Annotated in this window: 49 protein-coding genes and 1 other RNA gene (2 of these 50 cut by a window edge); 14 read left to right on the top strand and 36 right to left on the bottom strand. The window is 60.1% G+C overall.

The features are described from left to right. The 7 genes from FP026_RS12505 to aqpZ all read right to left on the bottom strand — a co-directional run. Positions 1 to 262 carry the 5' end (the start) of an outer membrane protein assembly factor BamD gene (locus tag FP026_RS12505; RefSeq protein ID WP_188112557.1) on the bottom strand. Its footprint begins 608 nt before the window's first position, so the window shows 262 of its 870 coding nt (coding positions 1-262); it begins with the start codon at positions 260 to 262; its stop codon lies off the left edge, out of view. A gap of 286 nt (positions 263 to 548) precedes the next feature. Next, a complete protein-coding gene (gene lpxC, locus FP026_RS12500) occupies positions 549 to 1,505 on the bottom strand; it encodes a UDP-3-O-acyl-N-acetylglucosamine deacetylase (RefSeq protein ID WP_149634920.1) in 957 nt (318 codons plus the stop codon). 330 nt (positions 1,506 to 1,835) lie between these two features. Continuing rightward, a complete protein-coding gene (gene ftsZ, locus FP026_RS12495; RefSeq protein ID WP_149634919.1) occupies positions 1,836 to 3,581 on the bottom strand; it encodes a cell division protein FtsZ in 1,746 nt (581 codons plus the stop codon). 101 nt (positions 3,582 to 3,682) lie between these two features. After that, the gene (gene ftsA, locus FP026_RS12490; protein WP_149634918.1) at positions 3,683 to 5,014 is read right to left on the bottom strand and encodes a cell division protein FtsA; all 1,332 of its coding nucleotides are present in this window, start codon (positions 5,012 to 5,014) and stop codon (positions 3,683 to 3,685) included. Then, positions 5,011 to 5,943, bottom strand: a complete 933-nt coding sequence (locus FP026_RS12485) for a cell division protein FtsQ/DivIB (RefSeq protein WP_149634917.1) — start codon at positions 5,941 to 5,943, stop codon at positions 5,011 to 5,013. Before FP026_RS12485 ends, ftsA begins: the two co-directional genes overlap by 4 nt. Then, positions 5,931 to 6,857 (bottom strand): D-alanine--D-alanine ligase, encoded by a 927-nt coding sequence (locus tag FP026_RS12480; RefSeq protein WP_149634916.1) that lies wholly within the window; start codon positions 6,855 to 6,857, stop codon positions 5,931 to 5,933. The genes FP026_RS12485 and FP026_RS12480 overlap by 13 nt, the downstream gene beginning before the upstream one ends. A gap of 300 nt (positions 6,858 to 7,157) precedes the next feature. Next, the gene (gene aqpZ / locus FP026_RS12475; RefSeq protein ID WP_149634915.1) at positions 7,158 to 7,844 is read right to left on the bottom strand and encodes an aquaporin Z; all 687 of its coding nucleotides are present in this window, start codon (positions 7,842 to 7,844) and stop codon (positions 7,158 to 7,160) included. Between the two features lie 257 nt (positions 7,845 to 8,101). Between aqpZ and FP026_RS12470 the strand changes: the two genes are divergently transcribed. Continuing rightward, the gene (locus tag FP026_RS12470; RefSeq protein ID WP_149634914.1) at positions 8,102 to 9,433 is read left to right on the top strand and encodes an MFS transporter; all 1,332 of its coding nucleotides are present in this window, start codon (positions 8,102 to 8,104) and stop codon (positions 9,431 to 9,433) included. A gap of 94 nt (positions 9,434 to 9,527) precedes the next feature. Here the strand turns inward: FP026_RS12470 and murB are convergent, their stop codons facing one another. From murB to FP026_RS12385, 17 genes are all read right to left on the bottom strand, one after another. After that, positions 9,528 to 10,502: a UDP-N-acetylmuramate dehydrogenase gene (gene murB, locus FP026_RS12465; RefSeq protein WP_149634913.1), complete on the bottom strand. Its 975-nt coding sequence runs from the start codon at positions 10,500 to 10,502 to the stop codon at positions 9,528 to 9,530. Beyond that, positions 10,499 to 11,914, bottom strand: coding sequence for a UDP-N-acetylmuramate--L-alanine ligase (gene murC / locus FP026_RS12460; RefSeq protein ID WP_149634912.1), 1,416 nt, complete (start codon positions 11,912 to 11,914; stop codon positions 10,499 to 10,501). The genes murB and murC overlap by 4 nt, the downstream gene beginning before the upstream one ends. Continuing rightward, on the bottom strand, positions 11,911 to 13,032 hold the full coding sequence (gene murG / locus FP026_RS12455) for an undecaprenyldiphospho-muramoylpentapeptide beta-N-acetylglucosaminyltransferase (protein WP_149634911.1): 1,122 nt from the start codon (positions 13,030 to 13,032) through the stop codon (positions 11,911 to 11,913). The genes murC and murG overlap by 4 nt, the downstream gene beginning before the upstream one ends. A 181-nt stretch (positions 13,033 to 13,213) precedes the next feature. Continuing rightward, on the bottom strand, positions 13,214 to 14,368 hold the full coding sequence (gene ftsW / locus FP026_RS12450; RefSeq protein WP_149634910.1) for a putative lipid II flippase FtsW: 1,155 nt from the start codon (positions 14,366 to 14,368) through the stop codon (positions 13,214 to 13,216). Between the two features lies 1 nt (position 14,369). Continuing rightward, entirely contained in the window at positions 14,370 to 15,782 is a 1,413-nt protein-coding gene (gene murD / locus FP026_RS12445) for a UDP-N-acetylmuramoyl-L-alanine--D-glutamate ligase (protein WP_149634909.1), read from the bottom strand. Between the two features lie 7 nt (positions 15,783 to 15,789). Beyond that, complete coding sequence (gene mraY / locus FP026_RS12440; protein ID WP_113230504.1) at positions 15,790 to 16,911, bottom strand: phospho-N-acetylmuramoyl-pentapeptide-transferase; 1,122 nt, start codon at positions 16,909 to 16,911, stop codon at positions 15,790 to 15,792. A gap of 11 nt (positions 16,912 to 16,922) precedes the next feature. Continuing rightward, positions 16,923 to 18,383: a UDP-N-acetylmuramoylalanyl-D-glutamyl-2,6-diaminopimelate--D-alanyl-D-alanine ligase gene (locus FP026_RS12435; protein ID WP_149634908.1), complete on the bottom strand. Its 1,461-nt coding sequence runs from the start codon at positions 18,381 to 18,383 to the stop codon at positions 16,923 to 16,925. Then, positions 18,380 to 19,843: a UDP-N-acetylmuramoyl-L-alanyl-D-glutamate--2,6-diaminopimelate ligase gene (locus FP026_RS12430; protein WP_149634907.1), complete on the bottom strand. Its 1,464-nt coding sequence runs from the start codon at positions 19,841 to 19,843 to the stop codon at positions 18,380 to 18,382. Before FP026_RS12430 ends, FP026_RS12435 begins: the two co-directional genes overlap by 4 nt. A 66-nt stretch (positions 19,844 to 19,909) precedes the next feature. Further along, a complete protein-coding gene (locus FP026_RS12425) occupies positions 19,910 to 21,661 on the bottom strand; it encodes a peptidoglycan D,D-transpeptidase FtsI family protein (RefSeq protein ID WP_149634906.1) in 1,752 nt (583 codons plus the stop codon). Further along, a complete protein-coding gene (ftsL, locus tag FP026_RS12420; RefSeq protein WP_149634905.1) occupies positions 21,661 to 22,176 on the bottom strand; it encodes a cell division protein FtsL in 516 nt (171 codons plus the stop codon). The genes FP026_RS12425 and ftsL overlap by 1 nt, the downstream gene beginning before the upstream one ends. Before the next feature lies 1 nt (position 22,177). Then, positions 22,178 to 23,203 carry a 16S rRNA (cytosine(1402)-N(4))-methyltransferase RsmH gene (rsmH, locus tag FP026_RS12415; RefSeq protein WP_149634904.1) on the bottom strand — a complete coding sequence of 342 codons (1,026 nt, stop codon included), beginning with the start codon at positions 23,201 to 23,203 and terminating at the stop codon, positions 22,178 to 22,180. Between the two features lie 14 nt (positions 23,204 to 23,217). Further along, positions 23,218 to 23,658 carry a division/cell wall cluster transcriptional repressor MraZ gene (gene mraZ, locus FP026_RS12410; protein WP_149634903.1) on the bottom strand — a complete coding sequence of 147 codons (441 nt, stop codon included), beginning with the start codon at positions 23,656 to 23,658 and terminating at the stop codon, positions 23,218 to 23,220. Between the two features lie 430 nt (positions 23,659 to 24,088). Then, positions 24,089 to 24,487: RNase P RNA component class A (rnpB, locus tag FP026_RS12405), an RNA gene on the bottom strand. Between the two features lie 67 nt (positions 24,488 to 24,554). Then, the gene (locus tag FP026_RS12400; RefSeq protein ID WP_149634902.1) at positions 24,555 to 25,748 is read right to left on the bottom strand and encodes an NAD(P)/FAD-dependent oxidoreductase; all 1,194 of its coding nucleotides are present in this window, start codon (positions 25,746 to 25,748) and stop codon (positions 24,555 to 24,557) included. Positions 25,749 to 25,830: 82 nt separating this feature from the next. Next, a complete protein-coding gene (locus FP026_RS12395) occupies positions 25,831 to 26,388 on the bottom strand; it encodes a lytic transglycosylase domain-containing protein (RefSeq protein ID WP_149634901.1) in 558 nt (185 codons plus the stop codon). A gap of 266 nt (positions 26,389 to 26,654) precedes the next feature. Then, positions 26,655 to 27,416 (bottom strand): N-acetylmuramoyl-L-alanine amidase, encoded by a 762-nt coding sequence (locus tag FP026_RS12390; protein ID WP_149634900.1) that lies wholly within the window; start codon positions 27,414 to 27,416, stop codon positions 26,655 to 26,657. Further along, positions 27,413 to 28,123: a J domain-containing protein gene (locus FP026_RS12385; protein ID WP_149634899.1), complete on the bottom strand. Its 711-nt coding sequence runs from the start codon at positions 28,121 to 28,123 to the stop codon at positions 27,413 to 27,415. Before FP026_RS12385 ends, FP026_RS12390 begins: the two co-directional genes overlap by 4 nt. A 273-nt stretch (positions 28,124 to 28,396) precedes the next feature. On the opposite strand from FP026_RS12385, the gene FP026_RS12380 reads away from it, so the two are divergent. From FP026_RS12380 to FP026_RS12370, 3 genes are all read left to right on the top strand, one after another. After that, positions 28,397 to 29,608, top strand: a complete 1,212-nt coding sequence (locus FP026_RS12380; RefSeq protein ID WP_149634898.1) for a pyrophosphate--fructose-6-phosphate 1-phosphotransferase — start codon at positions 28,397 to 28,399, stop codon at positions 29,606 to 29,608. Positions 29,609 to 29,748: 140 nt separating this feature from the next. Next, entirely contained in the window at positions 29,749 to 30,384 is a 636-nt protein-coding gene (locus FP026_RS12375; RefSeq protein ID WP_149634897.1) for a LysE family translocator, read from the top strand. A 132-nt stretch (positions 30,385 to 30,516) separates the two neighbouring features. After that, positions 30,517 to 31,674: a lytic transglycosylase domain-containing protein gene (locus tag FP026_RS12370; RefSeq protein WP_149634896.1), complete on the top strand. Its 1,158-nt coding sequence runs from the start codon at positions 30,517 to 30,519 to the stop codon at positions 31,672 to 31,674. Between the two features lie 128 nt (positions 31,675 to 31,802). Here the strand turns inward: FP026_RS12370 and FP026_RS12365 are convergent, their stop codons facing one another. Further along, the gene (locus tag FP026_RS12365) at positions 31,803 to 33,191 is read right to left on the bottom strand and encodes a serine hydrolase domain-containing protein (RefSeq protein ID WP_149634895.1); all 1,389 of its coding nucleotides are present in this window, start codon (positions 33,189 to 33,191) and stop codon (positions 31,803 to 31,805) included. 191 nt (positions 33,192 to 33,382) lie between these two features. On the opposite strand from FP026_RS12365, the gene FP026_RS12360 reads away from it, so the two are divergent. The 5 genes from FP026_RS12360 to FP026_RS12340 all read left to right on the top strand — a co-directional run bounded on the left by FP026_RS12360 (position 33,383) and on the right by FP026_RS12340 (position 38,719). Further along, positions 33,383 to 34,630: a DUF3419 family protein gene (locus FP026_RS12360; protein WP_149634894.1), complete on the top strand. Its 1,248-nt coding sequence runs from the start codon at positions 33,383 to 33,385 to the stop codon at positions 34,628 to 34,630. Then, positions 34,627 to 35,301, top strand: a complete 675-nt coding sequence (locus FP026_RS12355) for a class I SAM-dependent methyltransferase (protein WP_149634893.1) — start codon at positions 34,627 to 34,629, stop codon at positions 35,299 to 35,301. Before FP026_RS12360 ends, FP026_RS12355 begins: the two co-directional genes overlap by 4 nt. Before the next feature lie 213 nt (positions 35,302 to 35,514). Further along, a complete protein-coding gene (locus tag FP026_RS12350) occupies positions 35,515 to 36,306 on the top strand; it encodes a glycoside hydrolase family 25 protein (RefSeq protein WP_149634892.1) in 792 nt (263 codons plus the stop codon). A gap of 80 nt (positions 36,307 to 36,386) precedes the next feature. Continuing rightward, positions 36,387 to 37,634, top strand: a complete 1,248-nt coding sequence (locus tag FP026_RS12345; protein WP_149634891.1) for a lytic murein transglycosylase — start codon at positions 36,387 to 36,389, stop codon at positions 37,632 to 37,634. Positions 37,635 to 37,792: 158 nt separating this feature from the next. After that, a complete protein-coding gene (locus FP026_RS12340) occupies positions 37,793 to 38,719 on the top strand; it encodes a DMT family transporter (protein ID WP_149634890.1) in 927 nt (308 codons plus the stop codon). A 415-nt stretch (positions 38,720 to 39,134) separates the two neighbouring features. Here the strand turns inward: FP026_RS12340 and metF are convergent, their stop codons facing one another. The 4 genes from metF to FP026_RS12320 all read right to left on the bottom strand — a co-directional run bounded on the left by metF (position 39,135) and on the right by FP026_RS12320 (position 43,811). Beyond that, positions 39,135 to 40,037 carry a methylenetetrahydrofolate reductase [NAD(P)H] gene (gene metF, locus FP026_RS12335; protein ID WP_149634889.1) on the bottom strand — a complete coding sequence of 301 codons (903 nt, stop codon included), beginning with the start codon at positions 40,035 to 40,037 and terminating at the stop codon, positions 39,135 to 39,137. A gap of 1 nt (position 40,038) precedes the next feature. Next, complete coding sequence (locus FP026_RS12330; RefSeq protein ID WP_149634888.1) at positions 40,039 to 41,064, bottom strand: ArsR/SmtB family transcription factor; 1,026 nt, start codon at positions 41,062 to 41,064, stop codon at positions 40,039 to 40,041. A gap of 225 nt (positions 41,065 to 41,289) precedes the next feature. Continuing rightward, positions 41,290 to 42,939, bottom strand: coding sequence for an energy-dependent translational throttle protein EttA (gene ettA / locus FP026_RS12325; RefSeq protein ID WP_149634887.1), 1,650 nt, complete (start codon positions 42,937 to 42,939; stop codon positions 41,290 to 41,292). Positions 42,940 to 43,064: 125 nt separating this feature from the next. Then, complete coding sequence (locus tag FP026_RS12320) at positions 43,065 to 43,811, bottom strand: ribonuclease T2 family protein (RefSeq protein ID WP_149634886.1); 747 nt, start codon at positions 43,809 to 43,811, stop codon at positions 43,065 to 43,067. Between the two features lie 165 nt (positions 43,812 to 43,976). On the opposite strand from FP026_RS12320, the gene FP026_RS12315 reads away from it, so the two are divergent. From FP026_RS12315 to FP026_RS12300, 4 genes are read left to right on the top strand one after another with little or no spacing between them, the layout of a single operon-like run. Then, entirely contained in the window at positions 43,977 to 44,909 is a 933-nt protein-coding gene (locus tag FP026_RS12315; protein ID WP_149634885.1) for an alpha/beta fold hydrolase, read from the top strand. A 19-nt stretch (positions 44,910 to 44,928) separates the two neighbouring features. Then, positions 44,929 to 45,888, top strand: a complete 960-nt coding sequence (locus FP026_RS12310; RefSeq protein WP_149634884.1) for a DMT family transporter — start codon at positions 44,929 to 44,931, stop codon at positions 45,886 to 45,888. An 18-nt stretch (positions 45,889 to 45,906) separates the two neighbouring features. Then, positions 45,907 to 47,109: a CaiB/BaiF CoA transferase family protein gene (locus FP026_RS12305; protein ID WP_149634883.1), complete on the top strand. Its 1,203-nt coding sequence runs from the start codon at positions 45,907 to 45,909 to the stop codon at positions 47,107 to 47,109. Continuing rightward, on the top strand, positions 47,106 to 48,764 hold the full coding sequence (locus FP026_RS12300) for a thiamine pyrophosphate-binding protein (protein ID WP_149634882.1): 1,659 nt from the start codon (positions 47,106 to 47,108) through the stop codon (positions 48,762 to 48,764). The genes FP026_RS12305 and FP026_RS12300 overlap by 4 nt, the downstream gene beginning before the upstream one ends. A gap of 40 nt (positions 48,765 to 48,804) precedes the next feature. Here the strand turns inward: FP026_RS12300 and FP026_RS12295 are convergent, their stop codons facing one another. The 3 genes from FP026_RS12295 to FP026_RS12285 all read right to left on the bottom strand — a co-directional run bounded on the left by FP026_RS12295 (position 48,805) and on the right by FP026_RS12285 (position 50,487). Continuing rightward, complete coding sequence (locus tag FP026_RS12295) at positions 48,805 to 49,149, bottom strand: RidA family protein (protein WP_120664431.1); 345 nt, start codon at positions 49,147 to 49,149, stop codon at positions 48,805 to 48,807. 87 nt (positions 49,150 to 49,236) lie between these two features. After that, complete coding sequence (locus FP026_RS12290) at positions 49,237 to 49,575, bottom strand: TIGR01244 family sulfur transferase (protein ID WP_149634881.1); 339 nt, start codon at positions 49,573 to 49,575, stop codon at positions 49,237 to 49,239. A 72-nt stretch (positions 49,576 to 49,647) separates the two neighbouring features. Beyond that, on the bottom strand, positions 49,648 to 50,487 hold the full coding sequence (locus FP026_RS12285) for a DUF4432 family protein (protein ID WP_149634880.1): 840 nt from the start codon (positions 50,485 to 50,487) through the stop codon (positions 49,648 to 49,650). A 252-nt stretch (positions 50,488 to 50,739) separates the two neighbouring features. Here FP026_RS12285 and FP026_RS12280 point away from each other — a divergent pair, with 252 nt between their 5' ends. Beyond that, complete coding sequence (locus tag FP026_RS12280; RefSeq protein WP_432444118.1) at positions 50,740 to 52,149, top strand: L,D-transpeptidase; 1,410 nt, start codon at positions 50,740 to 50,742, stop codon at positions 52,147 to 52,149. Positions 52,150 to 52,272: 123 nt separating this feature from the next. Here the strand turns inward: FP026_RS12280 and FP026_RS12275 are convergent, their stop codons facing one another. The 4 genes from FP026_RS12275 to FP026_RS12260 form a co-directional block, all read right to left on the bottom strand. Continuing rightward, positions 52,273 to 53,421, bottom strand: a complete 1,149-nt coding sequence (locus FP026_RS12275) for an iron-containing alcohol dehydrogenase (protein ID WP_149634878.1) — start codon at positions 53,419 to 53,421, stop codon at positions 52,273 to 52,275. Continuing rightward, positions 53,418 to 54,803: an aldehyde dehydrogenase family protein gene (locus tag FP026_RS12270; protein ID WP_149634877.1), complete on the bottom strand. Its 1,386-nt coding sequence runs from the start codon at positions 54,801 to 54,803 to the stop codon at positions 53,418 to 53,420. Before FP026_RS12270 ends, FP026_RS12275 begins: the two co-directional genes overlap by 4 nt. A 122-nt stretch (positions 54,804 to 54,925) precedes the next feature. Next, the gene (locus tag FP026_RS12265; protein WP_149634876.1) at positions 54,926 to 56,296 is read right to left on the bottom strand and encodes a glutamine synthetase family protein; all 1,371 of its coding nucleotides are present in this window, start codon (positions 56,294 to 56,296) and stop codon (positions 54,926 to 54,928) included. A 125-nt stretch (positions 56,297 to 56,421) separates the two neighbouring features. Then, on the bottom strand, positions 56,422 to 57,671 hold the 3' portion of the coding sequence (locus FP026_RS12260) for an amino acid permease (RefSeq protein WP_149634875.1). The gene runs 322 nt beyond the window's last position; the window shows 1,250 of its 1,572 coding nt (coding positions 323-1,572); its start codon lies off the right edge, out of view; it ends in the stop codon at positions 56,422 to 56,424.

The following is a 57,671-nucleotide window of genomic DNA, read 5'->3' as shown; positions in this document are numbered from 1 at the left end:
TGCGCGCCCATTCGGAGAAAGGCTGCTGCTGGTTGATGGCGTCGAACTTCTTGCCGGCTTCCGTCATGTTGCCGGCCTTGATGTTGGCCAGACCCTGATTGTAGAGCATTTCCGGAGGATCGGTCTCGACACCGAGCTTGGTGATGTCGATATCCTTTTTGGTATTACAACCCGTCACCACCGCACCGGTACCGGCCAGAAGGAACGATACGAGCAAAGCCCGTGCTGTGATATTCATGCGTTCAGACCTTGCAAAACCCATCGGATAACTGTCCCACTAGCCGTCGTTGCGGAGACGGCGTTCTCTCGCTGGCGTTTCTAGCCGTAAAAACACCATCAGGGCAACGCATTGATGATGCATTAACGCATTTTTGTGGCAAAGGCCGCATATCCGCAGTCTTTAATGCCTGTTTTAACAGGGAATTCTCATATCGGCCCACATACGCGTTCCGTCTTGCAAAGACTGACGGCAAACCGCGCGACTCACCTGTCAAAAAAAGAGCCGCCCCTCATCGGAGCGGCAGCTTTCTCATCCAAATTCCGCGGCGTTACGCCGACCAGGGAGCAAACTCAGGCGCATTGACCGGCACGAATTCGCGGCTGTGAGCGCGCTGGCGCGGAGCCGAGGTTTCGACGACGTCATAGACGCTGGCATCGCTGAGCAATGCCTTCAGGGCATTCGCGTTCATGCGGTGGCCGCCGCGGTAAGAGCGGTAGCAGCCGATGAATTGCGCGCCGGCCAGCGCCAGATCGCCGACGGCGTCCAGCGTCTTGTGACGAACGAATTCGTCCTTGGCGTAACGCAGGCCTTCGACATTGATAACGGTGTTGTCGTCGGAGATGACGACGGAATTTTCCAGCGACGAACCCAGCGCATGACCCGACGCCCAGAGGCGTTCGACATCGCGCATGAAGCCGAAAGTACGGGCGCGCGACAATTCGGTCTTGAAGGTTTCGGCGGTCAGGTCGCCTTCCCACTTCTGCCGGCCGATCAGCGGGCATTCGAAATCGATCTCGACTTCGAAGCGCGTGCCGTCATACGGACGGAATTCGCACCAGGAACCGCCGGCTTCGATGCGGACCGGCTTGGTGACGCGGATGTAGCGGCGCTTGACGCCGAGCGACACGATGCCGGTCTGCTCGATCGCCTCGATGAAGGGATAGGAGCTGCCATCCATGATCGGCATTTCAGCACCGGTCACTTCGACGACGACGTTATCAAGACCGACCGCATAGATCGCGGCCATCACATGCTCGACCGTGGCGACGGAACGCGCCGGAGAAAAACCGAGAACGGTGCAGAGATCCGTATTGCCGACTTGCGAGGAAACGGCGCGCAGTTCGGTCACATCGCCATTGTCGTGCAGGCGCTGGAAAACGACACCGGTGCCGGCTTCGGCCGGATAGAAAGTGATCGACACATTGGCGCCTGAATGAACGCCGATACCAGAAAGTGTCACAGGGTTTGCAATGGTGGTCTGAAAACCAAGCAATCCGATTGCCATATAGTTCTGCCTTCGTCTGTCTGATCCAGGCCGGGCGGTCATCTTCGGACGCTTACCCTTATCGCCGGTTCAGTCTGTTAACTATGCCGCGCGCACCACATACATTCGTCATTGAATGTGAGTCCGCAGGCTTGCTTGGTATCTACATACGCGCCGAGGCATCGCATTCCAAATCACTGTTTCTTTCGTTTTGTTACGAAAGCAGCCAATTGAATTTGTTGGATAATTTCAAATATGGCAACAGGTCTAAAATAAGGAAATCCGGGGTCTTTCGGCCCCGGATTTCATCAAGATGGTTAGCAACCTATTAAAAGGCCGTCCAGCATCAGGTCAGTTCGACTGCCGGCGCAGGAACGCCGGAATCTCGAGCTGATCGTCCTCATGGTTCGTCATGCGCGCCTGCGGAACCTGACGACCCTGATCGTCGAGCGTGCCGCGACGCGGAGCGTAGAGGCTAGCTTCCGGCGACGGTGCGCGGCGCTGCGGAGCCGCGTTGTGCGCCGGAGCCATCATATCGTCGAAAGCCGGGTCTTCTTCGCGGCGGCCGAGCGAATTGGTGATTCGCTTCAGCAGACCCATCGGACCCCGCTCTTCGGAAGCCTGAGCGGCGGCCGGCTGGGCGCGGTGTTCCATCTCAGCCTTAACGACCGGCGGGAAATCCTCGACCTTCGGCATGCGGACCTGCTCGGGAGCCTGGCGGATGACCGGCTGCTGATGCATGACCGGTGCCTGCTGCTGAGGCTGAGGCTGAGGCTGAACCGGAGCCTGACGGACCGGCTGGGCTTCCGGGGCTGCTGCGAAGATGCGGCTCTGCGGACGGAAGTTATCTTCCGGCGCTGCGGCCTGCGGCATCACCGGCTGCTGCTGGACATGGGCCTGACGACCCATCTGGAATTCCAGTTCGCGCTCGAGATCGGCCTCTGCTGCACGAATGGTCTGGGCAACCGGATCGACAGTGCGAGCAGCCGGAGCGGCAGCCTGTGCGGTCTGGGCCTGCGCGACGTGGGCAGGCTGAGCTGCGGCCGCTGCCGGAGCGGCGGCCGCGGAAGGACGCATAGCCGGCTTCGCTGCCGGGCGGAATTCCATGCCTCTGTCGGCTGCTTCGTTCATCGCGCGGTCGATACCCGTTGCGACGACGGAAACGCGGATGATGCCCTCAAGCGATTCGTCGAAGGTGGCGCCGAGAATGATGTTGGCGTCGGGATCGACTTCTTCGCGGATGCGGGTCGCAGCTTCGTCGACTTCGAACAGGGTCAGGTCACGGCCGCCGGTGATCGAGATCAGCAGGCCCTGGGCGCCCTTCATCGAGGTTTCGTCGAGCAGCGGGTTGGCAATGGCGGCCTCAGCGGCCTGCATTGCGCGGCCCTGGCCGGAAGCCTCGCCGGTACCCATCATGGCGCGGCCCATTTCGCGCATGACCGAACGAACATCGGCGAAGTCGAGGTTGATGAGACCTTCCTTCACCATCAGATCGGTGATGCAGGCAACACCCGAATAGAGAACCTGGTCGGCCATCGAGAACGCATCGGCGAAAGTCGTCTTGTCGTTGGCGATACGGAAGAGGTTCTGGTTCGGAATGACGATCAGCGTGTCGACCGACTTCTGCAGTTCCTGGATGCCCATCTCGGCGAGACGCATGCGGCGGCCGCCTTCGAAGTGGAACGGCTTGGTGACGACGCCGACCGTCAGGATGCCCTTGTTGCGAGCCGCCTGCGCGACAACAGGTGCTGCACCCGTACCCGTGCCGCCACCCATGCCGGCGGTGACGAAGCACATATGCGTGCCGTTGAGATGATCGATGATTTCATCGATGCATTCCTCGGCGGCTGCGCGGCCGACTTCCGGCTGCGAACCGGCGCCGAGACCTTCCGTGACGTTGACGCCGAGCTGGATGATCCGCTCTGCCTTCGTCATGGTCAACGCCTGCGCGTCGGTGTTGGCGACGACGAAATCGACGCCCTGCAAGCCTGCCGTGATCATGTTGTTGACGGCATTGCCGCCACCGCCACCAACACCGAATACGGTGATTCGCGGCTTAAGCTCGGTGATATCTGGCTTATGCAGCTTGATAGTCATTGTACCCGTTCCTTCTCTTTATGGCCGCATCGCCACGCCGGCCAATTCACTCGATTTCACTTGCCTGACGCTTACCCGGAGAACCTCTCCGGATCAGGCACTCAAAAACTCTCCTTCAGCCATTGGCCGACACGGCCGATCCGGCTGTTGTTACCCCCAAACGACGAGAGCAGACCGCTACTCGGCGCATGTGTCTCCATGTCTGCGACCTGCGGATAGATCATCAGACCGACCGCCGTCGAAAAAGCCGGCCCCTTGGCCGCCGTCGGCAGGCCGGATACGCCCATCGGGCGGCCGATGCGGACATTGCGGGCAAGAACGCGGCGCGCCACGTCGGGCAGGCCGGTCAGCTGGCTGGCGCCTCCCGTCAGGACGACGCGCTTGCCGACGATCGGGCTGAAGCCCGAACGCTGGATACGATCGCGAATGAGTTCGAGGGTTTCCTCGATGCGAGCCTTGACGATGCGCGACACAAGCGCCTTCGGCACCTGCGTCGGCTGGTCACGCTCGTCTTCGCCGATCGGCGGGATGGAAATCAGTTCACGCTCTTCCGAAGAATTCGCGAGCGCCGAGGCATGGACCACTTTCAGCCGCTCCGCATCCTCGATGCGAGTGGAAAGGCCACGGGCAAGGTCCGTTGTGACGTGATGGCCGCCAAGGCTGACGGCATCGGTATGCACCAGCTTGCCTTCGGCAAAGACCGAGATCGTCGTCGTGCCGCCGCCCATGTCGATCGCGGCGCAGCCAAGCTCGACTTCGTCATCGACGAGAGCTGCAAGACCGCTGGCATAAGGCGTCGCCACCATGCCCTCGACCGAAAGATGGGCGCGGTTGATGCAAAGCTCCAGATTGCGCAGCGCTGCGCGCTCCGCGGTCACCACATGCATGTCGACGCCGAGCGCGTCGCCGAACATTGCCAGCGGATCGCGGATGCCGCGCTCGCCATCGAGCGAGTAGCCCGTCGCCAGCGAATGCAGCACAGCGCGTTCCTGGCGGATCGACTGCTGACAGGCGGCGGCCAGAACCTTCTTGAGGTCGTTGGCCTCGACTTCCTGACCGCCAAGATCGATGGTTGCGGTATAGATATCGCTGCCGAGACGGCCGGCCGAGACGTTGACGATCAAGCTGTCGACGGTCAGTCCAGCCATGCGCTCGGCAGCATCGACGGAGAGCCGGACGACGCTTTCCAGCGCGTCGAGGTCGGCGATGACGCCGGTCTTGATGCCGCGCGAGCGCTGGTGGCCGATGCCGATGATCTCGATATTGTGCGTGCGGTTCGGAAGAACCTGGCTCTCCTCGCGCGGCGTCAGCCGGCCGATCATGCAGACGACCTTCGTCGAGCCGATGTCGAGGACCGACACGATGTGCGACCGCTTCGAAGACAGCGGCTTCAACCGAGGCAGGCCGAAATGGGACGAACCGAATAAGCTCATGTATCCTGCCCTGCTTTCTTCAAAGCCTTGTTTCTCGCATCGACGGCGGCCTGACGACGAACTGCGGCATCCGGGGTTAGTTCTATTGCGGTCCGATCATCGAGACGGAGATCGACGGCGGCGATATCGCGATCGAGAAGGTTTTCGTTCTTGTCGAGCTTGGTGAGGCGCGCGAGCGCGCCGTCGATATTGTCTTCCGGCAATTTGATGATCACGCCATTGTCGAGATAGAGATCCCAGCGACGCCCGGCGACGCGGACGAAGGCCTTCACATGGCCACGGACATCCGGCCACTTGGCAAACTCGTCCTCGACGGACGCGGCTGCGGTTTCAGCGTCACGACCGACGAAGAGCGGCAGCTTGGCGAACTTGTTGTCTCGCAGCGGCGCGATCACGCTGCCGTCCTTCTGGATCAGCGAAAGCTCGGAGCCGTGCTGCCAGATGGCATAAGCCTTGCGCTCCGTCAGCTTCACCTCGACCGCCCTCGGATAGACCTTACGAACTTCCACATTTTCGACCCAGGGCAAGTTCGCGATCTTCAGGCGAGCCGCGTCGGCATCAAGGGCAACGAGCGAGGTCGTGCCATCGAGGCCAAGCAACTGCAGGATCTCGATTTCCGAGGTCTCGTCGTTACCGGAAACCTTGACGTCCTCGATCGCGAAGCCGGCAGCAGAGGTCGTTGCCTCCGCAACAGCCTGACTGTGACCACCGACAGACATGCCGTAGAGGCCAGTCGCCGCAAAGAGAGCGAGAACCGAAACAGTGCCCGTGTGTGCGGGGATATTGATGCGACCCGAGCCGAGGCTGACCAGGAAGCGCACGACGCGGCGCAGCGGACGCGGCAGGACGAATGCGTCCTCGACATCGTCGATGGCGAGCGGGACGCGATGACGGGACCGCCTCATATTTTTGACCGTCAGCGCAAACAAGACGCGTCCTCCACCATCCACCTGAGAAATTCACCAAAAGAGTAGCCGGCATGCGCCGCCATTTCAGGCACCAGGGAGGTAGGAGTCATGCCGGGCTGGGTATTGATTTCCAACCAGACAAGTTCACCCTCTTCGGAAAAGCGATCGTCAAAACGGAAGTCAGATCGACTAACACCGCGGCAGCCGATAGCTTCATGTGCCCTTAACGATAATGTTTGTATCTTTTGGTAAAGATTCGGTGAAATTTCCGCCGGCAAGACATGTTTTGACCCACCTTTGGCGTACTTGGCGTCATAGTCATAGAAGCTGTGACCAAGCGGCACGACCTCGGTAACACCGAGAACCTTGCCATCCATGACGCCACAGGTCAGTTCCCGCCCATGGACATAGCGCTCGACCAGCACCTCGTCGCCGTAGCGCCACTCGGATGACGTGACGATCTGCGGCGGATGCGCCTGATCTTCCTTGACGATCACGACGCCGAAGCTCGAACCCTCGCGCACCGGCTTGACGACGTAAGGCGGCTTCATCGGATGCTCGCCGACGATAGCAAAGCGATCCATCACAACCGAGCTGGCGACCGGGATACCGGCGGCGGCGGCAACTGTTTTGGCCCGCGACTTGTCCATCGCAAGCGCCGAGGCAAGCACGCCGGAATGCGTATAGGGAATCTGCAGATATTCGAGGATACCCTGGATCGTGCCGTCCTCACCAAAGGGACCATGTAGTGCATTGAAGACGACGTCGGGCTTCAGCTCGGCCAGACGACTGGCAACATCACGCCCCACATCGATACGGGAAATCTGAAAGCCTTCGGCCTCGAGGGCATCGGCGCATGCCTTCCCCGAAGAAAGGCTGACAGGCCTCTCCGAGGAAAATCCGCCCAAAAGGACAGCCACATGCTTGCCACCCATCAATACCCCCGACTTCACGGTCTCTGCTCTGCGTTTGCCGGGCCTCGCCTAACAGCGATTCTCGCCCCGCTTTCAATAGGATGATTAGAACGACATTAAGGTTAATGAAGCGTTTACTTTCGTTAACTTTCGGCCGCTCCGCCGATGATCGAATGGCTCGAATCAAACCGACCCAAAGAATTCTGCCATTAGAATCAGAGAGTTGCTACTTTTGAAATCGCTACATTTAGATTTTTTAAACAAAGAGGCCCGCATCGGGCGTCCCGATGCGGGCCTGAAGGTATTAAAATTGCTTCGATTTCACTCGCTGTCGTCGACCAGTTTCCAGACGAGTCCGCCCAATGCGCCGCCGACGATGGGAGCGACCCAGAACAGCCAAAGCTGCTGTAGGGCCCAGCCGCCGACGAACAGTGCCTGGCCCGTCGAACGGGCCGGATTGACCGACGTATTGGTGATCGGGATCGAAATCAGGTGGATCAGCGTCAGCGTCAGGCCTATGGCGATCGGCGCGAAGCCGGCCGGCACCTTGTTGCTCGTCGAGCCCAGAATCACGACGAGGAAAAACAAGGTCAGCACGATCTCGGCCACCAATGCCGAGACCAACGAATAGCCGCCCGGCGAATGTTCGCCATAACCATTCGCCGCAAAACTACCGAGTTGGAAATCGGCCTTGCCGCTGGCGATCAGGTAAAGCACGGCAGCAGCCACGATGGCACCGACAACCTGCGCGACGATATAAGGAATGAGCTGCCCGCCCGGAAAGCGGCCAGCCACCGTCAAACCCACCGAGACGGCTGGGTTGAAATGCCCGCCTGAAATACCGCCGACCGCATAGGCCATCGTCAGCACGGTCAGACCGAACGCAAAAGCAACACCCAGAAAACCGATACCGAGGCTCGGAAATGCCGCCGCGAAGATTGCGCTGCCGCAGCCACCAAATACGAGCCAAAACGTCCCAAGAAACTCAGCGATGAGTTTTTTCTGCATGAAACCCTTCTCCTTTGCCCTCAACCAAAGCGAAAATCGGCCACCTATGAAAAAAACTCCGGGTAAGGACTCGCCCAAAGCACGCCCACTTAACGGCAAACGTTCGCCCAATTGTTTGCGAATCAACAATTGCGGCTAAATAGTAGCACACAACCGCTGATTTCTTGCGCATTTGACGTTTGCGCTGAACAAAAATTACGCTAAGGACACGCCTTACCTAATAAGGAAACCTTAGCATCCTCTAAATTGGTGGGATTATGACTGACGCGATATCTCCTTTATCGCCGACCCCCTCGTCATCGAACAATGCTGTTGCGAATTCCCCGGCACGTGTTCTGATCGCGAGCCTTATCGGCACAACGATCGAATTTTTCGATTTCTATGTTTATGCAACGGCGGCGGTTATCGTCTTCCCGAAGCTGTTCTTTCCGGCAAGCGATCCGACCTCGGCAACGCTGCAGTCCTTCGCGACCTTCTCCATCGCCTTCTTCGCGCGTCCGATCGGCGCGATGATCTTCGGCCATTTCGGCGACCGGATCGGCCGCAAGGCGACGCTGGTTGCGGCTCTGATGACCATGGGCCTCTCCACGGTCGTGATCGGCATGCTGCCGACCTATGAGTCGATCGGCGTTCTCGCACCCGTGCTGCTGGCACTTTGCCGCCTCGGCCAGGGTCTCGGTCTCGGCGGCGAATGGGGCGGCGCGGTGCTGCTGGCGACGGAAAACGCGCCTGAAGGCAAGCGCAGCTGGTACGCCATGTTCCCGCAACTCGGCGCACCCATCGGCTTCATCCTGTCGGCCGGCCTTTTCCTCATCCTGCGCGAAACCATGGCCGATGCGGATTTTCTCAACTATGGCTGGCGCGTTCCCTTCCTGATCAGCATCGTTCTGGTCGCCGTCGGCCTCTATGTCCGTCTGAAGATCACGGAAACCCCGGAATTCCAGCGCGCCATTGAAAAGGAAGAACGCGTTTCCGTTCCGATCGCGGTCATCTTCCGTTCGCATTTTCGCAGCCTCATTCTCGGCACCATCATCGCGGTGGCGACCTTCGTGCTGTTCTATCTGATGACGGCATTTACGCTGAGCTGGGGCACTCGCCCCCCGGGCAACGGTCCGCTGCCGGCCGGTCTCGGCTACTCGCAAGGCCAGTTCCTCGTCGTCCAGCTCGCGGGTGTGGTCTTCTTCGGCCTGATGATCCCGATCTCCGGCCTATTGTCGGATCGCTATTCGCGCCGGCTGGTTCTGATCCTGACGACGATCGGCATTTTCATCTTCGGCCTGTTCTACTCGTCGCTGCTGACGGCCGGCCTTTCAGGCGCCTTCGCCTGCTCGATCATCGGTCTTGCGCTGATGGGCTTCACCTACGGTCCGATCGGCGCCGCGCTGGCGGCACCCTTCCCGACCACCGTGCGCTACACCGGCGCCTCGATGACCTTCAATCTCGGCGGCATCGTCGGCGCGTCGCTGGCTCCCTACATCGCCACATGGCTCGCGACGACCTATGGCCTGGTCTATGTCGGTTACTATCTGGCGGCCGCCGCGCTGCTCTCGCTGATCGGCATCCTGCTCTCGGGCAACGACGAAATCTGAGGACTTCACGATAACCAATTGAAAAGGCCGGGTGAAAACCCGGCCTTTTTTGTTGAATCATTGTCTGAAGTTTAAGCCGATTGGCAGCGCAAGCCTACTCTGTCGTGACACCTTGGAACGGGCGAACCTCCCGGCCGGGCATGAAGTAGCCGAGACGCTTGATTTCCCACTCCAGTTTGATGCCGGATTTCTCGAAAACTTCGCGGCGCACCTGCTCGCCGAGATATTCCAGATCGTAGCCTGTTGCCTGCTCCATGTTGATCATGAAGTTGCAATGCAGCGACGACATTTGCGCGCCACCAATGACGAGACCGCGGCAGCCCGCCTCGTCGATCAGTTTCCAGGCGGAATGACCTTCCGGATTCTTGAAGGTCGAACCGCCGGTCTTTTCCCGAATCGGCTGCACGGTTTCGCGATGGGCGCGCACGGCATCCATCTCAGCGCGAATCTTGGCGCGATCTTCCGGATAACCCTCGAAAAGGACATGCGTGAAGATCAGGTCTTCCGGCGCATCCGAATGCCGGTAGCTGTAGCCCATCTCGGCATTGCTTAGCACATGCTTGTCGCCCTTGCGGTCGATCGCATGCACTTCGACGACGCGTTCGCACGTTTCGGCGCCATTGGCGCCAGCATTCATCCGCGCGGCACCACCGATGCTGCCCGGAATGCCGTAGTAGAAATGAAAACCACCGATGCTGTTGTCCATCGCCATGGCCGCGACATGCTTGTCGGGGCAAATGGCGCCTGCCAGGATGCGATTTTCGCCGGCAAGCTCGACGGAGCCGAAGCCCTTGGCCGAAAGCCTGAGGACGACGCCCGGAATGCCGCCGTCGCGCACCAATATATTCGAGCCCACGCCGACGACCGTCAGCGGTACGTCTTCCGGCAATATCTTCAGGAAGGCGACGAGATCGTCCGTGTCATGCGGCTGGAACATCAGTTCCGCCAGTCCGCCGGCGCGGAACCACGTAACACGATCCATCGGCGCGTCCGGCGTCAGCCGGCCCCTGATGTTCTTTACACTGTCGCCGAGCGACGCGAGAAGCTTTTCCCCATTTACCTGTTTCATGCGGACTTACCCGAGAGGCCTTCCAATTCCTTTGGCAATGACGCTGCCCAATATGTGATGCTGCCAGCCCCCAACAAAACCACAAAATCACCCGGTTGCGCAATCTCTGCAACCATGGCGGCAAGATCTTCCTGCGATGGCAGATAGCGCGCATCGCGATGGCCGCTAGCCTTGATGCGCGAAACCAGTGTCTGCGAATCAGTACCTTCGATGGGATCCTCGCCAGCCGCATAGACGGGCGCCAGGAAAATGCTGTCGGCATCGTTGAAGCAGGCGGCGAACTCTTCGAAGAGGCTCGACAGACGCGTATAGCGATGCGGTTGATGAACGGCGATGATGCGGCCGCTGCAGGCTTCGCGCGCGGCTTTCAGCACTGCCTTGATCTCGACGGGGTGGTGACCGTAATCGTCGAAGATCTTCACGCCGTTCCATTCGCCAGTGAGCGTGAAGCGGCGCTTGACGCCGCCGAAAGACGCCAGCCCCTTGGCGATCGCCTCGCTGGAGATCCCCAGACGGTTAGCAACGGCAACGGCCGCCGTCGCGTTGGAGATATTGTGACGGCCCGGCATCGGCATGACGAGATCCTTGATCTGGATCACCTTGCCCGTGCGGCGCCTGCGGATTTCGACGTCGAACACCGAGCGCGTGCCGTCGATGCGCACATTCGAGAAACGCACGTCCGCCTGCGGGTTTTCGCCATAGGTGATGACCTTGCGGTCCTCGATGCGCCCGACCAGCGACTGCACCTCCGGATGATCGATGCACATGACGCCGAAACCGTAGAACGGCACATTCTCGACGAACTGCCGGAAGGCGGCACGGACGGCATCGAAATTGCCGTAGTGATCGAGATGCTCCGGATCGATATTCGTGACGACGGCAACATCGGCCGGCAGCTTCAGGAAGGTACCGTCCGATTCGTCGGCCTCGACCACCATCCACTCGCCGGCGCCCATGCGCGCATTCGTACCGTAGGCATTGATGATGCCGCCGTTGATGACCGTCGGATCAAGTCCGCCGGCTTCGAGCAGCGTCGCCACGAGAGACGTCGTCGTGGTCTTTCCGTGCGTGCCGCCAATGGCGATGGCGTTGCGGAAGCGCATCAATTCGGCCAGCATTTCGGCGCGGCGCACCACCGGCAGCAGCTTTTCGCGCGCGGCGGCGAGCTCGGGATTGCTCTTCTTGATCGCCGTGGAGACAACAACGACTTCGGCATCGCCGAGGTTTTCCGCCTTGTGGCCGATATGGACCGGAATGCCCTTGTCGCGCAGCCGCTGCACGTTGGCGCTTTCCGATTGATCGGAACCCTGAACGCGATGGCCGAGGTTATGCAACACCTCGGCAATACCGCTCATTCCGATACCGCCTATACCGATAAAATGCACAAGGCCGATTGCCTTCGGCAGCTTCATGCGCCTGCCCCCTTGAATTGCTGAATTGAACGTCCCGCGGCAATAGCCTCAACCATGTCGGCAAGCAAGTTTGCCGCATCCGGCTTGCCCGCCTGCTTGGCTGATGCTGCCATCTTTGCGAGCTTTTCCGGCATGGTCATGGCGCCGCGCAGGATGGTGGAAAGCTTTTCCGGCGTGAGCTCCGATTGCGCGATCACCTTGACGCCGCCGGTTGCCGCCAGCGCAGCCGCATTGGCTGCCTGATCGTGATCGAGCGCATGCGGATAGGGAACCAGGATCGCCGGGCGGCCGATGACTGCGAGCTCGGAGACCGTGGAGGCACCTGAGCGGCAGAGAACCAGATGCGCAGCGCCGATGCGCTCGGCCATATCGGTGAAGAACGGCGCGACATCGGCGCCCATGTCAAGCTTTCTCGTGCAGCTGTTGACCGTCTCCATATCCTCGGGGCGCACTTGCTGCGTGATCCGCAGGCGCTTGCGCAGCGGCTCCTCAAGCAGGCTGATTGCCGTAGGCACCGCCTTCGAGAAATACTGCGCGCCCTGGCTGCCGCCGAAGACGACCAGATTGAACGGATCGTCCGGTCCCGACGGCACATAGGGACGCTTCGAAGCCTCGATGACGGCCGGGCGCACGGGGTTTCCCGTCGTGACTGTCTTCTCGGCAAATGCGCCGTTGTCCGTGAGAAAGCCGCCCGCAATGGCGCGCACGCGCGTCGCCAGCATCTTGTTGGCGCGGCCCATGACAGCATTCTGCTCATGCAGCATGGACGGCACGCCCATGCGCGTGGCGGCAAGAAGCGGCGGAACTGTCGGATAGCCACCGAAGCCGACGACGCAGACGGGCTTCAGTCTCTGGATCAGCTTGCGCGCCGCGCGCATACCGGTCCACAGCGTCCAAAGCGCGTTTGCAACCTTCAGCGGGTTCTTCGAACCGATCGTCGCCGAGGGTACGACATGGATCTCGTCGGCAGGAAACTTGCCGGCATAGCGTTCGGCGCGGCTGTCGGTGACGAGGTGCACGGAATAGCCGCGCTCCTTCAATTTATAGGCCAGCGCCTCGGCCGGAAATACGTGGCCGCCGGTTCCGCCGGCGGCTAGAAGGACAATGCCTTTACTCATAATTTTCGCTCCCGCGAACACCCCATTACTCGGGGCATCTCCCTAATATAGGAAGCCGCCACGGCCGCGTCATCGACGCGGGCCAAGCCCCCCTCATAGACCGCTGCTCCCTGAAAAGCGACCGGAGAATGAGGAGTAGGCAGGAGATATCGAGAGCAAATGGCAGATAGTCCCAAGACGATCACTCCGCCGGCAGTCCGTGCGTCACGCGGAACAAGGTGCGATCCTGCGCGCGCTTTTCCGGCCTATGACGCGTCAGCGCCAGGATGAAGCCTGCCGTCACGCAGATCGCTGTCATCGACGAACCGCCGTAGGAGATCAGCGGCAGCGTCATGCCCTTGGCCGGCAGGAGCTGCAGGTTCACGCCGATATTGATGATCGACTGAATGCCGATCTGCAGCACGAGGCCGGCAACGGCGAAACGATTGAAATCGTTCTTTTCCTTATAGGCGTGCGACAGGCCGCGCAGCACCAGAACCGCGAAGATGAGGACAAGCACCATGCAGAAAATGACACCGAATTCTTCGGCAGCCACCGAGAAGATGAAGTCGGTATGGGCATCCGGAATGATGCGTTTGACGATGCCTTCGCCGGGGCCGACGCCGAACCAGTTGCCGTGAACGATCGCTTCCTTGGCGGTATCGACCTGGAAAGTATCGCCCTCACCCGTCATGAACTTGTTCACGCGTTGCGCCACGTGATCGAAGACGTAATAGGCCGCGACGAAACCGCCGGCGCCAAGGCCGCCGAGCACGATGATCCACAGCCAGGGCATGCCCGCCATGAAGAACATGCCGCCCCAGACGGCCGTCGTCAGGATGGTCTGGCCAAGGTCCGGCTGGGCGACGAGCAATGCGACGACTATGCCGAACAGGATGATGGCGAAGAGATTGCCCGGGATTTCCGGCTGGCGCGCATGTTCGGAAAACAGCCAGGCGCAGACCACGACGAAAGCCGGCTTCATGAATTCGGATGGCTGGATCGACAGGGCCGCGATATTGACCCAGCGACGCGAGCCCTTGACCTCGATGCCGAAGAAGAGCGCGAAAAGCATCATCGCCAGCGAAACGATCAGCAGGATGACCGCCGTGCGCCTGACCTGTCGGGGCGTCATGAAGGAAATGCCGATCATCGCCGCGATCGCCGGAACGAGGAACAGGGCGTGGCGTTTGACGAAGTGGAACGGCTCAAGCCCGATACGCTCCGCCACCGCGGGCGAGGCCGCGAAGGAAAGCATGAAGCCGATGCCGATCAACAAAATGAAAAGGGCGAGAAACACGCGGTCGATGGTCCAGAACCACTCGGCCAAGGCCCCACGTTCAACGCGGCTTACCATATCATTTGCCTCCAGCTGCTGAACCGATCAGCATGGTGACACCCTCGATCGCAGCCACATGGCTGACGAAGGCGTCGCCCCTGACCTCGAAATTCTTATACTGATCGAAACTTGCGCAAGCCGGTGACAACATCACCGCCGCGGACGTATGTTCGTCCTTGTCCGCATCGGCTGCCGCATGCGCGACGGCCCGCTCCAGCGTACCGGAAATTTCGTAGGGCACCTGCTCCCCGAGCGTTGCGGCAAAGGCAGGCGCAGCCTCGCCGATCAGATAGGCCTTGGCTATGCGCGGAAAGAGCGGCGCAAGCGTCGTGATCCCACCTTCTTTCGGCAGGCCGCCGGCAATCCAGTAAATATTCTCGTAGCTCGAAAGCGCGGGTGCCGCCGCATCGGCATTGGTCGCCTTGGAATCGTTGACGAAGACCACTCGGCCGCGCCTTCCGACCGGCTGCATGCGATGTTTGAGGCCGGGGAAAGATTTCAACCCAGCCCGAATTTCTTCGGCGGAAACGCCGACGGCAAGACAGGCGGCGATTGCCGCCGCGGCGTTCTGTGCATTATGGCCGCCGCGCAAGGTCTGGATGCCGTCGAGATCGGCGATCTCGCTTGCCGCACCGCTCGATGCCTGCATGATATGGCTGCCTTCGGCATAGAGGCCGCTTGCCAACGCATGCCGGCGCGAAATCCGCATCACATTGCCGCCCGCCCTTTCGATGCGATCGGCAATCAAGGAGGAATGACTGTCGTCGATGCCGACAACGGCAACATCGCTGCCCGCGACCAGCCGCTCCTTGATGTCGGCATAGTGCTGCATCGTGCCGTGCCGATCGAGATGATCGGGCGTCAGGTTCAGCAGAATGCCGGCGGAAGGATTGAGCGTCGGCGCCAGATCGATCTGGTAGGAAGAGCATTCGACCACATAGAAGCGGCCGGCCTTCGGCGGATCGAGGGTCAGCACGGCTGTCCCGATATTGCCGCCGAGCTGCGTGTCGCGCCCGCTCGACTGCAGAATATGGGCGATCAGCGCCGTCGTCGTCGATTTGCCGTTCGTGCCGGTAATGGCGATGAAGGGGCAATCCGGGGCATGTGCCCGCCGCTCCCTAACGAAAAGCTCGACATCACCGATGATCTCGACACCGGCGGCATGAGCGAGATCGACCGTCCAATGGGGCTTCGGATGCGTCAGCGGCACGCCGGGCGACAGCACGAAGACGGACTGGCTGTTCCAGTCGATCGTCCTGAGATCGGCAACCGCTATCCCATCCGCTGCCGCCTTGGCCACGCTGTCCGGATTGTCATCCCAGGCCGTGACCTCGGCGCCACCGGCGACGAGCGCACGCGCCGTGGCGAACCCCGAGCCGCCAAGGCCGAAGAGAGCAACCTTCTTTCCGTTCAGCGTGGTGACAGGGATCATCGATGCCTCACCGCAGCTTCAAGGTGGACAGGCCGATCATCGCCAGGATGACCGCAACGATCCAGAAACGCACGACGACCTGGCTTTCCGTCCAGCCCTTCTTTTCGAAGTGATGATGGATCGGCGCCATGAGGAAGACACGGCGCTTGGTCATCTTGAAAAAGCCGACCTGAATGATGACGGAAAGCGCTTCCAGCACGAAAAGACCGCCGATGATCGCCATGACGATCTCGTGCTTGGTGGCGACGGCGACCGAACCGATCATGCCGCCAAGCGCCAGCGAACCGGTATCGCCCATGAAGATGGCGGCGGGCGGCGCATTGAACCAGAGGAAGCCGAGGCCGGCGCCGATAACCGCGCCGAGGACCACCGCCAATTCGCCCGTGCCGGGCACGAAATTGATCGCCAGATAGTCGGCAAAGACGAAGTTGCCGGCCAGATAGGCGATAACGCCGAAGGAAGCCGCGGCGATCATGACCGGCACGATGGCAAGCCCGTCGAGACCATCGGTCAGGTTGACGGCATTGCCGGCGGCAACGATGACGAATGCACCGAAGAACACGAAGAACATGCCGAGGTTGAGCAGCAGGCTCTTGAAGAAGGGGAAGGCGACAGACGAGCCGAAGGTCGAACCTGCTGGGCCGGAGGACAGCGCGGTCGTCATCATGAAGTAGACGGCAATAGCGGCGATGACGAATTCGATGCCAAGGCGCGCGCGGCCGGAAAAGCCTTTGTCACTCTGCTTGGTCACCTTGAGATAGTCGTCATAAAAGCCGATCGCGCCGAAACCGAGTGTCACCAGCAGGGTGGCAACGACATAGACATTGGCAAGATCGGCCCAAAGCAGCGATGAGACGACGATGCCGGCCAGAATCATCAGCCCGCCCATTGTCGGGGTGCCAGCCTTCTTGAAATGCGTCTGCGGACCATCGGCGCGGATCGGCTGCCCCTTTCCCTGGCGCACGCGGAGCGAGGAGATGATTCGCGGCCCGAAGAGGAAGACGATCAACGCTGACGTGAACAGGGCACCGCCGGTACGGAACGTGATGTATCTGAACAGATTGAGGAATCTGAAATGAGTACTGAAAAAATGAATATGGTCCGACAGTTCGGCAAGCCAGATCAGCATAAGAGCCCTTTCTAAAGCCCCTGATGGGTGTGAGGGCCCGTGTCGGAAAATGCGGGAAACTTGTCAAGCAAGCCCGCCACGATCTTTCCAAATCCCAGCCCCAACGACGATTTCACCATCAAGACGTCGCCAGAGGCGACTGAATTGAGCGCGAATTCCGAGAGCTCCTCCGTCGTCTCGCGATATTCGACATGAACACTTTCCGGCAGCTCATCCCTTAAAGCCGCCATCTCCGGACCCGCCAGCCAGACATGCTCGATACCGGCCGCCAGCAACGGTCCGGCAAGGTTGGCATGCACGCGCTGGGCATAGTCCCCCATTTCCAACATGTCGCCGAGAACGGCGATGCGCCTGCCCTGCCGTCCGCCCGCCCCCGCATGCGGCGAGGTCGTCGCCAGCAGCGCGATGGCGGCGCGCATGGATGCGGGATTGGCGTTGTAGCTTTCGTCGATCAGCGTGAAGTAGCCGTTGCCGATCGCACGCTTGTGGCGCTGCCCCCGGCCCTTTTCCGGCTGCAGATCCGCCAGGGCATCGACAGCCTCGTCGAGATCGGCCTCCACCATCATGACCGCACCAAGCACGGCAAGCGCGTTTTCTGCGATGTGGCGGCCCGGCGCGCCGAGCGCCACTTCCATGGTCTCGCCGCCGATCGTCAGCCAAAGCGTCGAATTTTCTTCCGAGGCATTGAATTCCGCAAGGCGCACATCGGCCTTGGCGTGCTGGCCGAAACTGTGCACATGCTCGATGCCGGCCTCGAGTGCTGCACGTTCCAGCATCTCGAACTGGTCGCTGTCGTGATTGAGAATGGCGTGGCCACCCGGCACGACACCCTCGAAAATTTCCGCCTTCGCGGCTGCGATCTCGCTGATGCTGTTGAAATTGCCGAGATGAGCAGGGGCAATCGTGGTGATGATCGCCACATGCGGCTGCACCATCTTGACCAGCGGACGAATTTCCCCGGGATGGTTCATGCCGATTTCGAAAATGCCGAAATCCGTATCTTCAGGCATGCGCGCCAGAGTAAGCGGGACACCCCAATGGTTGTTGAACGAAGCGACGGAGGCATGCACCTTGCCGGAGGGTGTCAGCGCGCGCCGCAGCATTTCCTTGGTCGTCGTCTTGCCCACCGAACCTGTAACGGCGATGATCTTGGCCTGTGTACGCTGACGGGCGGCGACGCCGAGCCGCGCAAGGGCCGCCAGCACGTCGTCCACCACGATCTTCGGTACGGTCAGTCTGCCCATTGCCGGCAGACGCCCCTCGCTGATTACGATAAAGGCCGCGCCATTCGCCATTGCCAGATTGGCATAGTCATGGCCGTCGACGCGATCGCCCTTGATCGCAAAAAAAGCCTCGCCGGGCTGAATGGAACGACTATCTATGGAAATGCCCGTAATGCCCTCCGGGAGTGCTCCGAAAGAGCGGCCCGAGATTGCGGCGATCATATCCTCAGTTGTCCATAACCAGCTCAAGACTTCAAATCCTCCAATGCTTTGCGCAATTCGGCATGGTCGGAGAACGGCAGCGTGACATTGCCGATTGTCTGACCTTCCTCATGCCCCTTGCCGGCGACGATCAGCGTGTCGCCGGATACCAGCATGCCGGCCGCCGTGCGGATTGCTTCGGCGCGATCGCCGATCTCCGTCGCACAGGCAGCAGCAGCCATGATCTCCGCACGGATCGTTGCCGGATCCTCGGAACGCGGATTGTCATCGGTAACGACGACAACGTCGGCGAGACGGCAAGCAATCTCGCCCATGATCGGCCGCTTGCCGCGATCACGATCGCCGCCGCAGCCGAAGACGACAATGACGCGGCCCGTCGTGAATGGCCGCACCGAATTCAGGACATTTTCGAGCGCATCCGGCTTATGAGCGTAGTCAACATAGGCCAGTGCGCCGTCATGCGTGTGACCGACAAGCTCCAGGCGACCGGATGCGCCGACAAGCTTTTCCAGCGCAGCCATGGCGACCGGCGCCGTGACACCAGTCGAAATGGCAAGGCCGGCGGCAACAAGCGCATTGGCGATCTGGAAATCCCCAGCCAACGGGATATGAACTTCGAAGATATCGTCGCCGACATGCACCTCGGCGATCTGCTTGTGGCGGAAATGCTCGACGCGCTTCAACGTCAGGAAATCGCCCTTGCGCCCGACGGTGCGCACATCCTGCCCGGCCTCGTGGGCAGCGGTGATGGCCTGAGCCGACCAGGCGTCGTCGGCAAAGATCACCGCGGGAGAGCCTTTCGGAAGCAGATCCCGGAACAGCCGCATTTTGGCGGCCATATAGTCCCCGACTGTCGGATGATAATCCATGTGGTCGCGGCCGAGATTGGTGAATGCCGCGGCAGCGAGCTTTACGCCATCGAGTCGGAATTGATCGAGACCATGGCTGGAGGCTTCCATCGCCGCATGTGTCACACCTTCATCAGCGAGATCGGCCAACAGCTTGTGCAGCGATACCGGGTCAGGTGTCGTCAGCGCACCATATTCGTTGCGGGTCGGCGATACGACGCCGGTCGTGCCGATCATGGCAGCCGGATGACCGGCATAGGCCCAGATCTGACGCGTGAAGGAAGCAACCGAGGTCTTGCCGGCGGTCCCCGTCACCGCCACCATCGTTTCCGGCTGCCGTCCGTAGAAGCGCGATGCCGAGACGGCTAGAAACCGGCGCGGCTCGGAAACCGAGAGCACAGGCACGCTGCCGGCATCGACCCCGTGGCCTGCAACCACGACCGATGCCCCGCGCGAAACGGCATCGGCGATAAAACTCGCCCCATCAGCTTTGGTCCCGGCCACGGCGACAAATGCCATGCCGGGCGACACCTTCCGGCTGTCGGCGGAGATCCCGATTATCTCAAGATCGCCAAGTGTCGCGCCAATCTGTGTGTTGAGTTCCGGAAATGCATTTCCGGCAATATCCCGCAAGTTCATCGAATGTACTTTTCGCCTTCTCGATCAGTCCGCCCCTCGCGAATCGACGTGTGTATTCTTTCACGCTTAATAAGACACCAGCAAGGCCGAGTTGCCGTTTCCAAAACTTGGCTGGATGCCGAGGATCGGTGCGGCCCGGGCGATGATGTCGCGCGCGATCGGCGCCGCGGTATAGGCAGAGATCGTGCCGCCATGCTCACCGGTCTTCGGCTCGTCGCAGAAGGTCATGATGATGTATTGCGGATTATCGATCGGGAACGCGGCCATGAAGGTGTTGAAGTTCAGCGTATTGGAGTAGCGGCCGTTGACCACCTTGTCGGCCGTACCGGTCTTGCTGCCGACATCGTAGCCTGGCACGCGGGCAGCGCGGCCCGATCCCTTGGAGCCATTGAAATCCAGCAGAAAGCGTACGTTGTCGCTCGTGCTCTTCTTGACGACGAGCTTGGCGATCTCATCCGCCTGGTCGACGGTGCGAGGCAGGAAGGTCGGCTCGATCAGTTTGCCACCGTTGACGAGCGCCGCACCGGCGACGGCCGTCTGCAATGGCGTCGTCGAGACGCCGTGGCCGAAGGAGATCGTGATCGAATTGATCTTCTTCCAGACGCGGGGCTGTGTCGGCATCTTCACCTCAGGCAGTTCGGTCTGCATCTTGGAGAGCAGGCCAATGCGGGTGAGGAATTCCTTATGCGCGTCGATGCCGACCAGGTCGGCGATCTTCGCCGTGCCGATATTGGACGAGTACTGGAAGATTTCCGGAACGGTCAGCACGCGATGCTGGCCGTGGAAATCTTTAATGGTGAAGCCGCCGATGCGGATCGGGTTGGTGGCATCGAAGGCATCGCGCAGCGTGACCTTGCCGGAATCGAATGCCATTGCCATGGTGAAGGTCTTGAAGGTCGATCCCATTTCGAACGTACCGTTCGTCATGCGATTGAGCCAGCCTTCAGCGGCACCTTCGTTCGGGTAGTTCGGATCGAAATCAGGCGCGGATGCCATGGCAACCACTTCGCCCGTGTGAACATTGATCACCGCCGCGCCGGCACCCTTCGCCTGGAAATTCTTGACGGCGTTGACGACGGCGTCATGGACGATGTCCTGCACGCGCAGATCGATCGACAGCTTGACCGGCTGCAGCGGCTGGTCGTTGGTCATGCCCGCGGCGGCGAGATCGGCGAGCCCCTGGTCGTCGATATATTTCTCCATGCCGGCAACGCCGCGGTTGTCGATATTGACGTAGCCGAGAATATGGGCCGCGGTCGAGCCGCCGGGATAAAAGCGGCGCTTCTCCGGGCGGAACCCGATGCCGGGAATGCCCAGCGCCAGGATCTGGCTTTGCTGTTTCGGCGTCAGCTGCCGGCGCAGCCAGGCAAAATGCGAGCTCTTTACCGAAAGCTTCTTATAGGTGGACTTCGCATCGAGATCCGGCAGGACCTTGCGCAGCTCCTCGACGGCTTCATCCGGATCGATGATCTTGTTAGGCTCGGCAAACAGCGAGACGGTGCGGATGTCCGTTGCCAGAAGAGCACCGTTGCGATCGACGATGTCGGGCCGCGACGCCATAAGCCGATCGGGCGGCAAAATGCTTGACGTCGTATCCGGCGGCGTCATCGCGAACTGGGTAAGACGAGCACCGATCACACAATAGACTGCGATGAAACTTGCCACCAGCAGAACGACGCGGCTCTTGGCTTGGGTGGCCTTGCGCTTGCGCGCGCCTTCGAACGTCGAGCGCGAAAAGCCGTCGCTCGGTCGATTGTTGCCGTCGGTGGAGAAGTGCGCCTTGCTCTTCAGAACCATGATGCGAGAAAGAAAAGACATTATTCGTCCACCGATCCCGTTGCGATATTGTCGATGTCTGGTTTCTTGCGCTTCGCCAAGGCGGGTGCCTTCGGCCGCGGCGCAGGAGCGGCGGCCACATCCGCGATGGCCTTCCTGATCTGCGCGTCGGTCGTATCACTGTTCTTGGAGGCTGCGGATGCATTGCCCTTGACGGGCTTGCCGCTCTTCGGATCGTTGGATGCCGTCACCGTCGGCGGCGGAAGCTGCGAGCGCAGCATCGGCATCTCGCTCGGCTGGACGATCGCGGTCGAAAGCGTCGGCTGCAGCTGCAGCTCGCCACTATAGGCGTTGACGAGCTTTTCAAGACGGTTCGGCTGCGAGACCAGCGCCCAGTCCGCCTTCAGAAGTTCGATCGTGTCCTTCTCGAGCTTGATTTCAGATTCGAGACGACGAACCTCTTCCAGCTTCAGCTCGGCCCGATGCTTGATCGTATAGGTCACGCTGGCCATGGCCGTCATGACGCCGATCAGAACGATGTCAAAAGTCTTTAGCATCTCAACCTCCGAGCTTTCCGAGACTGGCGAGATTGGGCAGATCGAAGATCGAGAGATCGGCAGCTTCGGCTGGCGCGGCGGTCCGAAGCCCCGCACGCAGCTTGGCCGAGCGAGCGCGCGGATTGGCCTCCGCCTCGGCCTCGCTCGCTGAGATCATCGACTTGCCGACCGGCTCGAAGGTAGCAGGCCGCTCACTCACGATCGGCATGTGGCGCGACCCGGCGGCGCGGCCTGAGCGATCGGCAAAGAACTTCTTGACGATCCGGTCTTCCAGCGAATGGAAGGTCACGACGACAAGGCGCCCGCCCGGCTTGAGGGCGCGCTCGGCTGCAAACAATGCCTGGGCCAACTCGCCGAGCTCGTCATTGACGAAAATGCGCAAGGCCTGGAAGACCCGCGTCGCAGGATGAATCTTGTCCTTCGCCTTTCGCGGCGTCACGATCTCGATCAACCCGGCCAGATCGCGAGTGGTGACGAAAGGAGCCTCCGCACGCCGTTTCTCGATCGCATGCGCGATACGCGGCGCCTGCTTTTCCTCGCCAAGGAACACAAAGATGCGAATGAGATCGGCGAGCTTGGCGCGATTGACGACATCGGCAGCCGACACGCCGCTTGCCGACATGCGCATGTCGAGCGGACCGTTCTTGTTGAAGGAAAAGCCGCGCTCGGCCTCGTCGATCTGCATGGAGGAAACGCCGATATCGAGCACGACACCATCAAGGCCACCTGCCGGCGCATGATCGGCCAGCCGGGAAAACTGCGATTGGATGAGATTGAGATGACCGGCATGGGCCGAAACAAGCGCCTGCCCTGCCGCAATCGCCGTCGGATCGCGATCAAGCGCGATCACATCGGCACCGGCGGCAAGAATAGCCGACGTATAGCCGCCAGCCCCGAACGTTCCATCAAGGATGATCCGGCCGGGTGCGGGAGCCAGCGCATCGATCACCTCGGAAAGAAGAACCGGAATGTGACGAACCGGTCCGCCACCGGCATCAGAAGAACCTCCGCCTGAATTCGCCGCCATTCCGTTTCCCCGCTCTATTCCGAGCGCCTGCCCGCCAGCCTGCGCTCCTCTCGTGCTTGCGCCTGCAAGGCCAGGAAGGCCTCCGGTCGCCACAATTGAAAATGATCCGCTCGCCCGACGAAAGTCACTTCGCCCGCAATTCCGGTGAAGTCGCGGATGAAATCCGTGACCATCAGCCGCCCTTCCGCATCGAGCCTCATAAAGACCCCGCCCCCATGAATGAGGAGCGACATCTGGTTTGCCGCCGGCGAAAACGGATCGTCCGCCGCAATCTGCCGCTCGAAACGATCGAGCAGATCGAGACCGCCGACACTGATCGCCGGAAACACAAAATCCTGGAAACAGTACAGCTCCTGGATATTGCGCTCGGCCAGCACGGAACGAAACGCCGCCGGCACGGAAACCCGCCCCTTGGCATCGATCCGGTTGGTCGCATTTGACAGGAAGCGGTTCATGACGCGAAACACCCGTCCCCCATGACCCGCAAGCAGCTACACGCTCGCAGGCACAGCCAAAATCGGACACAGCTTCGCAAGCCGAAAGAGCGGACACCCCTTCGACACTTCCGGAACGGAAGCAATCACGGCCTTGCGATGATTGGGCACTAATTTGCCCGTATGCAGTGTTCTTTTGGGATACCATGGGACCATATGGGCGTCAATGGGATGAGGCCACGTCTGGCATGGCATCAGCTCGAATATTCATAAGCCGTTAAGTTTAACGAAAGGTTAGGATCGGCCTCAGCCAACGCCCCGAAACGGATTGTTTTCACAGGCGAAACGCCCCGCCTGCCAAGGCCGCAAGCCCTCGAAATCCAGGGCACATCGCCACTCTCGAAATTATTTGCGGAAAGCGGGAAACACGCCTTTCCGAAAAGCGCGATGATTTGCCAGTTGGCCTGTAAGCCGGGTTCTGTATGGCTCCGGCCGAGGCCGGAACGTGGCAGCCATTCATCTGGGACGGCGCTTGCGCGACGCCTCATGCAACCCACCCGGATGACCGGCCCGGAAACGGGCTGGAACGCTTGCGCGCCCCGCGTCATCCCTATTCGGTTTTGCTCCCGGTGGGGTTTTCCGTGCCGTCGCTGTTGCCAGAGACGCGGTGGGCTCTTACCCCACCCTTTCACCCTTACCCGGCGCAAAGCCGGGCGGTTTGCTTTCTGTGGCACTTTCCCTGAGGTTGCCCCCGCCGGACGTTATCCGGCACCGTGTTTCCGTGGAGCCCGGACTTTCCTCACCTCATCGCCTTTCGGCATTGATGAAGCGCGGCTGCCCGGCCAACTGGCACTGGCTCATTAACCGAGACCGACCGCAATTGCCACCGAAATATGCAGCTTCGTGAGCGCTAGATGTCAGTTGCGGAAATGCGCTGAAAAATCCGTGCCGTAGCCTTGGTCCTTGATTCGGCCTGCGAGCAACAGCTCCGCCCCCAGCCTGCCGATTTCGTCGGAGCTCTTTGCAGCCGTGCCGCAGCCCCCAGTCAGAACCGCCACGCGTGGCGACGACGTATAGCCGATCATCGGATACCCCGTCGGCGAATAGGAAACGGCGCAAGAATTGGTGAAAGCCGCAGGGCGCTTCACACCGGGAACGAGCGCGTGGAAGATTCGCACCAGGTGTTCGCGGGCTTTGTCGCGCCCAGCCGTGCGAAACCAGGCACGCAATTCCGCCTCGGTCTCGAATTGAAGATCATCGGGATCGCCGCCAATCTTGATGTAATAATTGCCGTCGGGATAGCGGATCGGTGGCAGCATATAGATGCTGTCCACATCATTGGGCGTCACGGATATCAGCGAGGGCATGCCGGAAAGAGCCTCGGCTTCTGCTTCGCTGACCTCGAAGAAGGTGACCGTGCGACCATAAACCTTCATCTCAACAGGTCGCGGCAAGAGATTCTCCGCAATGGAGAAACCGCCGGCGGCCAGTAGGATTTTTTCCGCGCTGAAGGTCTCGCCCTCTGCTGTCGTGACGACCGCCAGACCACCCTCGTCGCGGATCGATAGTGCCGTCTGCTTGATGACCCGGGCGCCGGCTTTTTCCGCCAGCCGCGACTGCGCCTTCACCAGCCGGCGCGGACTGATATGGCCTGCCCCGCGCGGTTCAAAGACGCCTTCGCTTCCCGATGCAAAGGAGAAGAACGGGAACTTCTTCTCAAGCTCTGCGTCGCCGAGGATTTCGGTTTGAACACCGAGCCGACCCGCAGCTTCGACGACATCGCCGACATAGGTGGTCTCTCCTCCGCGTTTCGGACCGGTGACCAGGCAACCGACCGGCGCATAGAACTGAATGCCGCTATCCCGTTCGATTTCCGCATAGCGGCTGATCGAACGGTTCGCCAGGCGAGCCCAATCGGCATCGGGATCGATCGTCCGGGTGATACGGCCCTCGTCGTAATGGCTGCCGAAGACGCCCTGATGATTGGCGCGATCTTCGGGTTCATCCGGCCCGATGACGGCAATACCGTCGGTTTGCCTGGCCAGGTGACGGGCAGCGGCTGCTCCCATCATACCCCGGCCGACGACGATGAATCTGAAATCCGCTACCATACCATGATCCTCGCAAACAACAGCGATTCGATAGCATAGAAGACGAACCCGCCCTACCCCGTAATTCCTGACTCAGCGGACGTCAGTCCAGAAGCGCCAGCACCTTGCCGCAATAGCGCTTCGAAATCGGATTCATGCGCGTGGCGCCGTGGCCAGCATTGTATTTGAGGATGGTATTGCAGGTCGGACCGCCGCCGAGATCCTGCGCCATGGCCAGGTATTTCATGCCGAATCTGATATTCGTCTCGGGATCGTAGAGCCCCTTGGCCCCTCCGGCATATCCCATCAGCCTAGCGGTTGCCGGCTTGATCTGCATCAGGCCGATCTCGCCGGCACTGCCGCGGGTTTTCGGATTAAAATTGCTTTCGATCTTGATGACGGCGGTCGCCAGTTCAACGGCAACGCCGTTCTGCTTGGCATATTTGGCAATCAGGAAGGAGTAACGATTTTCTCGTGCGAAGGAGGTTTCCGCATCACGCAATTCGGCGGGAACGTTTGGCATCGGAAAGCCGGTGGTGCGGCTGACGATCTTGAGTGGAACCGTTTTCTGCTTTGCGCCACGCTGGGCCGCAAAGGCGCAATCATATCCCGCCAGCAGCACGCCCACGCATGCTGCAGCCGCAACAATCAAATTTTTCATGTAGTCTTTTGTCTCCAGGGGTGGGACCGCGGACAGCACACGCCGTCACGTCCGGCTGGAGGCAAAAAGAGCCGCCGGATTGCACAGTCCCCATTAGTCGTCTACGGCCGCGCGACACACAAACCCAGACGGCGCGACCGCCGTTCAGCGAGCGTCGTTAGACCAATGCAATGCGGAGATAATAGGGAAAAGATGTGGCGTAGCAGGGAGTTACGCATTTTCGCATCAATAGCCGGCTATAAACATAGCAGGCGGCGGCGGAAAGGCTACGAATAGCGGGGCAGCGCGGACAGAAGGCGATGAAGCGTATCGATCGTGGAAAAATCGGCAATGCCATCCACACGCTCCTGGCGGAAATGGCGCTGAAAGGCTTCGACGTCCCCCTTCAGCTTCTCCGAGAATTCTCCCGTTATTTCAGTGCTGTAGCCATAAAGCGACAGCATGGACTGCAGCGCCTCGATCGGTTGACCGACATCGCCCTTCTGGAAGAACCTTCCGCCGGTGATCGGCGTCGGTTCCACCCAATGTCCCACCCCTGCCTTAGCCAGCTCCGCCCAAGGGAATTTCTCGCCCGGATCCACCTTTCGCACGGGCGCCACGTCGGAGTGTCCGAGCACGCGTTCCGGCGCGATTGCCCAGCGTTGGCCGCAATCGCGACACAGTTCGACAACCGCTTCGACCTGCGCATCGGGAAAATCCGGAAGTCCGCCCGGATGGCCGGCATTGGCGATCTCGATGCCGATCGACCGCGAATTGATATCGATATCACCATGCCAGGAGCTTTTGCCTGCATGCCAAGCGCGACGCTCTTCCGGAACAAGCTGCACGATGCGGCCGTCCTCGAAAACGAAATAGTGGCTCGACACCTGGCTCTCCGGGCGACAGAGCCAATCAAGAGCACCCTCGGCCGTGCCCATGCCGGTATAATGCAGAAGAATGATATCGGGCCGGCACTCGTCCCGCCGCTCGCCATGGTTCGGCGAAGGCTGCACGTGGGCGCGAGTGAAATCGGCCTTAAATGCACTCATGCGGCGCGGCGTTCTTTCTCGATCTCGGCATAAGCCGCATTCAGGGCTGCCATTCGCTCGTTGGCAATGGCTTGGAACTCTTCGGGAACCCCTCGCGACACGAGACGATCCGGATGGTTCTCATAGACGAGGCCATGATAGCGGCGGCGGATCGTCGGAAAATCGTCCTGCCGCGATACGCCGAGCACCTTGTAGGGGTCACGGCCACCGGCACTCACATGGCGGGCCATGATCTGCTCGAACCGCTGTTCGCTCATATGGAAGATTTCGGCGACATGCTGAAGGAAGGCCATCTCCTTCTCATGGATCAAGCCGTCGGCCTTGGCGATATGGAACAGCCCGTCCAGCACGTCTTCCAGCACCGGGCAATTCTTCGTGCAGGTCTCGCAAAGCGAGGACAGCCGCTCCGCATAGGCCTCGTAACCGGCGACATCCTGACGCGCCAGATTATAAAGGCGTGCGACATTCTTGGCCTGGTCGGGAGGAAATTCGAAGATCTCGCGAAACGCGTTGATCTCATTTTCCGTCACCACGCCGTCAGCCTTCGCCATCTTGGCCGAAAGCGCGATGATGGCGACGGAAAAGGCCACTTTGCGCCGGGTTTCCGGATCACCTTCGAACACGGTGCGAATAGCTTCGACCACCGCGGACAGGGCATTGCCGGCAGTGCTACCGATAGCATTCAGCAATTTTTCCCAAAACGACATGGTGGTTCCAACGGCCTCTAAACAGTAGAACACCTTGATCAAATTATGGTTGCCATTGCAAGCAGTCCATTCGTCGCAAGGCGGAAAACTCTTTTCACAATTTGGTAATGATTGCGTACTTCGCACCTCATCCAATTGTGCACGATCTGCCCTCCAGCGGCAAAACAAACCGCGGATTTCTTAAATTCTTTACTTTACACCCATGCCCGGCTGTCGCATCCATTCCCACCGCAACCATTGAAATGAAGCAGCTTGACTGCAAGGAGGATCTCCATGGCCAAACAGAAAGTCGCAATGCTCACCGCCGGCGGATTGGCGCCCTGCCTTTCTTCCGCGGTTGGCGGGCTGATCCAGCGCTACAGCGACGTGGCACCTGATCTCGACATCATCGCCTATCGTTCCGGCTATCAGGGCGTGCTGCTCGGAGACAGCATCGAGGTGACCCCGACCATGCGCGAACAGGCCTATCTGTTGCATCGCTATGGCGGCTCGCCGATCGGCAACAGCCGCGTCAAGCTCACCAACATTGCCGATTGCGTCAAGCGCGGTCTGGTTAAGGAAGGCGAAAACCCGCTGCGCGTCGCGGCCGAGCGACTGGCTTCCGACGGCATCACCATCCTTCACACGATCGGCGGCGACGACACCAATACCACCGCGGCGGACCTCGCCGCCTATCTCGGCGCTAACGGCTATGATCTGACCGTCGTCGGCCTGCCGAAGACTGTTGATAACGATGTCGTGCCGATCCGCCAGTCTCTTGGCGCCTGGACGGCAGCCGAGGTCGGCGCGCATTTCTTCGACAATGTCAGCAACGAACAGACCGCCGCGCCGCGCACGTTGGTCATTCATGAGGTGATGGGCCGCCACTGCGGCTGGCTGACGGCCGCGACGGCGCGCGCCTATATCCAGAAAACCAGCGCGAACGAATATGTCGAAGGCTTCATGATGAATGCCGAATTGAAGCGCATCGACGGTCTTTATCTGCCGGAAATGCTGTTCGACATCGAGGCGGAAGGCGAACGTCTGCGCGCCATCATGGAAAAGACCGGCCAGGTGACGCTGTTCGTGTCGGAAGGTGCTGGACTCGGCGCTATCGTCGCCGAACGCGAGGCCGCCGGCGAAACCGTCAAGCGTGACGCCTTCGGCCACGTGAAGATCGATACGATCAATGTCGGCGGCTGGTTCCAGAAGCAGTTTGCCGCAATTATCGGCGCCGAACGCTCCATGGTGCAGAAGTCGGGCTATTTCGCACGCTCCGCCCCCGCAAATGGCGAAGATCTCCGCCTGATCCAGGGCATGGTCGATCTCGCGGTGGAAAGTGCGCTTAACAAGGTATCGGGCGTCACCGGCCATGATGAAGGACAGGGCGGCAAGTTGCGCGCCATCGAATTCCCCCGCATCAAGGGCGGCAAGGCATTCGACATCACGCAACTATGGTTCGCCGACGTAATGGACCATATCGGGCAGAAATACACACAAGCCTGATTGATCGGCGATCAGTCGGCCTGATCTGTGATCAAGCGGCCCGATTCATAATCAGGCGGCCCAATTCATAATCAGGCGGATTGACGGATCGCAAATCCGGTGTCTTTGCTGGCAGCGGAAGAGGAATAGAGGAGGATTCCATGTCCATCGAAACCTGGCTCGCTTTCGCCGCCGCGTCCTGCATCATGCTGGCCATACCGGGTCCGACCATTCTCCTTGTGATATCCTACGCACTGGGCCACGGCCGCAAGACGGCCTTGGCAACGGTGACCGGCGTCACTTTGGGCGATTTTACGGCAATGACCGCCTCCCTGGCTGGCCTCGGCGCCCTTCTCGCCACGTCGGCGGCATTGTTCACGATTCTCAAGCTGATCGGCGCGGCCTACCTCGTTTTCCTCGGAATCAAGCTGTGGAGAGCGCCGATCGTGACGGGTCCGCTGGGCGACAATGACAATCTCCCTGAGGAAAAACCGTTAAAAATCATGTTGCACGCATATGTTGTAACGGCGCTCAACCCGAAGAGCATCGTGTTCTTCATCGCCTTCGTGCCGCAATTTCTTGACCTATCGAAGCCATTTCTTGAGCAAACGCTTATTTTGGAGGCGACCTTCCTCACTTTGGCAGCCTTGAACTCGCTCATTTACGTGTTCGTAGCCGACATGGCACACGGCTTCATCCGCAAGGCAAGCGTGCAACGTGCCGTCAACAGAACGGGTGGCACCCTGTTGATTGCCGCCGGTGCCGTGACGGCCGGATACCGCCGGATGGCCGCCTGAGGCGGTGCAGGGTTGCGGGCCGATCACGGATAGGTTAATGGGGATTCATAATTTTATCGATCCTGTGGCCGAATTTGGCGGCTCTGTGGCCGAATTGCATCGAAATTAGGTTTGATTTTCGAAAGTGACAGAATGGTAGCGATCGGATTTCCCAGCCTGAAGCGCAGCGTTGCCTTTTCGGCAATGATGTGCGGCGCTCTCGCCGGGTGTGCAAGCACTCAGCAGCAGACGTCTCAGGCAGAACTCCCGTCGGCACACACCAACGTGCCGCATCCAAATACGACCCTGACCGCAACCGGCACTGCCTCGTCTACGGGTGGCGCGGCAATGGCCGCAGTAGCGCCGGGATTCATCGGCCCGCGGCAGCCGCAGCAACAGGTAGCACTGGCAAAATCCGGCCGTGTTGGCCCAGGCACGGTAAACGCCGCTCCCGGCGCCGTGAACCAGCAGCAGATCGATGCAGCTCGATCACGTTTCGGCACCCCGGCGGCAAACGCCCCCAACCAAGGAACGGTCGCAATTGCCGCGGCGACCGGCGTGCCTGCCGCCAATACCACGACAGCCGCGGCCTATGCCGCATCCGACGTGCCGCTCGTGCCTTCCGTGGTCGCGATCCCGATGCCCAATCCGGCACGCCCCGGCGACGCCGCCCTGACGCCGGTCTCGGCCTCCGTCGCGCAAGGTGAACCGACCATTCCGATGACGTCGGATATTGCCGCCATTCAGGTCGCCGTACCGACGCCGCGTCCCGGATCCGAAGCGCAGGCTGAAGTCGCGTTCGCAACGCCGGCACAGATCGGCCAGCCGCGCTATGCGGACAACCGCATGCATTATGACTTCAATTTCGACAGCAGCGGCCCGACTGTCGTTCCCGCAGTGGTGACGACCCGGAATTACGATTCAGACGTACCTGCCGAAGAAAAGAGCTACGTCTCCAAGCTCATCCAGAAATATGCCAAGCTCTACGAAATCCCGGAATCGCTGATCCATCGCGTCGTTCATCGCGAGAGCCGCTATAATCCGAAGGCGTACAACCGGGCCGGATATTTCGGCCTGATGCAGATCAAATACAATACGGCCAAATCCATGGGTTACGAAGGCCCGGCGTCCGGCCTGCTCGATGCGGAAACCAACATCAAATACGCCGCAAAATATCTGCGCGGCGCTTGGATGACGGCAGACAGTAAGGCCACAAACAAGGAAACCAATGCCGTCCAGCTTTATGCACGTGGCTACTATTATGATGCCAAGCGCAAGGGCCTGACAGATGTCGCCAACGGCAATTACTGATTTCATCAAGGCATTTTGAAAGTCGGCTTGGAACGGTTCGGCATTTCACGGAAACGCCGAACCGTTCGGTCTCTTCGCTTTTTGCGCAATTCCCGGGAAAAACCGCTGCCAACTTTCCTGGCCTCGCTCTAGCTCGAGGCCGGCTTTATCACATCCATGATCCGTTTCAGCAGGATTTGCGGCCGGTAGTCCGCCCAGGCTGGCGTCAATCCCATCCGTACGACAACCAGATTGGCGGACGGAACGATGGCCACCGTCTGGCCGTCGTGGCCGCTCATCCAGAACGTATCTGCGGGCAGACCGTATTGCGCATTCGAGCCGCCGGGACCCGCAAGCCAGGCCTGAACCTGAGAATAGACACCTTCCGACGCCTTTGTCGGCGTACGCATGGCGCCGACAAAGCCCTCCGGCAGCAACCGATGCCCGTTCCACACGCCGTCCTGAAGCAGGAACTGACCGAAACGCGCCCAGTCGCGAGCATTGGCGTAGAGATAGGAACTGCCGACAAAGGTCCCGCGCTCATCGGCCTCCAAAACGGCGCTGTACATGCCGAGCGGTCCGAAAAGCGCTTCGCGCGGATAGGAGACGGCGGCACTCAGATTGGGCAACCGATTCATCCAGAGGCGTGAAAGCAGGGTTGCGGTGCCGCTTGAATAGCTGAAGCGCTCGCCTGGCGCTGCGACCTGACGCGCACCGGCCGCGACGCTGGTCGTATCCGGCTCGAGATAGAGCATACGTGTCACATCGGACACGCTGCCATAGGACTCGTTGAAGACAAGACCGCTCTCCATGGCAAGGAGATCGCTGAGCTTGATATTCCTGCGCTCGTCCGCGCTCCATTGCGGCAACAGGTTTTGATCGTCGAAAGACATGCGTCCCGCCATCATCAGGCGGCCGATGATGGCGGCATTGACTGTTTTCGTCATGGACCAGCCGATGAGAGGTGTCGCCTTACTGAAGCCGTCGCCATAGTTCTCGGCGACGATATGCCCGTCCTTGACGACGACGACCGCCCGCATGGCCGGCCCGGCGAGATCCGGGTTCGTGACGATATTGGCAAGCTTCGCGCCCTGCTCGCCCTGGCCGACGTTGACCGCATCTCCATCGGGCCATAGCGCATCGCTCTTCGGTGCCTTGATCTTGTTCAGGAAGACCGCACTGCGAGCCGCCTGCAAATCGCCATCGGGGACCGCCGTGCAGCCGAGCGCCCCGCGATAAAGCGCATAGTTCGGTGCAAACAAACCAAGGAAACGGGCGGTCACGACGCCTTCGTCGCGATCGACGGAAACCCGAATGAGCTTCAGCGCCGGATTGCCGGGGGCCTGCACGTCTTCTTCCAGCACCTTATCCGGGTCGCGTTTTGCCACGAACGTGTTCGAGCAGACGATCTTTGCGGCATAGCCATCACCAACCTTGAGCAATTCCGGCGGGTAAAGGGAAAGCCCAATGGCTCCGCCAGCGACAATGATCAGCAGCAAAACAATAAGAGCCGCGATCATTCTCGATATCAAACGCATGTCACACACCCTCCAAAAGGTACGCGGAGACAATCAGGAAACGCAGCAATATGAAAGGCCTATGATGGCTGCCGCACCTTAAATATGTGCAAGGGTGTTTTTCCGCCGGCTCTGCCAACAGCCCGCGTCATCAGACTGTAGCATTGCCGGGTTACACGCCCTGAACTTCACAAATCGGTGACAAGACTCAGATGACGGAATTCGCCCCGGATGCCGGTCTCCAAAAGAACCGGAAACTCAAGGACGCTCTCCTGCAGCATAAGGCGCTGTCCAAGGCCGGCCTCTCCGAGCGCCTCTTCGGAATGCTGTTTTCAGGCCTCGTCTATCCGCAAATCTGGGAAGATCCGGATATCGACATGGAGGCGATGGAGCTTCAGCCGCATCACCGCATCGTGACCATCGGTTCCGGCGGCTGCAACATGCTCGCCTATCTCTCGCAGAACCCTGCCTCGATCGACGTCGTTGACCTGAACCGCCATCACATCGCACTCAACAAGCTGAAGCTTGCAGCCTTCCGCTTGCTGCCTGGTCATGCTGATCTGGTGCGCTTCTTCGGCACGCCGGACGTTACCGCCAATAGCCAGGCCTACGACCAGTTCATCGCATCGCGCCTCGACACGGCAACTGCCGACTATTGGGACGGTCGCGACCTCTACGGCCGCCGCCGGATCACGGTTTTCAATCGCAATATCTATAAGACCGGCCTTCTCGGCCGCTTCATCGGCGCAGCCCATATGCTGGCGCGCCTGAATGGCGTTCGTCTCGACAAGATGACGCAAGCCCGCACCATGCGCGAACAGCGCCAATTCTTCGAGGAAGAGATCGCGCCGATCTTCGACAAGAGGGCCGTTCGCTGGCTGCTCGGCCGCAAAAGCTCGCTCTTTGGTCTCGGCATTCCGCCGCAGCAGTATGACGAACTCGCAAGCCTTGCGGGCGACGATTCCATTTCCGCCGTGCTGAAGCACCGTCTTGAAAAGCTCGCCTGTCACTTCCCGATGCGCGACAACTATTTTGCCTGGCAGGCGTTTGCGCGTCGCTACGCCGCCCAGCATCAGGGTCCGCTGCCAACCTATCTCAAGCCGGAACACTATGCCGCGATCCGCGCCAATGCCGACCGCGTCGACGTGCATCACGCCAATTTCATCGAGCTTCTGGCCTCCAAACCGGCTGCCTCGCGTGATCGCTACATCCTACTCGATGCTCAGGACTGGATGACCGACGAACAGCTCAACAATCTCTGGGCCGAAATTACCCGCACGGCGCGCGAAGGCGCGCGCGTCATCTTCCGCACCGCCGCTGAAAAGAGCATCATCGAGGGTCGCCTTTCTCCGGCGATCCGCGACCAATGGGTCTATTTCGAAGAACGTTCGCAGGAGCTCAATGCACGCGATCGCTCGGCCATCTACGGCGGCTTCCACATCTACGGGAAAAAAGCGTGAGCCAGGCGGATACGGGCATAGAAACCAGCGATAATAACCATGCCAAGCTGATGGACGGCATGTACCGCTATCAGCGCCACATCTATGACCTGACCCGCAAATACTACCTGTTCGGCCGTGACCGCACGATCGAGCACCTGAATGTGCCTGCCGGCGGCTCCTGCCTGGAAGTGGGCTGCGGCACCGGCCGCAACATGTTGCTCGCTTATCGCCGCTTCCCTTCCGCCCGCTTCTATGGCCTCGACATCTCCCAGGAAATGCTGATTTCGGCGGGAAATAATTTCCGCGGTCTGAAGCAGATGCCGGATTTCCGCGTCGCCGATGCCACAGCCTTTTCACCCTCTGATTTCGGCGTCGGCGGGTTCGACCGCGTGATGATTTCCTATGCGCTGTCGATGATCCCGGACTGGAAAAGCGCAATCGATGCTTCGCTCAATGCTGTCGCTCCGGGCGGCGAACTGCATATCGTCGACTTCGGCCAGCAGGAAGGCCTACCGGGCTGGTTCAGAGCGCTTCTGAAGGGTTGGCTGAAGAAGTTCCATGTCGATCCGCGCGCCGACCTTCTGACCGTGCTTCAAGACAAGGCCCAGGCACGCGGCATGTCCGTGAAGACCGAAAGAATCGGTCGCGGCTATGCCTGGCGCGCTGTGGCAAGCAAGCCCGGCGCCTGAGCGACGGCGGATTCCAGCGCAAAATCCGTCAAAGAATGCGCCAAACATAAGAATTTGCTTGAAGATAACGCATTTTTTACGTTGATATGGTGAATAAAGTGGCAAGACCAGCCGGCAACGGTATGGTCTGCCGCTCTTTCGGATTCTCGGGGACCATATTACGGAAGCCAAGCCTTGGGGCAGCAAGATCACTCGCGCCATAACGGGTTACGCATGCGCTGGCTTCTGGCATGTCTACTGCCGCTCGCCCTCTTCTTGAATGGCTGCACGACGGGCTATGACGCCCTTTCGACGGCTGCCCTTCCCAAAACCAGATTCAGCGATACGAAACCACAGGATTTCGGCCGCGACCATCCGCAGCGCCACCCCATCCATGGCATCGACGTTTCCAAATGGCAGGGCGATATCGATTGGAAAACCGTGAAGGGGTCGGGTGTTGCCTTCGTCTTCATCAAGGCGACGGAGGGCAAGGACCGGATCGATCCGCGGTTTACGGAATATTGGCAGGAAGCCAATGCCGCCGGGCTTCTGCACGCGCCCTATCATTTCTTCTATTTCTGCTCTACCGCCGACGAACAGGCCGATTGGTTCATCCGCAATGTGCCGAAGGATACAATGGCGCTTCCGCCTGTCGTCGATGTCGAATGGAACCCCGGCTCGCCGACCTGCAAGACCAGACCGGCTCCCGAAACGGTGAGAACGGAAATCAAGCGTTTCATGGATCGCCTCGAAGCCTATTATGGCAAGCGCCCGATCATCTATACGTCGGTCGATTTTCATCGCGAAAATCTTGTCGGTTACTTCAAGGACTATCGCTTCTGGGTCCGCTCGGTCGCCAAGCATCCGAAGGAGACCTATGCGGATCGCAGCTGGGCCTTCTGGCAGTATACGTCGACGGGGGTCATACCCGGCATCAAAGGTCCGACGGACATCAATGTTTTCGGCGGTTCCGAGCAGAACTGGCAAAACTGGGTGGCGGCAGTAGAGAAGCAAGGAAATTCTTAAGGCCGACTCCACTTCACTCTTGCTTATGTCACAATCTTCTGTGAAAGCGACCCTATTCTATCACCTGGGAAGGATCGCTCATGGATCGTCAAACCATTCGACGCAGCGCTCTTGCGTTGCTCTTCGCTTCAGCCATGACCGGTACGGCAATGGCACAGAGCGCTGCTCCGGCAGCCGTGCCGCCCGCGAGCAGCGACGCAACTCCAAAAGTCGCCTGCGGCGGCGATCTCGCCGCATTCCTGGCCGGCGTGAAGGCCGAGGCGATTGCTGACGGCGCGGATGCCGCCGCCGCAGACAAGACGCTCGCTGGCGCGCAGATCGACCAGAAGGTTCTCGCCATGGACCGCAGCCAGGGCGTCTTTCGCCAGACCTTCCTCGAGTTTTCCCAGCGCACCGTCAGCCAGGGCCGCCTCGATATCGGCCGCCAGAAGATGAAGCAGTATGCCGACGTCTTCGCCAAGGCCGAGCAGGATTATGGCGTACCTCCCGGTGTCATCACCGCCTATTGGGCGATGGAAACCGATTTCGGCGTTGTGCAGGGCAATTTCAACACTCGCAACGCCCTGGTGACTCTTTCTCACGACTGCCGTCGTCCCGAGTTTTTCCGTCCGCGCCTGATCTCATACATCGAGATGGTACAGCACGGTGATGCAGATCCGAATACTACGACAGGTGCATGGGCTGGTGAAATCGGCCAGACACAGATGCTTCCTCCATCGATCATCAAATACGGCGTTGACGGCGACGGCGATGGCCATGTCAATTTGAAGACGAGCGCGCCTGACGTCATTCTGACCACAGCTAAATATATACAGAGCCTCGGCTTCCAGCGCGGCCAGCCATGGCTGCAGGAAGTAACGGTCCCGGACAATCTTCCCTGGGAAAAGTCCGGCATCGGCGGCACGCTGACGGCTGGTGATTGGTTCAAGCTCGGCGTTAAGCCGCGTGACGGCAACACCAATTTCGGCTCTTTGTCGGCTGCGCTTATTCTGCCGCAGGGTCGCCAGGGTCCGGCTTTCCTGGCCTATCCGAACTACACCAATGCCTATCTCGGATGGAACCAGTCCTTCGTGTACACGACCTCGGCCGCCTATTTCGCCACGCGCTTTGCCGGTGCCCCGCCCTATAACAAGGGTACGCCTGAGGCAGGCCTGAACGATGTCGACATGAAGGCGCTTCAGACCAAGCTCGTGGCGCGCGGCTACGATGTCGGCAAGATTGATGGCATTCTCGGCTCCGGCACGCGCGTCGCCATCCAGAAGGAGCAATTCCGCCTCGGCATGCCGGCGGACGGCTGGGCGACAACGGTGCTGCTCAACGCGCTTTGAACTCTTTTGCATCCCTATCGAAAAGGCGGCCTCGAGCCGCCTTTTTGTTGCGCGGAATTCCGCCAACGCCTCCCAAGCCAGCTGCCGCATATTTGGCAGAAAACGGGTGGAACCCCAGCCCTCTCCCGGGTTACATGGACCGAACGGGGGAGACGACAATGAGTAACGAAAACCGCATGAGCGCCTTGACCTGGGGGCTGCTTCTATTACTCGGGCTGATCTGGGGTGGTTCGTTTTTCTTCGCCCGTATTGCGGTCCATCACGTTCCGCCCTTTACGCTCGTTCTTCTGCGCCTGTCTCTGGCGGCGCTGGCGCTGCATCTCTACCTTGCCGGCCGCTTTGGCATCTACCAGGTATTGCGGACCCAATGGCGACAATTTCTCCTGCTGGGGCTCATCAACAATGCCGTGCCGCATACCCTTATCTTCTTCGGTCAGACGCAGATGGGCGCCGGTCTCGCCTCCATCCTCAACGCAACCACGCCGATCTGGACCGTCCTGATCGGCAACCAGCTGACGACCGACGAACGCCTCACTCCGGCCAAGCTCATCGGCTGTTTCATCGGACTGATCGGGACGGCGGTACTGCTCGGACCAAGCGTCACCACCGGCGGCTCGGTTCCCTTCTGGGCGTTATCGCTGCCGATCCTGGCCGCGATTTCCTATGGTTTTGCCGCAATCTACGCCAAGCGCTTTAAGGGCATTGCCCCACCTGTCGTCGCGGCCGGTCAGTTGACCGGCTCCTCACTGATCATGCTGCCGGTCGCTGTGATCGTTGACCAACCCTGGTCTCTTGCGGCGCCGCCGGCAACAGCGATCGCTGCCATCCTGGGCTTGGCGCTGCTATCGACGGCTTTCGCCTATATTCTCTATTTTCGCATCATGGCGCTGGCCGGCGCTACGAACGCTTCACTGGTGACCCTGCTGGTGCCGCCAAGTGCACTTCTGCTTGGCTTCCTGTTTCTGGATGAACGGCTTGGCTTCGCCGAGATAGCCGGCATGGCGCTGATCGGCGCGGGTCTGCTCGTCCTCGACGGCCGGTTTTATGCATGGATGAAACACGGCATAAGAACGCGCGCGACATGATTGGCTGCTCCATCGGGTAGCCAGCGGTCACAGCATGTTAATACTTATTCACAACCCGTCACTTTAACGGCAACCTGAATTTTCATAGTAAAATCAAAATACTGCCGCGATTATCTGAATCGAAACACCAACCCCATGCCGCGCCGCAGCATCGAATTTGCTTTCCAAACAACATATTTTCGACATAAAATTTAACGGCTGACTGAGGAGGAAGACATGGGATTGACGCGATCCATCAACGTCCTAGTGGTCGGTGCGGCCTTCGCTTTCGTCGTGACGATGCTTTTCATCTGACGGCTTTGGCAAAATTCGCAGACGATCAAACTCCGAAAAGCTAACAAAACCTCTGTTTCATTAGAGAAGCGCATGCCCTAGCTGGACATGCGCTTTTTCATGATCAAATCGCGCGAAATGCTCAGGCGGCGGCACCGGCGCGTGCATTCACCTTGCGCTGAAGACCAAGCCGTTCAAGGACGGCTGAGACGAGCGCCGAGCGGTTCATCGTGTAAAGATGAAACTCATGAATGCCTCGGCGTATCAGATCCTGGATCTGCTCGGCCGCGACGTCCGCGGCGACCTTCGCGCGTTCCTCGACATTCTCGTCCAGGCCGTCGAAACGATCATCAAGCCAGGACGGAATGCTGGCGCCACATGCGCCGGCAAAGCGCTTGAGCTGGGTGAGGTTCTGGATCGGCATGATGCCGGGCACAACGGGGATCCGGATGCCGGCCGCGCGAACACGATCATGATAGCGCTCGAACGCGTCATTATCGAAGAAGAACTGGGTCAACGCCCGGTCGGCGCCATTCTCGGCCTTGCGCTTCAGCATGTCGATATCTGCAGCGGTATCGCGGCTTTCCGGATGCTTTTCCGGATAGGCGGATACGGAGATATCGAAATCGCCGCGCTCCCGCAAAGCTCCCACCAGTTCGGCGGCATTGGCATAACCGCCGGGATGTGGTTGATAGGCCGACCCCACCCCACCCGGCGGATCGCCGCGCAACGCGACGAAACGGCGAACGCCCGCAGCCAGGAACTCGTCGATCACACGATGCGTATCTTCGCGCGTCGCACCGACACAGGTAAGATGCGATGCCGTCGTGAACGGCGTTTCATGGATCATCTTGCGTACGGCCGAAAGCGTCGGCGCCTTGGTCGAGCCGCCTGCCCCATACGTGACTGAAACGAACTCAGGCTCCCAGTCGCTGAGCTCTTCAACAGTATTCCACAGTTGCTGTTCGGCCTCTTCCGACTTCGGCGGAAAGAATTCGAAGGAGACGCGGATACCGTCACTAAGGCTTTCGGATCTCGAGGACATGTCAAACTCTCCCGGCAAGAATGGGGGACGACTGGTGGCCTTGGTTTGCTGCCATCAACAGCCGCGGATCGCGCGCCAGCCAGATGCTGACTGTCAGCGCCTGACCGCCTTCCCTCCCCGAATGGAGGTGCTGCACGCGCTCGACATCCAGCCCTACCAGCTTCAGCCAATCCGACATGGTCTGATCCGAGAAGCCGAGACGCAGATGCGCATGCTCGTCGCGCAGATATTCAAGTCCATGAGGCGCGAGATCGATGATGACGAGGCGGCCGCCGGGCCGCAGCATTCGCGCCGCCTCGGCAACAGCGATCTCCGGCTGATCGAGGAAATGCAGCACCTGATGGATGGTGATCAGATCGAAATCCTGCTGCTCGAGCGGCAGGTTGAAAATATCGCCATGACGCACCGAAGCGGCGGTGATGTTGGCGCGATCGAGATTGGCGCGGGCGACCGCCAGCATATCGCGGCTGGCATCGATGCCGACGGCGCGACGGTAGTGGCCTGCCAGGAGCTGCAGCATCCGGCCCGTACCCGTACCGAGGTCGAGGAAAGAATCGATCGGCTGCGGGCCGATCAGCTCGATCAGCGCCTTATCGACATCCTCGTCGGCGACATGCAGGCGACGCAACTCGTCCCATTCGGCGGCATTCCGGCTGAAATAAGCCTGCGCACGTTCGGCACGGATGCGCTTGACCGAAGCAAGGCGCTCGCCGTCGCGCAGCAGGACGGTATCCTTCTCGGCGGTGTGACGCAGAAGCGTACGCGCCAAGGTCACCGCCTTGCCTTCCTGCTTCAAGCGGAAATAAGCCCAGGCGCCTTCCTGATAGCGATCGATCAGGCCGGCCTCGCCAAGCAGCTTCAGATGCCGCGAGATGCGGGGCTGCGATTGGCCGAGAATCTCGGTAAGATCGGTGACGGTCAGATCACTTGCCACGAGCAGTGCCATGAGACGCAGCCGCGTCGGTTCGCCGACCGCCTTCAGCACGTCAACAACTTCATCCAAGCCGAGCTTCACCACATCCGTCATTCGACACCCAATCAAGATATAAAGATATCTTTATGTGATTTGAATGGACTCCGCAAGGGGCTAATCACCGAAGAGGCCGGCAGGGCGTCGGGAATCTGTTAGTTTTTGTCGGCTGGGGAATATATGCTTCCTGCCCTACCGCAAAGAAAAACCCCCGAAGGTTGATGTCCAACTTTCGGGGGTCAGTCCCCTGCCGGGGTTCTAGACAGCGGAAAGACAGCAAACTTATCGTGTCAGTCGCTTGTGCGCCTGGCTGCCCGGATTGAGAGCATCGGGGCCGAGGCGGCGGATCTTGTCCTGCTCGTAATCTTCGAAATTGCCTTCGAACCATTCAACATGCCCTTCGCCTTCAAAGGCCAGGATATGCGTGGCCAGGCGGTCGAGGAACATGCGATCGTGGCTAATGATGATGGCGCAGCCGGCGAAGTTTTCGAGCGCGCTTTCCAGCGCCCCCAGCGTTTCCGTATCGAGGTCGTTGGTCGGTTCGTCGAGCAGAAGTACGTTGCCGCCAGCCTTCAACATTTTGGCCAGGTGAACGCGGTTGCGCTGACCGCCGGAGAGATTGCCGACCTTCTGCTGCTGGTCGCCGCCCTTGAAGTTAAAGGCGCCGCAATAGGCGCGCGAGTTCATGTCGAACTTGCCGAGCTTGATGATTTCGGCGCCGCCGGAGATTTCCTCCCATACGGTCTTATTGCCGTCAAGCGCGTCGCGGCTCTGGTCGACATAGCTGAGATGCACCGTCTCGCCGATGCGAATCGAGCCGGCATCCGGCTTTTCCTGCCCGGTGATCATCTTGAACAGGGTGGTCTTGCCGGCGCCGTTCGGGCCGATGATGCCGACAATACCGCCAGGCGGCAACTTGATCGACAGATCGTTGACCAGCGTGCGACCTTCGAAGCCTTTGGTGATACCCTCCATCTCGACTACCACCTGGCCGAGACGCTCGCTGACCGGAATGATGATCTGCGCATCACCCGGACGCTGATTTTCGGCGGCATCGACCAGCTGTTCGTAAGCGTTGATACGCGCCTTGGACTTGGCCTGACGGGCTTTGGGACTGGAGGCGATCCATTCCTGTTCGCGGCTGATTGCCTTCTGGCGGCCAGCTTCTTCGCGGGATTCCTGCAGCATGCGCTTGGCCTTGGCCTGCAGATAGGCGGAGTAGTTGCCTTCGTAGGGAATGCCACGGCCGCGGTCGAGTTCGAGAATCCAGCCGGTAACATTGTCGAGGAAGTATCGGTCGTGGGTGATCATCATCACGGCACCCGGATAGTCGCGCAGGTGCTTTTCCAGCCAGGCAATGGTCTCAGCGTCGAGATGGTTGGTCGGTTCGTCGAGCAGCAGCAGGTCCGGCTGCGAGAGAAGCAGGCGGCACAGCGCGATACGGCGGCGCTCGCCGCCGGAAAGGCTGGTGACTTCGGCATCACGCGGCGGGCAGCACAACGCTTCCATCGCCATCTCGACCTGGCTTTCCAGATCCCAAAGATTCTGGCTGTCGATGATATCCTGGAGCTTGGCGGCCTCTTCCGCAGTCTCGTCGGAATAGTTCATCATCAATTCGTTGTAGCGATTGAGGATTTCGGTTTTCTTGGCGACGCCTTCCATGACGTTTTCGAACACCGTCTTGTTGGGATCGAGCTGAGGCTCCTGCGCCAGGTAGCCGATGGTGGCGCCTTCGGCCAGCCAGGCTTCGCCGGTATATTCCTTGTCAAGACCGGCCATGATGCGCAGCACCGTCGACTTACCCGCGCCGTTCGGGCCGAGAATACCGATCTTGGCGTCGGGGTAGAAGGAAAGATGGATGTTCTCGAGGATCTTCTTGGCGCCATAGGACTTATTCAGTCCGGCCATATGATAAATAAACTGACGTGCCATAGCTTGGGTTACTCCACGGGCGGATAACATTGCGAATTGTGCCGCTATGTAGGCGAAACCCCGCCCTCGGGCAACGGCGAAACCTTGTCCGAGGGCATTATCCGCGTCACAAAACCCGGAAAAGCTTAGAAACCGGCGGCGTCCACCACGCCGCGGTCGCAGCCGAAGGCAGTGCTGCCTGCGCTTTGGATCAGTTTGGCGAGCCGCGGCTCGTTACCTTGCTGGGGTTCGATCGCATCCTCCGAGAGGCCGATGGTGAGTTCCGAAATCATCCTGACATCGCCGACACGGCGGCAGCTCATCTTGATGCGCGCATTGGCGCCCTCGCCGAAGCTCTGGTCGAAGGCAGCCTTGATGCTTTCGGCATCGAGTTCCTTGCCGATATTCTCCGCGAAAAGATCGCGCACGGACGACGCATTGAGCTCGGCGATCAGACCGGCGGCGATGGAAAAATATTTGTCGGCGCTGAGCTTCGTGCAGGTGCCGTGCTTGATCCATTCATGCCGCTCGAGGCCGGATTGCGTGCCCGGCATTGCCTTGTCCAGCTTCGCCTTGACATCCTGCGACAGCTCCACCGCCGGCAGATCCTTCCAGTCGCGGCCGCGATCCGCCTGCTTCAAATCCTCCGAAACATCGCAATATTCCTGCCGCATCGGCCAGAGACCATGCAGCGAGAAGTTCTTGGCATCGTAATCGTTCGACGACTGGTTCCGGCACTCCGCCTTCTTCTGGTTCGTCGCGCAAAATGCCGGCTCCCAGCTTGCCGCCAGGATAAAGCGTGTTCGCCCGCGGCTATGCTCCTGCGCCATGGCGCTCGCGGCCGTCCCGACCGAAAGAAATACAACTGCAAATACCCGAAGCAACTGCTTCATTTCTGCCTCCAATAAGAACATTATAGGAACAAATAAGCAGTTTGATTGAGCGGACGCAATCCTGAATCGTAGCACTCGGAAAGATTTATTTCTGTGTGCTTCGGCACCTATCCATTGCAATCGGCGGGATGATAACCTTTCGTCCGAATAGGGAGGACCGAATGCATGTTCGCGGATACGCAGCGCCTGAATAGCCCGACGGGCGCGAAGATTGCCTATCATCACGTGCCGGCAACGGGAGAAGCACGTGGCATCCTGCTGATATCGCATGGTCTTGCCGAACACTCCCGCCGCTACGAAGCCTTTGCTGATGCGATGGCCAGCCAAGGCTTCCATGTCTACGCTCACGATCATCGCGGCCACGGCGAGACCGTTGCCCATGAAGCGCCTATCGGCCGCTTCGCGCGAAGAGGTGGAGTGGACCATGTCATCGCTGATGTGCTCGCCATGCGCGAGCTTGCCGCAAGCGCTCATCCCGGACTGCCGATCATCCTGTTCGGCCACTCCATGGGTGGATTGATCAGCCTCAACACGGTCGTCACGCATCCGGACAAGTTCGATGCCGTCGCCGTGTGGAATTCCAATTTCAATGCGGGCCTTGCGGGCCGCACCGCCCAGCTCATCCTCAAGACGGAGCGCATGTTCAAGGGATCGGATGTTCCAAGCGGCCCTTTGCCGAAGCTGACCTTCGGCGCCTGGGGCCGGTCGATCGCAAATCGCCGCACCGACTTCGACTGGCTTTCGCGCATTCCCGAGCATGTGGACAGATACATCGCCGATCCGCTTTGCGGCTTCGATGCTTCCGTCTCGCTCTGGCTCGACATATTGGAGCTTACCTTCCGGGCACCGCAAAAGATCTATCTCGACCGGCTTCGACGCGATATGCCCATCCATCTCGTCGGAGGCGCCAAGGATCCGGCAACCGATAATGCGAAAGCGATCTCCTGGCTGGCAAACCATTTGAAAAGTGCCGGTTTCTCTCATATTACAACCGAGATCCATCCCGACATGCGGCACGAGACGCTTAACGAGATCGGCGCCGATGAAGCCATTTCCCGCTTTGCCGATTGGTGCAAAGAGGTGACGGCAAACATCTGATTCTCATGGGAATTCTGCAATGAACACCTCCAGCGGCTCCTCGATCCGATTGCCGCAATCCGAGCTGACCTTCGGCTTGTCGATGATGTTTCTCTCCGTCGTCCTCGCGCCGATCATCGACATCTTCTCCAAGCTCGCCGCAACCACGATCCCGCCTGCGGAAGTCACCGCCGCCCGCTTCATCCTTCAGTCGCTCTTTGCGCTGCCGATGATGGTGATGCGCGGGCAATGGGGCGTGTGGACATGGCAGCGCAGCGGCGTCCATGCCATTCGTGCCGCGGTGCTGACGCTGTCCATGGTGTCGTTCGTATCCACGCTGCAGGTGATGGAAGTGGCCGATGCCATTGCCATCTTTTTCGTCGAGCCGATGATGCTGACCATTTTGAGCAGCATCTTCCTCAAGGAAACCATTGGCTGGCGGCGCTACACCGCCTGTGCCGTCGGCTTTTTCGGCGCGATGCTGATCATCCAGCCGAGCTTTCAGGAAGTCGGCTTCATCGCCCTGCTGCCCGTCGTCACCGCGCTCTGCATTGCCGTCTACGTCATGATCACGCGCGTCGTCTCTCATAGCGAGGATGCCTGGTCAATGCAGTTCCAGACCGGCCTTTGGGGCATCGGCTTCAGCCTGATCCTGCTCGCCATAGGCCGGGTGACGGAATCCGCAATCCTCGATCCGGTCATGCCGGATCTGGTTGCCACGCTCTACCTGCTCGGCGTTGGGGCCACCGCGGCGGCTTCCGGCATCTTCACGGTGCATGCCTATCGCGCCGTGCCGGCCTCCACGCTCGCACCGCTGCAGTATTTCGAGATCGTCTCCGCCACGATCTTCGGCTGGCTCGTCTTCGACAACTTTCCGGATGCGATCAAGTGGCTCGGTATCCTCATCATCATCGGCTCCGGCCTGTATATTCTCTGGCGCGAGCGGCGCTTTGCTTCCAAGCCTGTATCCGATACATCTGAAACAGCATTCACGCCCTGAGCGGGAGAGCGGACCGACATGACAGAGCAAAAGACCAGGAAACCTCCGCTTTTCGGTATTCGTGTCATCGAGCTTGCCCGCGTGCTCGCAGGCCCATGGGCCGGACAAATGCTGGCCGATCTCGGCGCCGATGTCATCAAGGTGGAAAACCCCGACGGCGGCGACGACACGCGCCAATGGGGGCCGCCTTTCGTCGAGGGCAAGGATGGGGAAAATCTCTCCGCCGCCTATTATCATTCCGCCAATCGCGGCAAGCGCTCCATCACCGCCGACCTCAAGACCGAGGAGGGACAAGAGCTGGTACGCCGGCTGGTGAAGACAGCCGACGTGGTGATCGAGAATTTCAAGCTCGGCGGTTTGGTGAAGTACGGGCTGGATTATGAAAGCCTGACAACGATCAATCCCCGCATCGTCTATTGCTCGATCACCGGCTTCGGGCAGACCGGCCCCTATGCCAACCTCGCAGGCTATGACTATATCGTTCAGGGTATGTCCGGCTTCATGTCGATAACAGGCGAACCGGATGGCCAGCCGATGAAGGCGGGCGTCGCGATCGCCGATATTTTCACCGGCATCTACGCGGTTTCCGCGATCGAGGCGGCCCTGATCCATGCGCTGAAGACCGGCGAAGGACAGCTCATCGACATGGCACTGCTCGATGTGCAATCGGCCGTACTTGCCAATCAGAACATGAACTATCTGATCTCGGGCAAACCGCCCGTGCGCCTCGGCAATGCCCATCCGAATATCTCGCCCTATGAGGTCGTGCCCACCGCCGACGGCTATCTTATCCTTGCCGTCGGCAATGACGGGCAGTTCCGGCGCCTCTGCGCCATTCTCGGCATGGAGACCAATGCCGACGACGAACGCTATGCGACCAACAAGGCCCGCGTCGCCAATCGCAACGAGGTGCGCGCCTTCGTCTCGGCGGAAACGCTGAAGTGGAACAAGGCGGACTTGCTGAAAGCCTGCGAGGACAATGCCGTGCCGGCCGGCGCCATCAATACGATCGAGGACATGTTCGCCGATCCGCAGATTGTGGCGCGCGGCCTAAGAATCGATCTCGAGGACGGCGCAGGCACCGTCATTCCGAGCGTGCGTACGCCGATCGTGCTGTCGGAAACGCCGTTGGTCTATACGCGGCCGAGCCCGCGTCTCGGCGAACATCAGGAGGAAGTTCTGGCCGAATTGGCCGAACTGGAGGGAAAGGCGAAGACATGAAGCGAACGGGCGGGCAACTCATCGTCGAGGCTTTGAACGCAAATGGCGTGCGGCGCATGTCCTGCGTGCCGGGCGAGAGCTTTCTTGCCGTGCTCGACGCGCTGCATGATAGCGATATCGAGGTGCTCGTCTGCCGCCAGGAAGGTGGTGCTGCGATGATGGCGGACACCTGGGGGCGTTTGACCGGCGAACCGGGCATCTGCATGGTCACCCGCGGCCCCGGCGCCACCAATGCATCCGCCGGCCTTCATATCGCGCGGCAGGATTCGATCCCGATGATCCTGTTTATCGGCCAGGTCCAGCGCGATGCCCGCGAACGCGAAGCCTTTCAGGAGGTAGAATTCCGTCGCGCCTTTACCGAATTTGCCAAATGGGTCGGCGAGATCGACGATGCCGCCCGTATTCCGGAATTCGTCACCCGCGCCTTCGCGGTCGCGACATCGGGGCGCCCCGGTCCGGTCGTGCTGACCCTGCCTGAGGATATGCTGCGCGATGAGGTCGAGGCGCCGGAAGCGCTGCCCTATGCCCCGGTTGCCGCTCATCCGGGCCGCAGCCAGCTTGCGGACCTTGGCCAGCGCCTCGCCGCCGCACAGCAACCAATGGTCATTCTCGGCGGCACACGCTGGAACGAAGAAGCGGTTGCCGGCATCAGGCAATTTGCCGAACGTTTCAAGCTGTCGGTCGGCTGCTCCTTCCGCCGGCAGATGCTGTTTGACCATCTGCATCCAAGCTACGCCGGCGATGTCGGCATCGGCATCAACCCGGCGCTGGCAAAGGAAATCAAGGAAGCGGATCTGCTGATCCTGCTTGGTGGACGTCTCTCCGAAATGCCGTCCTCCGGCTATACGCTGGTCGATATCCCCTACCCGCGCCAACAACTCGTCCACATCCATCCCGATCCCTCAGAACTCGGCCGCGTCTATCGCCCGGACCTGGCAATCTGTGCAAGTCCGGCGGATTTCGTGGCGGCACTGGCGGACCTCGACACGCCAACCGAGACGCGCTGGGCAGAGCGGACCGAGCGCATGCACACCGCCTATCTTGCCTGGTCGAAGACACCTGAAAACAGCCCCGGCGCGGTTCACATGGGCCGCATCATGGATTGGATCGAAACCAACACGGCTGATGATGCGATCTTCACCAATGGCGCCGGCAATTATGCCACTTGGCTGCACCGCTTCCATCGCTTCCGTCGCTTCAACACGCAAGCGGCTCCGACATCGGGCTCGATGGGCTATGGCCTGCCGGCGGCGGTGGCGGCAAAGCAGCTGTTTCCCGAGCGTGAGGTGGTCTGCTTTGCGGGTGACGGCTGTTTCATGATGCATGGCCAGGAATTCGCGACCGCCGTCCAATACGGCCTGCCGCTGATCGCTTTGGTCATCAACAACGGCATGTACGGCACGATCCGCATGCACCAGGAGCGGGAATATCCCGGCCGCGTCAGCGCCACGGCGCTCGACAATCCGGATTTCGCGGCCCTTGCCCGCGCCTATGGCGGTCATGGCGAAACAGTGAAGGTGACGGAAGAATTCGGCCCGGCGTTCGAGCGGGCGCGTGCGAGCGGCAAACCGGCAATCATCGAGATCGCACTCGATCCGGAAGCGATCACGCCCTCCCGCACCCTGACGGAAATCGCCCAGACAAAAGGCCGATGAGCGCGAGCCCACCGGCCTTTCAACAATATGTGGAACCGACTTAATCGAGAGCTGCGGTCACGATGAATTCGACCTTGTACTTCGGCGCTGCGAGCTTGGCTTCGCTGGTCGCACGGGCCGGCGTGTGGGCCGGATCGACCCAGGCTTCCCAGGCGGCGTTCATTTCGGCGAAGTAGGAGATGTCCGAGAGGTAGATGAGCGTCTGCAGGATCTTCGACTTGTTAGTGCCGGCGGCACCCAGCAGGCGGTCGACTTCGGCCAGTGCCGACTTGCACTGATCCGTGACGCTTTCGCCTTCGCCAACCTGGCCGGCGAGATAGACGGTGTTGCCGTGGATGACGGCGCCGCTCATACGGGCGCCAACGTCGATACGCTTGATGCTCATGGTCTTCTCCTGATGTTGTTCTTCGACAGGTAAACAGGGCACGGCCTGCGGTCTGCCCTGTAATCAAAAGGCCGGGTAAAGACCCGTTCAGCCGCGAATGTGATGCGTCTTCTGATAGATCGCGGTCGAGCGTGCGCCGGAGCGGCAATAGCCGAGCATCGGGCGCGGAAACTCGTCGAGCGCATCGACCATGCCCTGCACGGCTTCCTCGGTGACGCCCATGGGGCCGACGGGCACCTGGGTGATTTCCAGGCCGAGTTCCTTGGCGCGGGCTTCGATGACGCCAAACGACGTCTGATCCGGGCTCTCACCATCGGGACGATGGCAGACGATGGACTTGAACCCCAGAGCCTTGATCTGGTCGAGATCCTCTACGGTGATCTGGCCGGACACCGAGTATTCATCGTCGATCGGGCGGATATCCATGGTTTATGTCCTCTCTAAAACCGTGGCCTTGATCTACGCCGCGACAAGGCGAGCGTCAACCGCGAGGCACTCTCAAACGAAGGCAAAGTTGAGCATGAAATTGCGGGCTTCGCCTGGCTGGAGAATATTGAATTCGTCCACCTCCTCAAGCTCCGCGCGCGAGACCCACCGATGAGAAACCGGCTCGATACCGAGCACATGCGCAGGCGCGCGCTGGTTGCGCCAGACCTGCAGGAACGGCAGCGTGTCGGTACCAAAGCGCACCCTCAAAGACTTGCCGCCGATGGCCGCGATGGGGCCTAGGCTGATTTCGGCCCAGTCCTCCCCCTTGTCCTGCGCCGGCACGCAGAAGATATCGCCGCCCTCTTCGCCAAAGGTCCATGGAAAGCCGCCATTCTCCAGCATCTGCCCGGTGAGGCGCGTGCCGCTATCGAACCATTTGCCGCCGATGTTCATGTGGTACATCAGGAAGACTGGCATCGCCTCCGTACTCGTATTGACGATGCGGTCGGCAAGCGAGACCTCGCCGGTTGCGCCGTCGATCTGCCAAAGGCGTTCCAGCCTTGCGGTGCGGCGTTCAGCGGTTATGACATCGATATCGGCGCGGCATTCCGCATTGCCGTTCTCGAATTTGGTCCAGAGAATTTTGGCCGGATGAGAGGAAAAGGATCCATGAAGCGGATAGCGCCCTCCTTCGAAGGCTCCCGTCATCGGCTCGGGATGGCGGATATGATCCGGCCCGCAGGTGAAGAGGAAGCCTTGCACGGAATGACTGATGCGCGGATCGCCATCATCGGGAACGGCGCCTCCGGGGGCAAGATTGTTGCCCTCGACGATGCAGGCGCCGATATCCAGGACAGAGCCCTCGTCCAGCGTCAGTTTCGGCCCCTTGGCCGCCGAAAAATCCATCATCTCCAGCATCCTCCATGACTTGCGCTGCCGACGAGCATTGTCCCGCGATGGAGCGCCGCTGAAATAAACGGTGATTTGGCTTACCGAATGTTAACTTGAAGCCTTGATCACAGAAATTTTTATATTTTATTCAGCATGATAATCTAAATTTCCATACTGGCGTCAAAATTGCCATGTGTGTGTCAGCCGAACGACTACCCCGAGGATTCGACAGACGTGAACCGCTTTGTAAAATTGAGTTTTGCCCTGGCAATGACTGCCACTGTGTCCATGCTTGCGCTCACCAATGCGCAGGCACAATACTATCGCAGCGGAAACAGCAACACGGTTCTCGTCACTCCCGACGGCCGGATCCTCGATCAATACCCTTACGGCGGCGGCTATTCCATGGCGCGCGACGGGCGCGGCCGACGGGTTCTGATCGACGCCTACGGCAACGTCGTCGCCACGGAGATGAAGGCAAGCACCTATTATCCTCGCGCGCCTGCTCGCGAGACCTATAATGATAATGGGTACGACAACGGCGGCCGCTATGGCGACACCCAACTCTCCAGCAACGGCGGGTACCAGGATTATCGCCAGTATCGCACCGACAGCTACGACAGCGGCGACCAACAGGATCGCGGCGTAGTGACCGGCGGAATTCCGCGCGATGGCGATATTCAGCGTCAGCCGCTCGACAATCAGCCCCTGCCGGGCAAGAACCAGGGCCAGACGAACCAAAGCGGCAGCGATTATGCTTCGATAGATCCACAGCAGGGCGCACCGGATATCGTCAACAAGCCGCCGGCCGAGCCCGTCATCACGCTCAAGGGCAAGTCGAAGATGGAGATCACCGCGCTTGAGGTCTTCCTCTCGCGGCAGGGGATTTCACCCGGCGCCATCGACGGCCGCATGGGCGCCAACGTCACCAAGGCGATCTATGCCTATCAGCAGATGACCGGCCAGACTCTCGATCCGAACAATACCGACGCAATCCTCGAGCAGCTGCGCATGTCCGGTGGCATGCCGATCATCAACTACACGATTACGGCTGCCGACGCCGCCGGCCCCTATGTTGCGTCGATCCCGGAAGATTATGCCGCGAAGTCCCAGATGCCTTCCCTCGGCTACACGTCGACGACCGAGATGCTGGCGGAGCGCTTTCATATGGATGAAGGCTACCTGAAGGCGCTCAATCCCGGTGTCGATTTCACCGTGCCGGGCAGCACCATCAAGGTTGTCAATACGGGTCCCAGCAAGACGGGAGCGGTCGCCAAGATCCTGGCGGACAAAGGCCGCAAGCAGGTTTTCGCCTACGACGCCAACGGCACCTTGATCGCAGCCTATCCGGCCAGCATCGGTTCCGCCGACACGCCCTCGCCCTCCGGCACGGTCACGGTCGAGCGCGTCGCCTTCAATCCGGGCTATACCTACAATCCGAAGATCAACTTCCAACAAGCTGGAAACGACAAGATCCTCAACATCCCACCTGGCCCGAACGGCCCGGTTGGTACGGTCTGGATGGCCCTGTCGAAGCCAACCTACGGTATTCACGGCACGCCAGATCCTTCGCGGATCGGCAAGACGCAGAGCCATGGTTGCGTGCGCCTCACCAACTGGGATGCGACCGAACTCGCCAAGATGGTCAAGCCTGGCGTCGTCGTCGAGTTCGTGGATTGATTACCAGACCGGGCTTCAATGAAAAAAGCCGCCGGGTGACACTCGGCGGCTTTTTTTTGTTTGTCTTAAAGTGCCCGACGCGCTCCTGCTTGCATCCATCGCGAAGAGAAGGCGGGCAGCGTATTAGAAACAATCCCTGAACAGCGCCTTGGTATTTTCTAAGGTCATTGCCACTGGATTACCGCCGGCGCTCGGATCTTCGATTGCCATGGCGGAGAGTTCGTCGATCCGGTCAGGCGCGATGCCCATGGCAGACAGACTTTCCGGCACGCCGAGTTCCGCGCGCAACTGCAGCACATAGTCATAGAAGCCGTCGAAACCGCCCGAAATTCCGAGATAGGCTGCGGCGCGCGCGATCTTGTCCTCGATGACCTTGCGGTTGAAGCGCAGGACGGCCGGCATGACGACGGCATTGGTCATGCCGTGATGCGTGTTGTAGACGGCGCCGATCGGATGCGACAGTGCGTGGATGGCGCCGAGACCTTTTTGGAAAGCGACGGCGCCCATGGCGGCGGCACTCATCATATTGGCGCGCGCTTCAAGATCCGTCCCCTCGCGATAGGCACGCGGCAGGAATTCCTTGACCAGCCGCATGCCTTCCAACGCGATGCCGGCCGACATCGGATGGTAGAACGGCGAGGAATAGGCTTCCAGGCAATGAGCAAACGCATCCATGCCGGTGCCGGCGGTGATGACCTTCGGCATGCCGACGGTTAGCTCGGGATCGGCGATGACGACGCCGGGCAGGAACTTCGGATGGAAAATGATCTTCTTCACATGCGTTGCGGAATTGGTGATGACGCTGGCACGGCCGACTTCCGAGCCGGTACCGGCGGTCGTCGGCACCGCGACGATCGGCGCAATGCCTTCGACGCTGGCGCGGGTCCACCAGTCGCCGATATCTTCGAAATCCCAGACCGGCCGACTCTGGCCGGCCATGAAGGCGACGCACTTGCCGAGATCAAGGCCGGAGCCGCCGCCGAAGGCGACGACACCATCGTGACCACCATCCTTGAAAGCCTTGACGCCGGCTTCGAGGTTCTTCTCATTCGGGTTCGGGTCGACATCGGCAAACAGAGCCCGTCCGAGGCCTGCATCTTCCAGAATATCCAGGGCCGTCTTGGTGATCGCCATCGAGGCAAGTCCCCGATCGGTGACCAGCAGTGGCTTCTTCATGCCCAGGCTCTTGCAGGCGTCCGCGAGCTCCTTAATGCGGCCGCGGCCGAGCTTGAAGGCGTTCGGATAGCTCCAATTGGCTGAGATAGTGCTCATGCTGTTACTTTCTTCAGGTGATAGGATTTCGGACGCGTCAGATTGTGGAAGCCGATGATCGAGAGCGAGCCGCCCCGGCCGGTTTCCTTGACGCCGGTCCAGCACAGAGCCGGATCGAGATAATCGGCGCGGTTCATGAAGACGGTGCCGGTTTCAATCTCGCGGCCAATGCGCGAGGCACGCTCGACATCCTTGGTCCAGAGCGATGCCGTCAGGCCGTAAGGGCTGTCGTTCATCAATTCCAGCGCTTCCGCATCGCTCTTCACCTTCATGATGCCGACGGCCGGACCGAAGGTTTCTTCGCGCATGAAGGCCATGGAATGATCGACATTGACGAGGATTCGCGGAGCCAGATAGGCGCCGCCGTCGTCGGCCGGGAACAGCTTCGGGTCGACCAGCGCCTTGGCACCCTTGGCGACGGCATCGGCAATCTGTTCGCGCACCACCTTGGCGAAGCGCTTGTGCGCCATCGGCCCGAGCGACGTCTCAGGATCAAGTGGGTTGCCGAGCTTGTAGTTCGAAACCCAGGCGACGGACTTTTCGACGAAGGCGTCGTAGAGCGATTCATGCACATAGATGCGCTCGATGCCGCAGCAGCACTGGCCGGAATTATAGGTCGCCCCATCCATCAGCGTGTCGACGGCAGCATCGAGATCGGCGTCCTCCATCACATAGCCCGGATCCTTGCCGCCAAGCTCCAGCCCAAGGCTGGTGAAGGTGCCGGCAGCGGCACGCTCGATCGACCGGCCGCCTTCGACGGAGCCGGTGAAATTGACGAAGTTGAAACTGCCGGCCGCAATCAGCGCCGAGGTCGTTTCATGATCGAGGAAGACATTCTGGAAGACGTCGGCGGGAACGCCGGCCTCGACGAAAGCCTGCACCAGCCGCTCGCCGACGAGCAGGGTCTGACTTGCATGCTTGAGAATAACGGTATTGCCGGCCATCAGCGCCGGCGCGACCGTGTTGATCGCGGTCATATAGGGATAGTTCCACGGCGCGATGACGAAGACGACGCCATGCGGCTCACGCTCGATGCGGCGCGCAAAATTCGCGCTATCCTCGACAACCAAGGGTGCCAGCGCATCGGCGGCGATCGACGCGACATAGTTCGAGCGTTCGTTGAAGCCGCGATACTCGCCGCCATACTTGATCGGGCGGCCCATCTGCCAGGCAAGCTCCGGCACGACCACGTCGGCCATATCATTGAGCCGGGCGACGCCCTTCAGCACGAGCTGGACACGATCTTCCAGCGGGCGGCGAGCCCAATCCCTCTGCGCTTTACGGGCGCGTGCCACGACGTCCTTGGCAGCATCCAGCGACAACGCCGAACGTTCGGCATAAACCTCTCCGTTCACGGGGGAGACGCATGTGATCATGGTCATGATCGAATTCCTGCTTTCTTCATTATCAATGGATTGCCGAATGTCCCGCCGCCGGCAAAAACATCCAGGCGCCCCGCCCGATCATAGAATGGAAATCGGGCACGGGGCAGATCGCAAAAGCCTTACGCTCTTTCGAATCCGCGCGCCACTTCCCAATCGGTGACGCGACGATCGTACTCCTCCTGCTCCCATTCGGCAGCGCGGGTATAATGATCGATGACATCGTCGCCGAAAGCCGCGCGCAGCATCTTCGAAGTGGTCAGGGCCGTGGCGGCATCGCGCAAGGTGCGCGGTATCTCGCGGACTTCACGCGCGCCATAGGCATCGCCGACGAACGGTGCTTCGAGCTCGAGCTTGTTTTCGATCCCGTCGATTCCGGCCGCAATCAGGGCCGCGAAAGCCAGATAGGGATTGAGGTCCGAGCCGCCGACGCGGCACTCGATGCGGATCGACTTGGTATCTTCGCCGCAGAGGCGGTAACCGGCCGTGCGATTGTCCTTGCTCCAGATCGCCTTGGTCGGCGCAAAGGTGCCGGCCATGAAGCGCTTGTAGGAGTTGATATAGGGCGCCAGGAAATAGGTGATCTCGCTGGCATGGGTCAGAAGCCCCGCGACATAGTGCTTCATCATCGGCGACATGCCGTATTTGCCGCCCTCTTCGAAGAACATTGGGCTCTTGCCGTCGACACTCCACAGCGACTGATGGATATGCGAGGAGCTGCCGGCAGCGCTATAGTTCCATTTCGCCAGGAAGGTGATCGCCTTGCCCTTCGACCAGGCGATTTCCTTGCAGCCATTCTTGATGACGGCGTGGCGGTCGGCCATGGTTAGCGCATCGGCGTAGCGGACGTTGATTTCCTCCTGCCCCGCCGAAGCCTCGCCCTTCGAATTCTCCACCGGTATGCCCGCCCCTTGCAGGCCGGTGCGGATCGCCCGCATTACCTCTTCTTCCTTGGTGGTCTGGAAGATGTGGTAATCCTCGTTATAGCCGCTGGCGAGCTTCATGTTGCGATAGCCGGCTTCGCGCGCGCTGTCATAACTCTGGTCGAACAGGAAGAATTCGAGCTCCGAAGCCATGTAGGCCTTGAGGCCCATGGCTTCCAATCGCTTCACCTGCTTCTTCAGGATGGCGCGCGGAGAATGCGGCACCTCCTCATGGGTATGGTGGTCGAGCACATCGCAGAGGACGAGCGCTGTACCCTCCAGCCAGGGAATGCGGCGCAGCGTCGCGAGATCGGGCTTCATCGTATAGTCGCCGTAGCCCTTCTCCCAGCTTGTCGACTTGTAGCCGGAAACCGTTTCCATCTCTATATCGGTCGCCTGCAGATAGTTGCAGCTATGCGTTTCCTTCCAGGCGCTTTCGATAAAGAATTCCGCCTGGAAGCGCTTGCCCATCAACCGGCCCTGCATGTCGACCTGACATGCCAGAACCGTATCGATGCGCCCTTCGGCCACATCCTGTTTGAGGTCGTCGAACGTATAGCTAGTGCTCATGATTTGGTCCGCCTGAAAGATAGAAGAGTGATTGGCCAGCGGCCCTGTCGGGCACTAACCCGAAACCACTCGTCGAGTTGGAGGGGCCGCGCCTGCGGCCCCTGTGGGATTGAGATGAATGAGGATCACACCTCGCCGACGGCCCGCTCGGCGGCGGCGATGTCAGCCTGACGCTTGGCGATCACGTCACCGATCGGCGGCCCCTGGAAACGGCGCCTTTCAAACGCGAACCAAATGATTGCAGTCAGAACCAGGAAGCCGATGGTGATATAAAGCGCCCACTCGTTCGGCGGTTGCACGCCGATGACGAAGATGATCGCCATGGCGATGATCACCAGAACCGAAACGAACTTATAGACGCCGATCCCCATGTTCCACGGACCCATCTTCGGCCATTTCGCAGTTCCGATCGCCTTGATGCCGAGGACGATCGGCACGGTGAAGGAGAGGAAAAGGAAGATGACCGTGCACGACACGACGATGGTGTAGGCCGACGAGCCGGCAATCGTAACCAGCGAAGCGCCCCAGACGAATAGGACAGCAAGGATCGCGGCCGTCCAGATGGCGATGGAAGGCGTGCGAAACGTGGGGCTGACGCTCGCGAGCGATTTCGAGAACGGGAGACCGCCGTCGCGCGAGAAAGCATAGATCATGCGCGACGCCGATGTCACGGTCGCAAGGCCGCATAGAAGCTGCGAAATGAAGATCGCGACGTAGAGTATATTGGCGACGACAGGATTAGTGATGCTGTTGATCGTCCAGAAGAAGACATTCCAGCCCTGTTTCGACGCCTCATTCATGTCCGGGATAGCCAGCAGGAAGGCAAGCAGCATGATGTAGCCGAATAGCGACGACCACCAGACCGAGGAAACCATACCGCGGGGCACCGAGCTAGATGCCTTGACTGTCTCTTCGGACGTATGCGCCGATGCGTCATAACCGGTAATCGTGTAGATCGGCAGCAACAGACCGAGCGCGAAGATGTACCACACATTGTCCGTCTTCGGCCAAACCGAGGAATCGCCTTCCGGCGTGCCGGAATAATTGGTGAAGGTCCAGATGCGGCTGATATCCCAGTCCTTCACGCCGATGAGGCAGACGATGGTCAGCGCGATCGCGGCGGCGAAGATCAGGTAGCCGGACATATCTGTCAGCTTTGCCGTAAGCTTGATGCCGAAGTGATTGATCAGCGCCTGCAGGCCTGTGATGATGGCGACGAAAATGATCTGGTTGGCAAACCCGGCCGGGGTACTGGTGTCAACGGCAATGCCGAACCAGCCGGCGATGGAACCGCTGAAGAAGCCCCAGGTGCCGACATTGATCGCGCCGAGCACGGTGATCAGGCCGAGAAGATTGAGCCATGCCGTCAGCCAGC

Source organism: Martinezella tropici (assembly GCF_008370325.1).
Classification (GTDB): Bacteria; Pseudomonadota; Alphaproteobacteria; order Rhizobiales; family Rhizobiaceae; genus Rhizobium; species Rhizobium tropici_B.
This window is presented reverse-complemented; position numbering and strand designations above follow the sequence as displayed.

Excerpts from the sequence above, each read along its gene's own strand:
- mraY (WP_113230504.1), bottom strand. The coding sequence starts at position 16,911 with ATGCTGATCTGGCTTGCCGAACTGTCGGACCATATTCATTTTTTCAGT.
- FP026_RS12295 (WP_120664431.1), bottom strand. The coding sequence starts at position 49,149 with ATGAGCATCAAGCGTATCGACGTTGGCGCCCGTATGAGCGGCGCCGTC.
- ftsW (WP_149634910.1), bottom strand. The coding sequence starts at position 14,368 with ATGGTAAGCCGCGTTGAACGTGGGGCCTTGGCCGAGTGGTTCTGGACC.
- FP026_RS12365 (WP_149634895.1), bottom strand. The coding sequence starts at position 33,191 with ATGCGTTTGATATCGAGAATGATCGCGGCTCTTATTGTTTTGCTGCTG.
- FP026_RS12390 (WP_149634900.1), bottom strand. The coding sequence starts at position 27,416 with ATGAGTGCATTTAAGGCCGATTTCACTCGCGCCCACGTGCAGCCTTCG.
- ftsL (WP_149634905.1), bottom strand. The coding sequence starts at position 22,176 with ATGCTAAAGACTTTTGACATCGTTCTGATCGGCGTCATGACGGCCATG.
- murB (WP_149634913.1), bottom strand. The coding sequence starts at position 10,502 with ATGAAACAGGTAAATGGGGAAAAGCTTCTCGCGTCGCTCGGCGACAGT.
- FP026_RS12290 (WP_149634881.1), bottom strand. The coding sequence starts at position 49,575 with ATGGATATCCGCCCGATCGACGATGAATACTCGGTGTCCGGCCAGATC.
- ettA (WP_149634887.1), bottom strand. The coding sequence starts at position 42,939 with ATGGCACGTCAGTTTATTTATCATATGGCCGGACTGAATAAGTCCTAT.
- FP026_RS12380 (WP_149634898.1), top strand. The coding sequence starts at position 28,397 with ATGGCCAAACAGAAAGTCGCAATGCTCACCGCCGGCGGATTGGCGCCC.
- FP026_RS12265 (WP_149634876.1), bottom strand. The coding sequence starts at position 56,296 with ATGAGCACTAGCTATACGTTCGACGACCTCAAACAGGATGTGGCCGAA.
- FP026_RS12315 (WP_149634885.1), top strand. The coding sequence starts at position 43,977 with ATGTTCGCGGATACGCAGCGCCTGAATAGCCCGACGGGCGCGAAGATT.
- FP026_RS12350 (WP_149634892.1), top strand. The coding sequence starts at position 35,515 with ATGCGCTGGCTTCTGGCATGTCTACTGCCGCTCGCCCTCTTCTTGAAT.
- FP026_RS12280 (WP_432444118.1), top strand. The coding sequence starts at position 50,740 with ATGACTGCCACTGTGTCCATGCTTGCGCTCACCAATGCGCAGGCACAA.
- FP026_RS12425 (WP_149634906.1), bottom strand. The coding sequence starts at position 21,661 with ATGTCTTTTCTTTCTCGCATCATGGTTCTGAAGAGCAAGGCGCACTTC.
- lpxC (WP_149634920.1), bottom strand. The coding sequence starts at position 1,505 with ATGGCAATCGGATTGCTTGGTTTTCAGACCACCATTGCAAACCCTGTG.
- ftsZ (WP_149634919.1), bottom strand. The coding sequence starts at position 3,581 with ATGACTATCAAGCTGCATAAGCCAGATATCACCGAGCTTAAGCCGCGA.
- murD (WP_149634909.1), bottom strand. The coding sequence starts at position 15,782 with ATGATCCCTGTCACCACGCTGAACGGAAAGAAGGTTGCTCTCTTCGGC.
- FP026_RS12305 (WP_149634883.1), top strand. The coding sequence starts at position 45,907 with ATGACAGAGCAAAAGACCAGGAAACCTCCGCTTTTCGGTATTCGTGTC.
- FP026_RS12310 (WP_149634884.1), top strand. The coding sequence starts at position 44,929 with ATGAACACCTCCAGCGGCTCCTCGATCCGATTGCCGCAATCCGAGCTG.
- murG (WP_149634911.1), bottom strand. The coding sequence starts at position 13,032 with ATGAGTAAAGGCATTGTCCTTCTAGCCGCCGGCGGAACCGGCGGCCAC.
- FP026_RS12270 (WP_149634877.1), bottom strand. The coding sequence starts at position 54,803 with ATGACCATGATCACATGCGTCTCCCCCGTGAACGGAGAGGTTTATGCC.
- aqpZ (WP_149634915.1), bottom strand. The coding sequence starts at position 7,844 with ATGCAGAAAAAACTCATCGCTGAGTTTCTTGGGACGTTTTGGCTCGTA.
- mraZ (WP_149634903.1), bottom strand. The coding sequence starts at position 23,658 with ATGAACCGCTTCCTGTCAAATGCGACCAACCGGATCGATGCCAAGGGG.
- FP026_RS12330 (WP_149634888.1), bottom strand. The coding sequence starts at position 41,064 with ATGACGGATGTGGTGAAGCTCGGCTTGGATGAAGTTGTTGACGTGCTG.
- FP026_RS12360 (WP_149634894.1), top strand. The coding sequence starts at position 33,383 with ATGACGGAATTCGCCCCGGATGCCGGTCTCCAAAAGAACCGGAAACTC.
- FP026_RS12385 (WP_149634899.1), bottom strand. The coding sequence starts at position 28,123 with ATGTCGTTTTGGGAAAAATTGCTGAATGCTATCGGTAGCACTGCCGGC.
- FP026_RS12370 (WP_149634896.1), top strand. The coding sequence starts at position 30,517 with ATGGTAGCGATCGGATTTCCCAGCCTGAAGCGCAGCGTTGCCTTTTCG.
- FP026_RS12400 (WP_149634902.1), bottom strand. The coding sequence starts at position 25,748 with ATGGTAGCGGATTTCAGATTCATCGTCGTCGGCCGGGGTATGATGGGA.
- FP026_RS12275 (WP_149634878.1), bottom strand. The coding sequence starts at position 53,421 with ATGAGCACTATCTCAGCCAATTGGAGCTATCCGAACGCCTTCAAGCTC.
- murC (WP_149634912.1), bottom strand. The coding sequence starts at position 11,914 with ATGAAGCTGCCGAAGGCAATCGGCCTTGTGCATTTTATCGGTATAGGC.
- rsmH (WP_149634904.1), bottom strand. The coding sequence starts at position 23,203 with ATGGCGGCGAATTCAGGCGGAGGTTCTTCTGATGCCGGTGGCGGACCG.
- FP026_RS12320 (WP_149634886.1), bottom strand. The coding sequence starts at position 43,811 with ATGAAGCAGTTGCTTCGGGTATTTGCAGTTGTATTTCTTTCGGTCGGG.
- metF (WP_149634889.1), bottom strand. The coding sequence starts at position 40,037 with ATGTCCTCGAGATCCGAAAGCCTTAGTGACGGTATCCGCGTCTCCTTC.
- FP026_RS12340 (WP_149634890.1), top strand. The coding sequence starts at position 37,793 with ATGAGTAACGAAAACCGCATGAGCGCCTTGACCTGGGGGCTGCTTCTA.
- FP026_RS12285 (WP_149634880.1), bottom strand. The coding sequence starts at position 50,487 with ATGATGGATTTTTCGGCGGCCAAGGGGCCGAAACTGACGCTGGACGAG.
- FP026_RS12470 (WP_149634914.1), top strand. The coding sequence starts at position 8,102 with ATGACTGACGCGATATCTCCTTTATCGCCGACCCCCTCGTCATCGAAC.
- FP026_RS12480 (WP_149634916.1), bottom strand. The coding sequence starts at position 6,857 with ATGGGTGGCAAGCATGTGGCTGTCCTTTTGGGCGGATTTTCCTCGGAG.
- ftsA (WP_149634918.1), bottom strand. The coding sequence starts at position 5,014 with ATGAGCTTATTCGGTTCGTCCCATTTCGGCCTGCCTCGGTTGAAGCCG.
- FP026_RS12395 (WP_149634901.1), bottom strand. The coding sequence starts at position 26,388 with ATGAAAAATTTGATTGTTGCGGCTGCAGCATGCGTGGGCGTGCTGCTG.
- FP026_RS12375 (WP_149634897.1), top strand. The coding sequence starts at position 29,749 with ATGTCCATCGAAACCTGGCTCGCTTTCGCCGCCGCGTCCTGCATCATG.
- FP026_RS12300 (WP_149634882.1), top strand. The coding sequence starts at position 47,106 with ATGAAGCGAACGGGCGGGCAACTCATCGTCGAGGCTTTGAACGCAAAT.
- FP026_RS12430 (WP_149634907.1), bottom strand. The coding sequence starts at position 19,843 with ATGAACTTGCGGGATATTGCCGGAAATGCATTTCCGGAACTCAACACA.
- FP026_RS12345 (WP_149634891.1), top strand. The coding sequence starts at position 36,387 with ATGGATCGTCAAACCATTCGACGCAGCGCTCTTGCGTTGCTCTTCGCT.